The 57413-nt window shown below is 31.4% G+C and carries 61 protein-coding genes and 1 riboswitch (1 of these 62 running past the window's edge); of the genes, 33 read left to right on the top strand and 28 right to left on the bottom strand.

Going from position 1 to position 57413, the window contains the following annotated elements:
* The 3 genes from rny to BP92_RS0103480 form a co-directional block, all read right to left on the bottom strand.
* Positions 1–899, bottom strand: the 5' portion of a protein-coding gene (rny, locus tag BP92_RS0103490; protein WP_026724774.1) for a ribonuclease Y. The gene continues 664 nt to the left of window position 1, outside the view; the window shows 899 of its 1563 coding nt (coding positions 1–899); the start codon lies at positions 897–899; its stop codon lies off the left edge, out of view.
* 209 nt (positions 900–1108) lie between these two features.
* Complete coding sequence (locus tag BP92_RS0103485; RefSeq protein WP_026724773.1) at positions 1109–1402, bottom strand: cell division protein ZapA; 294 nt, start codon at positions 1400–1402, stop codon at positions 1109–1111.
* 7 nt (positions 1403–1409) lie between these two features.
* Positions 1410–1700: a hypothetical protein gene (locus BP92_RS0103480; RefSeq protein ID WP_026724772.1), complete on the bottom strand. Its 291-nt coding sequence runs from the start codon at positions 1698–1700 to the stop codon at positions 1410–1412.
* Between the two features lie 192 nt (positions 1701–1892).
* Between BP92_RS0103480 and BP92_RS0103475 the strand changes: the two genes are divergently transcribed.
* Genes BP92_RS0103475 through BP92_RS0103465 form a run of 3 tightly spaced genes read left to right on the top strand, consistent with a single transcriptional unit; the run spans position 1893 to position 6814 of the window.
* Positions 1893–3575 carry a M23 family metallopeptidase gene (locus BP92_RS0103475; RefSeq protein ID WP_026724771.1) on the top strand — a complete coding sequence of 561 codons (1683 nt, stop codon included), beginning with the start codon at positions 1893–1895 and terminating at the stop codon, positions 3573–3575.
* Between the two features lie 15 nt (positions 3576–3590).
* On the top strand, positions 3591–6059 hold the full coding sequence (locus BP92_RS0103470; protein ID WP_051604375.1) for a TonB-dependent receptor: 2469 nt from the start codon (positions 3591–3593) through the stop codon (positions 6057–6059).
* A gap of 41 nt (positions 6060–6100) precedes the next feature.
* On the top strand, positions 6101–6814 hold the full coding sequence (locus BP92_RS0103465) for a hypothetical protein (protein ID WP_026724769.1): 714 nt from the start codon (positions 6101–6103) through the stop codon (positions 6812–6814).
* Positions 6815–7384: 570 nt separating this feature from the next.
* Here the strand turns inward: BP92_RS0103465 and BP92_RS0103455 are convergent.
* From BP92_RS0103455 to BP92_RS0103435, 5 genes are all read right to left on the bottom strand, one after another.
* The gene (locus tag BP92_RS0103455; protein ID WP_026724767.1) at positions 7385–8086 is read right to left on the bottom strand and encodes a DUF2971 domain-containing protein; all 702 of its coding nucleotides are present in this window, start codon (positions 8084–8086) and stop codon (positions 7385–7387) included.
* A gap of 142 nt (positions 8087–8228) precedes the next feature.
* Complete coding sequence (locus tag BP92_RS0103450) at positions 8229–10076, bottom strand: ABC transporter ATP-binding protein (RefSeq protein WP_026724766.1); 1848 nt, start codon at positions 10074–10076, stop codon at positions 8229–8231.
* Positions 10077–11804 (bottom strand): phospho-sugar mutase, encoded by a 1728-nt coding sequence (locus BP92_RS0103445; RefSeq protein ID WP_026724765.1) that lies wholly within the window; start codon positions 11802–11804, stop codon positions 10077–10079.
* 40 nt (positions 11805–11844) lie between these two features.
* Positions 11845–12786, bottom strand: coding sequence for a glycosyltransferase family 2 protein (locus tag BP92_RS0103440; protein ID WP_026724764.1), 942 nt, complete (start codon positions 12784–12786; stop codon positions 11845–11847).
* 4 nt (positions 12787–12790) lie between these two features.
* A complete protein-coding gene (locus tag BP92_RS0103435) occupies positions 12791–13318 on the bottom strand; it encodes a DUF4199 domain-containing protein (RefSeq protein ID WP_026724763.1) in 528 nt (175 codons plus the stop codon).
* 227 nt (positions 13319–13545) lie between these two features.
* Between BP92_RS0103435 and BP92_RS0103430 the strand changes: the two genes are divergently transcribed.
* From BP92_RS0103430 to mtaB, 3 genes are all read left to right on the top strand, one after another.
* Positions 13546–13797: a type B 50S ribosomal protein L31 gene (locus BP92_RS0103430; protein ID WP_026724762.1), complete on the top strand. Its 252-nt coding sequence runs from the start codon at positions 13546–13548 to the stop codon at positions 13795–13797.
* Between the two features lie 118 nt (positions 13798–13915).
* Positions 13916–15091, top strand: coding sequence for a GlmU family protein (locus BP92_RS0103425; protein ID WP_026724761.1), 1176 nt, complete (start codon positions 13916–13918; stop codon positions 15089–15091).
* 148 nt (positions 15092–15239) lie between these two features.
* Positions 15240–16568: a tRNA (N(6)-L-threonylcarbamoyladenosine(37)-C(2))-methylthiotransferase MtaB gene (gene mtaB / locus BP92_RS0103420; RefSeq protein ID WP_026724760.1), complete on the top strand. Its 1329-nt coding sequence runs from the start codon at positions 15240–15242 to the stop codon at positions 16566–16568.
* A 40-nt stretch (positions 16569–16608) separates the two neighbouring features.
* Here the strand turns inward: mtaB and BP92_RS0103415 are convergent, their stop codons facing one another.
* The gene (locus BP92_RS0103415; protein ID WP_026724759.1) at positions 16609–16890 is read right to left on the bottom strand and encodes a GNAT family N-acetyltransferase; all 282 of its coding nucleotides are present in this window, start codon (positions 16888–16890) and stop codon (positions 16609–16611) included.
* 52 nt (positions 16891–16942) lie between these two features.
* On the opposite strand from BP92_RS0103415, the gene BP92_RS0103410 reads away from it, so the two are divergent.
* From BP92_RS0103410 to BP92_RS0103400, 3 genes are read left to right on the top strand one after another with little or no spacing between them, the layout of a single operon-like run.
* Complete coding sequence (locus BP92_RS0103410) at positions 16943–17605, top strand: alpha/beta hydrolase family protein (protein WP_035692843.1); 663 nt, start codon at positions 16943–16945, stop codon at positions 17603–17605.
* Positions 17606–17607: 2 nt separating this feature from the next.
* Positions 17608–18498 (top strand): lytic transglycosylase domain-containing protein, encoded by an 891-nt coding sequence (locus BP92_RS0103405; protein ID WP_026724757.1) that lies wholly within the window; start codon positions 17608–17610, stop codon positions 18496–18498.
* A gap of 7 nt (positions 18499–18505) precedes the next feature.
* Positions 18506–18874 (top strand): sulfite exporter TauE/SafE family protein, encoded by a 369-nt coding sequence (locus tag BP92_RS0103400; RefSeq protein ID WP_026724756.1) that lies wholly within the window; start codon positions 18506–18508, stop codon positions 18872–18874.
* Between the two features lie 418 nt (positions 18875–19292).
* On the opposite strand, the gene BP92_RS0103395 is transcribed toward BP92_RS0103400, so the two are convergent.
* Positions 19293–19808 carry a hypothetical protein gene (locus BP92_RS0103395; RefSeq protein ID WP_026724755.1) on the bottom strand — a complete coding sequence of 172 codons (516 nt, stop codon included), beginning with the start codon at positions 19806–19808 and terminating at the stop codon, positions 19293–19295.
* A gap of 167 nt (positions 19809–19975) precedes the next feature.
* On the opposite strand from BP92_RS0103395, the gene rpmH reads away from it, so the two are divergent.
* Positions 19976–20137, top strand: coding sequence for a 50S ribosomal protein L34 (gene rpmH, locus BP92_RS0103385; protein WP_007136275.1), 162 nt, complete (start codon positions 19976–19978; stop codon positions 20135–20137).
* Between the two features lie 173 nt (positions 20138–20310).
* On the top strand, positions 20311–23166 hold the full coding sequence (gene carB / locus BP92_RS0103380; RefSeq protein ID WP_026724754.1) for a carbamoyl-phosphate synthase large subunit: 2856 nt from the start codon (positions 20311–20313) through the stop codon (positions 23164–23166).
* Between the two features lie 152 nt (positions 23167–23318).
* Here the strand turns inward: carB and BP92_RS0103375 are convergent, their stop codons facing one another.
* The 5 genes from BP92_RS0103375 to BP92_RS0103355 form a co-directional block, all read right to left on the bottom strand.
* On the bottom strand, positions 23319–23861 hold the full coding sequence (locus tag BP92_RS0103375) for a DUF4468 domain-containing protein (protein ID WP_026724753.1): 543 nt from the start codon (positions 23859–23861) through the stop codon (positions 23319–23321).
* A gap of 256 nt (positions 23862–24117) precedes the next feature.
* Positions 24118–25203: a hypothetical protein gene (locus BP92_RS0103370; protein ID WP_150111861.1), complete on the bottom strand. Its 1086-nt coding sequence runs from the start codon at positions 25201–25203 to the stop codon at positions 24118–24120.
* 169 nt (positions 25204–25372) lie between these two features.
* Positions 25373–26047, bottom strand: coding sequence for a hypothetical protein (locus BP92_RS0103365; protein WP_026724751.1), 675 nt, complete (start codon positions 26045–26047; stop codon positions 25373–25375).
* 41 nt (positions 26048–26088) lie between these two features.
* Positions 26089–26628, bottom strand: a complete 540-nt coding sequence (locus BP92_RS0103360; protein WP_026724750.1) for a YceI family protein — start codon at positions 26626–26628, stop codon at positions 26089–26091.
* Positions 26629–26643: 15 nt separating this feature from the next.
* Entirely contained in the window at positions 26644–26997 is a 354-nt protein-coding gene (locus BP92_RS0103355; protein ID WP_150111860.1) for a c-type cytochrome, read from the bottom strand.
* Between the two features lie 25 nt (positions 26998–27022).
* Between BP92_RS0103355 and BP92_RS0103350 the strand changes: the two genes are divergently transcribed.
* Genes BP92_RS0103350 through BP92_RS0103335 form a run of 4 tightly spaced genes read left to right on the top strand, consistent with a single transcriptional unit; the run spans position 27023 to position 29612 of the window.
* Positions 27023–27427, top strand: coding sequence for an OB-fold protein (locus BP92_RS0103350; RefSeq protein ID WP_150111859.1), 405 nt, complete (start codon positions 27023–27025; stop codon positions 27425–27427).
* A 9-nt stretch (positions 27428–27436) separates the two neighbouring features.
* Positions 27437–27952, top strand: a complete 516-nt coding sequence (locus BP92_RS0103345) for an ankyrin repeat domain-containing protein (RefSeq protein ID WP_026724747.1) — start codon at positions 27437–27439, stop codon at positions 27950–27952.
* Positions 27953–27955: 3 nt separating this feature from the next.
* Positions 27956–28723, top strand: a complete 768-nt coding sequence (locus BP92_RS0103340) for a T9SS type A sorting domain-containing protein (protein WP_026724746.1) — start codon at positions 27956–27958, stop codon at positions 28721–28723.
* A gap of 10 nt (positions 28724–28733) precedes the next feature.
* The gene (locus tag BP92_RS0103335; protein ID WP_026724745.1) at positions 28734–29612 is read left to right on the top strand and encodes a DUF5777 family beta-barrel protein; all 879 of its coding nucleotides are present in this window, start codon (positions 28734–28736) and stop codon (positions 29610–29612) included.
* A gap of 66 nt (positions 29613–29678) precedes the next feature.
* On the opposite strand, the gene BP92_RS0103330 is transcribed toward BP92_RS0103335, so the two are convergent.
* The 5 genes from BP92_RS0103330 to rmuC form a co-directional block, all read right to left on the bottom strand.
* Positions 29679–31739 carry an FG-GAP-like repeat-containing protein gene (locus tag BP92_RS0103330; RefSeq protein WP_051604374.1) on the bottom strand — a complete coding sequence of 687 codons (2061 nt, stop codon included), beginning with the start codon at positions 31737–31739 and terminating at the stop codon, positions 29679–29681.
* A gap of 26 nt (positions 31740–31765) precedes the next feature.
* Positions 31766–32884 (bottom strand): hypothetical protein, encoded by a 1119-nt coding sequence (locus BP92_RS0103325; RefSeq protein WP_026724743.1) that lies wholly within the window; start codon positions 32882–32884, stop codon positions 31766–31768.
* Positions 32885–32961: 77 nt separating this feature from the next.
* Positions 32962–33513, bottom strand: coding sequence for an acyl-CoA thioesterase (locus tag BP92_RS0103320; RefSeq protein ID WP_026724742.1), 552 nt, complete (start codon positions 33511–33513; stop codon positions 32962–32964).
* Between the two features lie 5 nt (positions 33514–33518).
* A complete protein-coding gene (locus tag BP92_RS0103315) occupies positions 33519–33869 on the bottom strand; it encodes a 6-phosphogluconate dehydrogenase (RefSeq protein ID WP_150111858.1) in 351 nt (116 codons plus the stop codon).
* 11 nt (positions 33870–33880) lie between these two features.
* Entirely contained in the window at positions 33881–35269 is a 1389-nt protein-coding gene (gene rmuC / locus BP92_RS0103310) for a DNA recombination protein RmuC (RefSeq protein WP_026724740.1), read from the bottom strand.
* A 399-nt stretch (positions 35270–35668) separates the two neighbouring features.
* On the opposite strand from rmuC, the gene BP92_RS0103305 reads away from it, so the two are divergent.
* Entirely contained in the window at positions 35669–36235 is a 567-nt protein-coding gene (locus BP92_RS0103305) for a pseudouridine synthase (RefSeq protein WP_026724739.1), read from the top strand.
* A gap of 60 nt (positions 36236–36295) precedes the next feature.
* Here BP92_RS0103305 and BP92_RS0103300 read toward each other — a convergent pair whose 3' ends face one another.
* The 4 genes from BP92_RS0103300 to BP92_RS0103285 all read right to left on the bottom strand — a co-directional run bounded on the left by BP92_RS0103300 (position 36296) and on the right by BP92_RS0103285 (position 40301).
* On the bottom strand, positions 36296–37057 hold the full coding sequence (locus BP92_RS0103300; RefSeq protein ID WP_026724738.1) for a dienelactone hydrolase family protein: 762 nt from the start codon (positions 37055–37057) through the stop codon (positions 36296–36298).
* A gap of 70 nt (positions 37058–37127) precedes the next feature.
* Positions 37128–37913 (bottom strand): ABC transporter ATP-binding protein, encoded by a 786-nt coding sequence (locus BP92_RS0103295; protein WP_026724737.1) that lies wholly within the window; start codon positions 37911–37913, stop codon positions 37128–37130.
* Between the two features lie 119 nt (positions 37914–38032).
* Entirely contained in the window at positions 38033–39058 is a 1026-nt protein-coding gene (locus BP92_RS0103290) for a FecCD family ABC transporter permease (protein ID WP_026724736.1), read from the bottom strand.
* A 112-nt stretch (positions 39059–39170) separates the two neighbouring features.
* Positions 39171–40301 carry an ABC transporter substrate-binding protein gene (locus BP92_RS0103285; protein WP_026724735.1) on the bottom strand — a complete coding sequence of 377 codons (1131 nt, stop codon included), beginning with the start codon at positions 40299–40301 and terminating at the stop codon, positions 39171–39173.
* Between the two features lie 272 nt (positions 40302–40573).
* A riboswitch (cobalamin riboswitch) is annotated at positions 40574–40832 on the top strand.
* A gap of 79 nt (positions 40833–40911) precedes the next feature.
* Here BP92_RS0103285 and BP92_RS0103275 point away from each other — a divergent pair.
* The 5 genes from BP92_RS0103275 to BP92_RS0103255 all read left to right on the top strand — a co-directional run bounded on the left by BP92_RS0103275 (position 40912) and on the right by BP92_RS0103255 (position 44958).
* Positions 40912–42831, top strand: a complete 1920-nt coding sequence (locus BP92_RS0103275; RefSeq protein WP_026724734.1) for a TonB-dependent receptor plug domain-containing protein — start codon at positions 40912–40914, stop codon at positions 42829–42831.
* 114 nt (positions 42832–42945) lie between these two features.
* Positions 42946–43461 carry an RNA polymerase sigma factor gene (locus BP92_RS0103270; protein WP_026724733.1) on the top strand — a complete coding sequence of 172 codons (516 nt, stop codon included), beginning with the start codon at positions 42946–42948 and terminating at the stop codon, positions 43459–43461.
* Positions 43442–43885: a hypothetical protein gene (locus BP92_RS0103265; RefSeq protein ID WP_026724732.1), complete on the top strand. Its 444-nt coding sequence runs from the start codon at positions 43442–43444 to the stop codon at positions 43883–43885. The genes BP92_RS0103270 and BP92_RS0103265 overlap by 20 nt, the downstream gene beginning before the upstream one ends.
* A gap of 8 nt (positions 43886–43893) precedes the next feature.
* The gene (locus BP92_RS0103260) at positions 43894–44421 is read left to right on the top strand and encodes a DUF4252 domain-containing protein (protein WP_026724731.1); all 528 of its coding nucleotides are present in this window, start codon (positions 43894–43896) and stop codon (positions 44419–44421) included.
* A 3-nt stretch (positions 44422–44424) separates the two neighbouring features.
* Positions 44425–44958, top strand: a complete 534-nt coding sequence (locus BP92_RS0103255; RefSeq protein ID WP_026724730.1) for a DUF4252 domain-containing protein — start codon at positions 44425–44427, stop codon at positions 44956–44958.
* Between the two features lie 25 nt (positions 44959–44983).
* Here BP92_RS0103255 and BP92_RS0103250 read toward each other — a convergent pair whose 3' ends face one another.
* Genes BP92_RS0103250 through BP92_RS0103235 form a run of 4 tightly spaced genes read right to left on the bottom strand, consistent with a single transcriptional unit; the run spans position 44984 to position 48694 of the window.
* The gene (locus BP92_RS0103250) at positions 44984–45427 is read right to left on the bottom strand and encodes a sterol desaturase family protein (RefSeq protein WP_026724729.1); all 444 of its coding nucleotides are present in this window, start codon (positions 45425–45427) and stop codon (positions 44984–44986) included.
* Between the two features lie 10 nt (positions 45428–45437).
* Positions 45438–46277 carry a phytoene/squalene synthase family protein gene (locus BP92_RS0103245; RefSeq protein WP_026724728.1) on the bottom strand — a complete coding sequence of 280 codons (840 nt, stop codon included), beginning with the start codon at positions 46275–46277 and terminating at the stop codon, positions 45438–45440.
* A 1-nt stretch (position 46278) separates the two neighbouring features.
* Positions 46279–47739, bottom strand: a complete 1461-nt coding sequence (locus BP92_RS0103240; protein WP_026724727.1) for a phytoene desaturase family protein — start codon at positions 47737–47739, stop codon at positions 46279–46281.
* Positions 47740–47794: 55 nt separating this feature from the next.
* Positions 47795–48694 (bottom strand): MerR family transcriptional regulator, encoded by a 900-nt coding sequence (locus tag BP92_RS0103235; RefSeq protein ID WP_026724726.1) that lies wholly within the window; start codon positions 48692–48694, stop codon positions 47795–47797.
* 313 nt (positions 48695–49007) lie between these two features.
* Here BP92_RS0103235 and BP92_RS0103230 point away from each other — a divergent pair, with 313 nt between their 5' ends.
* From BP92_RS0103230 to BP92_RS0103175, 12 genes are all read left to right on the top strand, one after another.
* Positions 49008–50243, top strand: coding sequence for a site-specific integrase (locus tag BP92_RS0103230; protein WP_026724725.1), 1236 nt, complete (start codon positions 49008–49010; stop codon positions 50241–50243).
* Between the two features lie 11 nt (positions 50244–50254).
* Positions 50255–51499: a hypothetical protein gene (locus BP92_RS0103225; RefSeq protein ID WP_026724724.1), complete on the top strand. Its 1245-nt coding sequence runs from the start codon at positions 50255–50257 to the stop codon at positions 51497–51499.
* Between the two features lie 79 nt (positions 51500–51578).
* On the top strand, positions 51579–51812 hold the full coding sequence (locus BP92_RS15725) for a helix-turn-helix domain-containing protein (RefSeq protein ID WP_035692805.1): 234 nt from the start codon (positions 51579–51581) through the stop codon (positions 51810–51812).
* A gap of 97 nt (positions 51813–51909) precedes the next feature.
* On the top strand, positions 51910–52326 hold the full coding sequence (locus tag BP92_RS15720; protein WP_051604373.1) for a helix-turn-helix domain-containing protein: 417 nt from the start codon (positions 51910–51912) through the stop codon (positions 52324–52326).
* Complete coding sequence (locus tag BP92_RS0103210) at positions 52323–53030, top strand: P-loop NTPase family protein (protein ID WP_160169112.1); 708 nt, start codon at positions 52323–52325, stop codon at positions 53028–53030. Before BP92_RS15720 ends, BP92_RS0103210 begins: the two co-directional genes overlap by 4 nt.
* Before the next feature lie 48 nt (positions 53031–53078).
* Positions 53079–53375 carry a plasmid mobilization protein gene (locus BP92_RS0103205; protein ID WP_035692804.1) on the top strand — a complete coding sequence of 99 codons (297 nt, stop codon included), beginning with the start codon at positions 53079–53081 and terminating at the stop codon, positions 53373–53375.
* Positions 53376–53379: 4 nt separating this feature from the next.
* A complete protein-coding gene (locus tag BP92_RS15715; protein ID WP_051604372.1) occupies positions 53380–54174 on the top strand; it encodes a relaxase/mobilization nuclease domain-containing protein in 795 nt (264 codons plus the stop codon).
* Positions 54164–54604, top strand: a complete 441-nt coding sequence (locus BP92_RS0103195) for a hypothetical protein (protein WP_026724721.1) — start codon at positions 54164–54166, stop codon at positions 54602–54604. Before BP92_RS15715 ends, BP92_RS0103195 begins: the two co-directional genes overlap by 11 nt.
* A gap of 2 nt (positions 54605–54606) precedes the next feature.
* Positions 54607–54975: a hypothetical protein gene (locus tag BP92_RS0103190; RefSeq protein WP_026724720.1), complete on the top strand. Its 369-nt coding sequence runs from the start codon at positions 54607–54609 to the stop codon at positions 54973–54975.
* A 59-nt stretch (positions 54976–55034) separates the two neighbouring features.
* The gene (locus BP92_RS0103185; RefSeq protein WP_026724719.1) at positions 55035–55583 is read left to right on the top strand and encodes a hypothetical protein; all 549 of its coding nucleotides are present in this window, start codon (positions 55035–55037) and stop codon (positions 55581–55583) included.
* A 275-nt stretch (positions 55584–55858) separates the two neighbouring features.
* A complete protein-coding gene (locus BP92_RS0103180) occupies positions 55859–56515 on the top strand; it encodes a helix-turn-helix domain-containing protein (RefSeq protein ID WP_150111856.1) in 657 nt (218 codons plus the stop codon).
* 220 nt (positions 56516–56735) lie between these two features.
* Positions 56736–57344, top strand: coding sequence for a hypothetical protein (locus BP92_RS0103175; protein ID WP_035692836.1), 609 nt, complete (start codon positions 56736–56738; stop codon positions 57342–57344).
* Positions 57345–57413 lie beyond the last annotated feature (69 nt).

Raw genomic sequence — 57413 nt, 5'->3', positions numbered from 1 at the left:
ATGATTTCTTCGTCGATTTGTTTTGCTGTTTTAGCAACCACTTCTTCAATACGAGCTGGGTGAATACGTCCGTCAGTTACTAATTTGTGTAATGCTAAACGAGCGATTTCTCTTCTTACTGGGTCAAAACAAGATAAGATGATAGCTTCTGGGGTATCGTCAACAATGATTTCAACTCCTGTTGCAGCTTCTAAAGCTCTAATGTTACGACCTTCACGACCAATGATTCTACCTTTTACATCATCCGATTCAATGTTAAATACCGATACACAGTTTTCAACTGCTTCTTCAGTTCCTACACGTTGAATAGTGTTGATGATGATTTTTTTCGCTTCTTGTTGCGCTGTCATTTTTGCTTCTTCCACAGTATCTTGGATGAATGACATAGCGTTTGTTTTGGCTTCCGCTTTTAAGCTTTCTACCAATTGATTTTTAGCATCTTCAGCAGATAAACCAGAAATAGCTTCTAGTTGCTCTACTTGACTTCTGTGAAGTTTATCAATTTCTTGTTGTTTCTTGTCTAAATATTCGATTTTATTATTGTAATCTGCAATTTTAGCTTCAACTTCATCATTAATTTTTTTAGCTTTTGCTAATTCATTTGAAACTTGAGATTCTTTATCACGCGTTCTTTTTTCAGCTTCGGCCATTTTTTTGTCGCGAGCTAAAATTACTTGTTCGTGTTCTGCTTTTAATTCTAAAAACTTCTCTTTAGCTTGTAGAATTTTATCTTTTTTTGCTGCTTCAGCTTCTGTTTTAGCGTCTTTTAAAATCGAAGCTGCTTCTTTTTTTGCATTTTTAATTAGGTTAGAAACATTGCTTTTTTCTAAAAATTTAGCGATTCCAAAACCTCCTGCAAGACCAACAACAATTCCAATTATTATACTTAGTATGTCCATATGTGTGTTAAAAAATTATATAAAAAAAGCCTACATTAGATGTTTGTATAAACTCTGTTATACAAGATTTGAGCTAACCTGCAGTTCAAACTTCCCACTTAAGGGCCTGTTATAGTTGCAAAGATTCACTCGTTTAAATTGTTAGTGTTGAGTTTATCAAATATATACTAATGTAGGCAGTATCTTTGTTTGTTTATGTAAGAACGTATTTATTTTGAGAGTAACTCACTCAATTTTTTATCCAAATTTTGCAATCTGGTTAAAGAAGTTTCATCATCTTGAGATTTACTAATTTGTTTTTGCTCCACTTGTGCTGCAAATTGCAAGGCACACATGGCTAAAACATCTTGTTTGTCTCTTACGGCATAGCTTTGTTCAAACTGTTTAATCATAGCATCTATTTTTTTTGAAGCACTTCTTAGCCCTTCTTCTTGTGATGGCTCCACAGTTAATGGATACACACGGTCTGCTATTGATATTTTAATTTTCAGCTTTTCACTCATGAGCTTTCTAATCTGAAAGTTGGGCTATACAATAATCGATTTCTCTGATTAATGAATTTATTTTGAGTTTTGTTTCTCGTTTATTTTCTTCACTGCCTAGTAATGAGTTTACCATTTTTAGAGTATCTAATTGCTTCTTCAGGTCTTCAATTTCACCAAATTGCTGTTGTTGATTTTTCTTAGAAAGCAACAATTCGTCTTGCAACTCTTGGTTTTTCTTTTCAAGCTGCAACAATTTCTGATTGAGCTTAAAAAATTTAACTTCGAGAGAATCAATTAATTCAGATAATCCATTCATTAATGATAGAATTCATTTCAATATTTCACAAAGTTAGCATTAGTATTCAAAAATAGCAATACTTTTTATTAAATTTTGTGAATAATTTTTTATTATTTATAACTATCTGATAATTAATAATTTATTAGAGGTATGGTTTTTGTTTACTTTATATAAAATTATTTTAGTATTTTAGCACTAAACACAAGCACTATGAAGTTCGTATTAGCCATTTTATTCGCCCCTTTTTTTATTTTTAGTCAAGATTATCCTCAAGATTATTTTCAATCGCCTTTAGATATCCCGCTCGATGTTTCGGGTTCTTTTGGAGAATTACGAAGTAATCATTTTCATTCTGGTTTAGATTTTAAAACTAAAGGAATAGAAGGATTGCCTGTGTATGCCGCTGGTGATGGCTATGTTTCTCGTATTAAAATTTCAACTTTTGGATATGGAAAAGCTATTTATATCACACATTCTAATGGTTATACTTCTGTTTATGGTCATTTGCAAAAAGCCAATGGAGCCATTGAAAGTTATATCAAATCAAGACAATATAAAGAGCAATCGTATGAAGTAGAAATGTATTTGTACCCAACAGAATTACCTGTTAAAAAAGGAGATGTCATTGCTTTTAGTGGAAATACTGGTGGAAGTGGAGCACCTCATTTGCATTTTGAATTCCGAAACACTAAATCGGAAGAAATTTTAAATCCAATGCATTTTGGTTTAAAAAAAATAATTAACGATGATAGAAAACCTGTAATTCAAGGTGTCGTTGCTTATCCGTTAGATTCTACGGTAGTGAATAATTCTCAAAAACCAATAAATATTTCATTTTCTAAACAAGCCGATGGTTCTTATTTAGGGGTAAAAGTAAAAGCTAATGGAAAAGTAGCCTTTGGAATCAATGCTTTTGATTTTTGTACCAATGCTTATAATAAAAATGGATTGTACAAAGTAAAAGCATACTTAAACGGAGTGTTGCAATACCAATATGGTTTTGATGGTTTTGCTTTTGATGAATCGCGCTATATTAACAATTTTATTGATTATGAGCGTTTTCATTTGATGGGACAACGCATTCAAAAATTATTTCAATTATCTGATTATCCGCTTTCGATTGTTTCTGGAAATAAAAAAGATGGCACTATAAAAGTACAACCAGGAGCCAATTATACTTATCGAGTAGAGATTTATGATTTTCATGGTAATAAAGTAGAATTGGTAATTCCAATTGAATTTGCAAATTCGCAAGCCGCTATAAAAAATACGATTCAAAAAACGCCGTATTTTGTTAAAGCTAAAAGTGAATCTATTTTTGAAAAAAACAATGTTTCGGTCCAAATTCCTGAAAATGCATTTTACAATAATTTTTACCTGAATTTTGATGTAAATGGAGATGTTTTAACTTTACATGACGATAGTGTTCCAGTTCATAAAAATATTACGATTACTTTTAATGACGTTCAAGGTCTTACAGAAGAACAATTAGCAAAAACATATATAGCAACACTAGATGGATATAAATTAGAATACAATAAAACGTATCGAAAAGGAAATTCATTTACAATCAAAACAAAATCATTGGGTAAATTTAAATTGGCTCAAGATGTAACGCCGCCCAGAATTTATAATGTAAATTTTGTTGAAGGTAAAACGCTTAAAGAGCAAAAAACAATCAGTGTCTCAGTTACTGACTTGCATTCTGATATTGATACCTACAATGGTTATTTGAATGGAAAATGGATTTTGCTTGAATACGATTACAAAACAAAAAAGTTAGTGCACAATTTAGATGATAATATTTGCGTTCCAGGTAGAAACGATTTAAAGATTGTTGTGACGGATAATTTACAAAATTCTACTACCTTTGAATCTTACTTTTTTAGATAATTAAAACACATTCTTTTGAAAAATATATTTTTTGTATTCTTTGTTGCTTTATTTTCCCTGACTGTTTCGGCACAAAAGGCACGAGTTAAAGGAGTTATTTTAGACGAATTCAATAACCCAGTTGAAAATGTAACGGTAAAAGTCGAAGATAAAGACCAAGGTACCGTAACTAATGAAAACGGATTTTATATCTTAGAAATTGAAGCGAATAAAAAAGTTACCATAACTTTTTCGCATGTTTCTTTAAAAAAATATGTAGTGGTTTTAACCTTGAAGTCCAATGAAGACTTCGAATTAAATCCCAGAATGAATTCAAAAGTAGAAGAGTTCGGTGAAGTTTTTGTTGTTGGAAGTAGTAAAAAACGTATTGAAGGTGTTACTACAATTGATCCTGTAGTAATTCGTAAAATTCCTGGAGCAAATCCCGGAATTGAAAATATAATCAAAACATTACCAGGTGTTTATTCTAATAACGAATTGAGTACTTCTTACGCAGTTCGTGGAGGAAATTACGATGAAAACTTAGTTTATGTAAATGAAATTGAAGTTTATCGTCCTTTTTTAATTCGTTCAGGTCAGCAAGAAGGGTTGAGTTTTACGAATACCGATATGGTTCAAAATGTAGACTTTTCAGCGGGTGGATTTCAATCAAAATATGGCGATAAATTATCATCGGTTTTAGATATTACGTATCGCAATCCAAAGCGTTTTGGAGCTAGTTTGGAAGCCAGTTTGTTAGGTGGAAGTTTAACAGCAGAAGGCGTTTCTAAAAATCAAAAATGGAGTAATATTACCGGAATTCGTTATCGTGATAATAGCCTTTTAGTGAACAGTCAGGAAACACAAACCAATTTTAGACCTACATTTTTTGATGTACAATCATTGTTGAATTTCAACGCTTCAACTAAATGGAATTTTAGTTTTTTAGGTAACATTTCACAAAATAGATACAATTATCAGCCTTTAACACGACAAACCAACTTTGGTACTATCGATGAACCAATTGCTTTATTAGTGTTTTATGAAGGACAAGAAAAGGATAAATACCTTACTTTTTTTGGCGCAGGAAAAGCGGTGTATCAATACAATGATAAAAATAAGTTGAAATTTATTGCTTCTGCTTACCATACACAAGAGCAAGAATATTATGATATTTTAGCCGAATACCGTTTGGGTGAAGTGGATTCTAATATTGGTTCAGAAACGTTTGGAGACGTTGTTTTTTCTCGCGGAATTGGTTCGCAATTAAATCATGCTCGTAACGATTTAGATGCTTTAATTGTAAATGCCGAAGTAAAAGGATTTCATGAATTAAACGAAAAATCGCAAGTTGAATGGGGAGCTAAATATACAAGAGAAGATATTAGAGACCGTTTAGTAGAGTGGGAAGTTATTGATTCTGCTGGTTTTTCTTTGCCAAATCCTATTTTAGATTATGTCAACAATCAACCTTATAATCCGTATGTTGGACCATTGGCGCCTTATCAAAATATTAGAGCCACAAATTATACCAAAATTAATCGTCTTTCGGGTTATCTGCAATGGAATTACAGAGGGAAAATAGGTAGCCATGATTATTGGTTAAACACAGGTGTTCGTGCACATGAATGGCAAGTAACTGCTGATGGAAGACCTGATGGCGACGTTCAAATAACGTTTTCACCAAGAGCTCAATTTGCCTTTAAACCTGACTGGAATAAAGATATGATGTTCCGATTATCGGGAGGTTTGTATCACCAACCACCATTTTACAGAGAACTCCGAGATTATAATGGAGTAGTGCAAACCAATGTAAAAGCCCAACAATCAATACATTTGGTTTTGAGTAATGATTACAGTTTTAAAATGTGGTCGCGACCATTTAAATTAGTTTCGGAAGCTTATTATAAAAATATTACGGATGTAAATACCTATACGATTGATAACGTTCGTATTCGCTATAGAGCTAACAATAATGCAGAAGCTTACGCTTACGGATTCGATGCGCGTTTAAACGGTGAGTTTGTTCCAGGAACGGAATCTTGGTTTAGTTTCGGATATTTAAAAACAGAAGAAAATCAAGATGGTAGAGGTTTTATCGCTCGTCCTACTGATCAAAGATTGAAATTTGGAATGTTGTTTCAAGATTATATGCCAAATATCCCTAACTTAAAATTATATCTAAATTTAGTTTACAATACGGGTTTACCAGGCGGTTCGCCTTCATACGCTGACCCATATGCTTACCAATTGAGATTGAATGATTATCGCAGAGCCGATGTCGGGTTTTCTTACGTATTCAAAGATGCAGGAATTCAATCAAGTAAAATGTGGTTAAAACCGTTTAATGAGTTTTCGTTAGGTTTAGAGATTTTCAATTTGTTTAACAACCAAAATTCAATTACGAATACTTGGGTTCGAGATGTATATACCAAATCGCAATACGGTATTCCAAATTATATGACGACTCGTGTTTTCAATATCAAACTAGTAGCTCGATTGTAATCCATAGTTTTTTTAGTATATTTGACTATAAAATTTTCAGAATGAAACGTATCCTTTTTTCAATAGTTTTATTTACGACTTTGTTAAGTTGTAAAAAAGAAGAAACAACTCCAAAAGTAATTTACGAAGAAGGTAAAGCTAAAGCAGAAGTTGTGGTAAAAGATAGCGGTTCAATAAAAGTAGCCGATTTGCCTATTCTAATGGAAGGAACTCAATTTCTGATTCATCCAGTTGGAGATGTTCGTGTTTATGATACGGATAGTAAAGTGTATGGAAGTAGTAAAACCAATCAAGTGAGTTATGCCATTTCCAATTATAACCGATTTGAAATTACTGGATTTTTTGATAATTTGAATTTTCAGCATATCGATTCTACTTCGGTAAAACCACTAACAGATAAGAAAATTCAAATTCAAACCGCTACATACTTAAACACCATTGCTGCCAAAACTAAAAAACAAATAATGGTGTATACTTTAGTAGATAGTGATACCAATAAAGATGGTAAAGTGGATCAAAACGATATCAAGTCTCTTTATTTGAGTACAATTAGTGGCAATAAGTTTACTAAACTTTCTGAAGAATTTCAAGAATTAATCGATTGGAATATCATCGAAGCACAAAATAGATTATACTTCAGATGTATCGAAGATATCAATAAAAATGGGGCTTTTGATAAAAAAGATAAAGTGCATTATCATTTCGTAAACTTGTTAGCAGACGAGTGGAAAGTGGAAATGTATAATCCGAAGTAATTTTTGAATACTTGATGAGAATCAAACTTATTTTTCTTTCCTTTTTTATTTTGTTTTGTAATTTATCTTTAGCAGAAGGTCAAGACGGTTTAGGAAATATTTTGAGTTTTGGATATTCCTTAATGATTATCACAAATCTTTTAATTTATATTTTTGTGATAGGTGTACTTGTAAAGTTTCTTTTTTTTAAAGGAAATTCAAAAAATGGATTTACTAAGTCCTTTTTGATTTCTACTCTAATCTCGCTTTTACTCTTAGTTATTTTTAAAGATGAGTTTACTTTTTTACTTTTCAATATTTTATAAAGTAATAGTAAAATATGTCATCCCTACGGGATTTTTGTAGTAGTTAGATATTCATGTGTTACCAATATTCCATGCCTAACGGCATTTTTTAGAATTATATTATCATTATTGCAACATCATTTTATTAGTTCCATTAGGAACGATACTTCGGTAAAAAAAAATCTTCCAAACGAATAAAAGTCCCGTAGGGACGACATTAAAATAAAAAAAAGAAAATCCGCTTCAATCCGCGTTGCAAAGCATCCATTTCATCCGCGTTCCAACTCTAAATCAAAATATCACTTTCTAAATCCGATTTTTCAATTTCAAAATCAAAGCCTAATTTAGAAACCAATTCAATTACCAACTTCTTGTACCAGTTTTCACTTTTAGGATGAATGTAGATTTTTTCTATAAGTTGATTTAAGTTCACATCAACTTTTAAACCATTATCGATTTTCATTCCATTAGCCGAAACGTCTGAAATAATGCGAATTTCTCTTTCGTATTGAAAACTTTTTCGTTTAAACAAAAACGGGAAAAATGTATCTTCAAACGGAATAAACTCTTTTTTATAATCGATGTAATTTACGGCACCAATATATTGTTCGGTTTGTCTTTCAGGTTGTAAGGCTTCTTTAAGTCTGCCAATGGTAGTTTGAATCGCTAAACCTTCTGTATTTTGAGTGAAAATCTGCCACATCGCAAACGATTCGTATTCATTAATGTGCCAACTACTAATCACTACTTTTTCACGATGTGATTTATAATAATCCAAAAACTTCGGATTGTTAGCTGCAATTTTTTTTATTTCTTCAAAAGTAGGTTCTGAAAAGGTGCCTTCGTATTGGTCTTCAAACTTATCCGAACGCGACATAAACAACTGTTGCGACAACAGCATGTCTAAAAACTTAGACAAGTCCAAATATTTCCAAACAATGGTATCATTGTCATCTGGTAAAGTGATATTTGGATGGTTTACATACATTTTTCAAGTTCAATTTCAAGTTCAAAATCGTTACACAAAGTTATACTAAGTTATACTAAGATAAGCACAAAGTTGCACAATGAAAAAAATCAGTTTAAATCAGCGTTTCGCTCTAGCGAATCCGTTTCATCCGCGTGCCAAACTACTCGAAACTCTGCATCATCACTAACTTCGAATACGTTCCGTTTAAAGCTAATAATTCGTCATGTGTTCCTTGCTCTACGATTTCACCTTTCTGCATTACAACAATTTTATCCGCTTTTTGAATTGTTGATAATCGGTGGGCAATTACAATTGATGTTCGGTTTTGCATCATGTTTTCTAATGCCACTTGAACGAATTTTTCACTTTCGGTATCTAAAGCTGAAGTTGCTTCATCTAAAATCATAATTGGTGGATTTTTCAAAACCGCTCTCGCAATCGATAAACGTTGTTTTTGTCCACCTGAAAGTTTTCCTCCAGCATCACCAATGTTGGTTTCAATTCCGTTAGGCAAATCTTTTACGAATTCGTAAGCATTAGCTATTTTTAAAGCTGCAATGATTTCTTCATCTGTTGCATCTTGTTTCCCTAATAGAATATTGTTTTTTATCGTTTCATTAAACAAAATCGAATCCTGAGTAACCAATCCCATTAAATGGCGTAACGATTCTAACGTCATATCTTTAATGTCGATACCGTCAATTTTTACACTACCTTCTTGTACATCATAAAAACGAGTCAATAAATTCGCAATCGTACTTTTTCCAGAACCTGATTGTCCCACTAAAGCGACTGTTTTTCCTTTTGGAACTTCTAACGAGAAGTTTTTGAGAACATTTTCTTCTTCATATTTAAAGTTGATGTTTTCAATTGTGATTGAATTTTCAAAAGAAGTTTTTACTACTGCATCAGGTTTGTTTACAATTGTATTTTCTTGTTCAAGTAGTGAAAAAACTCTCTCTGCTGCTGCCAAACCTGTTTTTACTTGGTAGGATGCTTTAGAAATTGCTTTTGCTGGAGTTAGAATATTGTAGGCTAATCCCATGTAAGCAATAAATTTGGAACCTTCAAGTAGGGGAGAACCATCGGCAAAAGTTTCTACTAAAACCATATTTCCTCCGTACCAAAGTAAAATTGCAATCACAACAATTCCCATAAATTCACTCATAGGTGAAGAAAGGTTATTTTTTCTTCCAATACTGTTTGTTAATCGATATAATCTTTGAATAGAACTATTGAATTTATTGGTAAAAGAGCCTTCTGCATTATAACTTTTAACTACTTTTAATCCTCCAAGAGTTTCTTCTACAACCGAAATCAAATAACCATTTTCATCTTGTGCTTTTTTAGATTTTGCTTTTAAACTTTTTCCAATTTTAGAAATGATAAAACCAGAAATAGGTATAAAAATAAATACGAATAAAGTCAATTTAAAGCTAATTACAATCATGGCACCAATTGTAAATACAATCGTCATGGGTTCTTTAATGACTAGTTCCAGGATATTAAAAAACGAATTTCTTACTTCATTAACGTCTCCCAACATTCTCGCCATCATATCACCTTTTCTTTTTTCTGAATAATATGAAATAGGTAAGCTGATGATTTTGTCAAACATTTTGTTTCTTAAGTCTTTTAAAACACCATTTTTTAGTAACATCAAATGGTTTAGAGCTAAATAATTAAAAATGTTTTTTAATAAGAAAGTTGAAATAATAATGGAAACTACCAATAAAAGTGCATATTGTGCGCCACTTTCGTTTGTGAGTTTTGTTATGTAAAAATATAAATAATCATTTCCGTAACTTGTAATTTCCCATATAGAAGTTAGTTTTGGTTCTTCAACTATTTTTTCAGCGTCTTTGAACAAAACATCTAACATTGGAATTAATGCTATAAAAGATAAGGTGCTAAAAAGAGCATATAGAATATTATAAATAATATTCATTATCACATCCTTTTTGTACTTTAGTGCAAACGGAATTATTTTCTTTAAATTTTCGTCCATTTAGTTTAATTTCATTGCCGAAATAATTCCTGCAATTTTGTTATCTAATTCTTTTTCTACTGATTCAGCGTGTTCAATCGCGTCTAAAACTCCATTTACGCTGAAATAGAATTTAATTTTTGGTTCGGTTCCGCTTGGTCTAGCGCAAATTTTACTACCGTCTTCTAGATAGTAAATTAATACGTTTGATTTTGGAATATGAATCTCAAATTCTTCATTATTCATGAAGTCTTTTCCATTAGAAGCTTGATAGTCTTCGATGCAAATTACACGTTGTCCGTTGATTTCTTTTAGTGGATTTTCGCGTAAATCAATCATCATTTGTTTGATTTCGTTTGCCCCTTCAATTCCTTTTTTGGTAATCGAAATTAAATGTTCTTTGTAGAAACCAAAATCAATATATAAATTCAATAATTCTTGATATAACGAACTTCCTGAAGCTTTAGCTTGGGCTGCAATTTCACTTACCAATAAAATAGCGGCAACCGCATCTTTATCACGAACGGCATCACCGACCATAAAACCAAAACTTTCTTCACCACCTCCAATAAATTTCTGATTTGGGAAATCTTTAATGAATTTTGCAATCCATTTGAAACCTGTTAATCCCACTTTGCATTCTACATCGTAAGCGGCTGCTAATTCTAACATCATTGGAGTAGAAACGATAGTCGAACCAATGAATTCATTTCCTTGGAATTTATCAGCGCGTTTCCATTGTTCTAATAAGAAAGCGGTCATGATAACCATCGTTTGGTTTCCGTTTAATAATTTGATGTTTCCATCTAAATCACGAACCGCAACTCCTAAACGGTCAGAATCTGGATCGGTTCCTACGACCATATCTGCACCAATTTTTTCTGCCAAAGCAATTGCCATTGACAACGCTTCTGGTTCTTCTGGATTTGGAGAAACTACGGTTGGGAAATCACCATTAGGTTCCGCTTGTTCAGGAACAATATTTACATCGGTATAGCCAGCTTTTGCTAATACATTTGGAATGGCTTTAATCGAAGTTCCGTGTAAAGAAGTATAAACGATTTTTAAATTCGCTTTAGCTTCAGTTGGAGTATTGAAACTTGCATTTTCAACGGTTGATTTTGCGAAAGCTTCGTCAACTTCAGTATCTATATATTCAATTAAATTGTTGTTCGCTTCAAATTTGATGTCGCTGTATTTTAAATCTTCAATTACTTTGATAATTTCAGCATCTTGAGGTGGAACTAATTGCCCACCATCTTGCCAATATACTTTGTATCCGTTGTATTCTGGCGGATTGTGAGAAGCAGTTAAAACAATTCCCGCATGGCAATTCAAATAACGAACTGCAAATGATAATTCAGGAGTTGGACGCATATCTGAAAACAAATACACTTTAATTCCGTTTGCCGAAAAAACATCAGCCACTACTTTAGCTAAAGTGTTGCTATTATGGCGACAATCGTAAGCAATCGCTACTTTTAATTGTTCGTTTGGAAACGATTTATGTAAATAATCTGATAAACCTTGTGTGTTTTTACCTAATGTATATTTGTTGATACGATTGGTTCCAACGCCCATAACACCGCGCATTCCACCCGTTCCAAACTCTAAATTTTTATAGAAACTTTCTTCTAACTCTTTTGGAGCTGAAGTCATCATCTCTTCGATAGCGTTTCGAGTTGCTTCATCAAATGTTGGAGTTAACCACTCGTTTACTTTGTTTAAAATACTTTGTTCGATATGCATATTCTGTGTGTTTTGAGAAAACTAATGTTATCTCATAATATTATAATACTTCTGAAATCTTATAACGTTCTTCGTTGTTTTTGGTTCTTAGGATAATTTCGCCTAGAAATCCGGCTAAGAATAATTGCGTTCCAATTAACATAGCGGTTAGCGATAAATAGAATTGAGGTCTTTCAGTAATTAATCTTCCTGAAGTGTTGATGAATAATTTGTCGATTCCTAAGTAGAAAGCGAATAAAAATCCAATTACAAACATAATAGAACCTAATAATCCGAAAAGATGCATTGGTCGTTTTCCAAAAGTAGAAAGGAACCAAATTGTAATCAAATCTAAGAAACCATTAACAAAACGGCTCATCCCGAATTTAGAACTTCCGTATTTTCTTGCTTGATGGATTACGACTTTTTCACCAATTTTCCCAAATCCAGCATTCTTAGCTAAAACAGGAATATAACGGTGCATTTCACCTGAAACTTCTATGTTTTTGATAACGATATTTTTGTACGCTTTTAATCCGCAATTAAAATCATTCAAATGAACACCTGATGTCTTTCGTGCAGCCCAGTTGAATAGTTTAGACGGAATATTTTTAGCTACAACCGAATCGTAACGTTTTTTCTTCCATCCTGAAATTAAATCATAATTATCTTCGGTGATTAAACGGAATAACTCTGGAATTTCATCTGGACTATCTTGTAAATCGGCATCCATGGTAATTACTACATCACCTTGTGCTTTAGCAAATCCAGCATGTAACGCTTGTGATTTTCCGTAATTTCTAAGAAAACGGATTCCTTTTACATTCGGATTTTCGTGAGATAATTTTTCGATAACATTCCAAGAAGCATCAGTACTACCATCATCAATAAAAAGGATTTCGTAGGAATAGTTGTGCGCTTGCATCACTTTCACAATCCAATTGTGTAATTCGGGTAACGATTCTTGTTCGTTTAATAATGGGATAACTATGGATAAATTCATTTATTTAGAATACAGGTTTGTCTTTTTTGAAGATAGCAGCTAAAATGGCACCAAATATGGCAGAGCCAACAATACTCCATATACTTCCTTTTAGTTGTTCAATAGTTGAAAATTGATTGTAATCTTTCATTTTATCAACAGTTTCTTTTATGGCAGATGTTGGTGTTCCAAATTTCTCTAACATTTGAACAGTTGACTCAAGTGTAAGTTCTTTTAAACGAATTGCCGCTTCTGGATCAATTACATTGAAAAGTAAAATATTATAAATAACGGAAATTGCAATACCAATTAGTGCTGAAATAAAATAAGTAGTAAAGCCTTCTTTGAAACTCATGTAACCACCTAAATCTTTTTTAGTTTTAACTAATAAAACACAACCTATAATTATGTATACAGCCAAAATAGAGAGACCTAACCACCATTTTGTCATTAAAGCTAGATCTACAATGTAGATTGATGTTGTAATCAACACACTTAACACTCCAGTGATAATACCAAAGGTAATTCCGTTCTTTTTGATAATTTCGTTCATAGTTTGTTTTGGTTTAATTAATTTACAAATATAAGAATTCTAATCGTTGTAGGATAAGAGTTAAAAAATAAAAAAAAGTTACAGAAACATTGGTAAATTAAAAATTAAATGTAATTTTGCACTCTCAAATAAAAAAGTTTATAAACCAAAAGGTTATAAAATGTTTACACCTTTATAGAGATAAAGCCGCGAAACAAATTATAATCGCTTAATAAAAGATTTACAAAATGAAAAAAGGTATTCACCCAGAAAATTACAGATTAGTTGCATTTAAAGACATGTCAAATGAAGATGTTTTTATCACTAAATCTACAGTAGAAACTAAAGAAACTATTACTCACGAAGGTGTTGAGTATCCAGTTTTCAAAATGGAGATTTCTAGAACGTCTCACCCTTTTTACACAGGTAAATCTAAACTTATTGATACTGCAGGTCGTATCGATAAATTCAACAGCAAATACGCTAAAAAAGCTAAATAATTTTTCGCTTTTTCAAAATAGAGAAAAGCTTCACCTAGGTGAGGCTTTTTTTATTGCTTAAATCTTCCTACTTTTGAGTATTGTTTTACACAATTCATCACTTTAACAATTCAACATAATGAACTATATACTTTTTGACGGAACTGTTCGCAATGCCTTACTTCCTTTTACTTTTACACGTCCAGTAGCTGATATTCGTATCGGAATTTTAACCATTCGTGAAAAGTGGGAAAAATATTTAGGTTACACCACTACAACGCTTACCGAAGAATATTTGATGGAGAAATATCCAATGGTAGAAATGGAACAAAACATCATGATTAACGCTTCATTTTTACCCAATCCGATTTTAATTGATATGGTTCAAAATCTGAATCCAAAAGAAGCGATTCTTTTTGGAGAAGAAATTATAGCTTTTCATACACATGATACGCAAGAAGATATCGATTTTGATGAATATGAATTAATTGAATACGAAGGAGATGTTTTAAGAATCGAAAACACTTGGGATATTTTTGCAAAAAATGATGCAGCAATTCGTGAAGATTTCGAATTGTTAACCGAAGATAGATTTTCCCAACCGATTCCAAAAAGCGTCAACGTAATTGCTCCAGAAAATATTTTCATTGAAGAAGGAGCAAAATTAGAATTTGTAACCTTAAATGCTTCAACCGGACCAATTTACATCGGGAAAAATGCTGAAATCATGGAAGGTTCAGTTATTCGAGGACCTTTTGCTTTGTGTGAAGAAGCGCAAGTAAAATTAGCGACAAAAGTGTATGGAGCAACAACTGTTGGACCTCATTGTCGTATTGGAGGCGAAGTGAATAACTCGGTTTTATTTGGCTATTCTAATAAAGGTCATGATGGATTTTTAGGAAATTCGGTTTTAGGAGAATGGTGTAACATTGGAGCCGATTCAAATAATTCCAACTTAAAAAATAATTATGAAGAAGTACGCTTGTGGAGCTATGAAACCGAAGGTTTTGCAAGAACAGGTTTGCAATTCTGCGGATTAATGATGGGTGATCACAGTAAATGCGGTATCAACACGATGTTTAATACTGGGACTGTAGTTGGAGTTTCAGCTAATATTTTTGGTTCTGGATTTCCAAGAAATTTTGTACCAAGTTTTTCATGGGGTGGTGCTTCAGGATTTACCACTTACATCACTAAAAAAGCTTTCGAAACCGCTAAAATTGTAATGAGTCGACGTCACGTAGAATTTACGGAACAAGACGCTAAAATCTTAGAACACGTTTTTGAAGAAACAAAGAAATATAGAAAAGAGTAATATAATTTGAAAATTTGAAGATGTATTGATTTGAAAATTACTTTGACTCTAATTACATTTTCAGATTTTCAAATGAAATAATTTTCAAATTTCTCTATCTTTGCACTCTCAATTTTTTGACAACGATTTCATTAATTGAGTTTTACTTATGGAAAACAAGAAAAAAGTCGCATTCTACACTTTAGGATGCAAATTAAACTTCTCAGAAACGTCTACTATTGCACGTGATTTTCAAAATGAAGGTTTTGAACGTGTTGATTTTGAAGAAATTGCAGATATTTATGTAATCAATACCTGTTCGGTTACCGATAATGCGGATAAGCAATTCAAGCAGATTGTTAAAAAAGCAATGAAGCTGAATGCTAAAGCGTTTGTTGCTGCAGTTGGTTGTTATGCCCAATTAAAACCAGAAGAATTAGCCGCAGTTGATGGTGTGGACTTGGTTTTAGGTGCAACAGAAAAATTCAAAATCACCGATTATATTAATGACTTGTCGAAAAACGACATGGGTGAAGTGCATTCATGCGAAATCGAGGAAGCGGATTTTTATGTCGGAAGTTATTCGATTGGCGATAGAACTCGAGCTTTCTTAAAAGTACAAGACGGTTGCGATTACAAATGTACGTATTGTACAATTCCATTAGCTCGTGGAATTTCTAGAAGTGATGCATTGGAAAATGTATTAAAAAACGCTAAAGAAATTTCAGAACAAGGCATTAAAGAAATTGTTTTAACCGGTGTAAATATTGGCGATTACGGAAAAGGAGAATTTGGAAATAAAAAACACGAACACACTTTCTTAGATTTAGTAAAAGCACTAGATGAAGTAGAAGGAATCGAACGTTTGCGAATTTCTTCCATCGAACCAAATCTTTTGAAAAACGAAACAATTGAATTCGTATCGCAAAGTCGAACATTCGTTCCGCATTTTCATATTCCATTGCAATCGGGTTCTAATGATGTTTTGAAAAAAATGAAGCGTCGTTATTTGCGTGAAGTGTACACAGAACGTGTAGCTAAAATTCGTGAAGTAATGCCTCACGCTTGTATTGGAGTAGATGTAATTGTAGGATTTCCAGGTGAAACCGATGAATATTTCTTAGAAACGTATCATTTCTTAAATGATTTAGATATTTCTTATTTACACGTTTTTACCTATTCGGAAAGAGATAATACTGAAGCGGTAGAAATGGATGGAGTAGTACCAATGAACGTGCGTTCGAAAAGAAGTAAAATGCTACGCGGACTTTCGGTAAAGAAAAGAAGAGCTTTTTACGAAAGTCAAATTGGAACCAACAGAACGGTTTTATTCGAAAGTGAAAACAAAGAAGGCTACATTCACGGATTTACAGAAAATTACGTAAAAGTAAAAACACCTTGGAATCCAGAATTGGTAAACACGCTTCACGAAATTAATCTGACCAAAATAGACGAAGACGGAAGCGTAAGAATGGAATTTCTAAACGTAGAAGCATAAAAAAATCCCAAGTTTAATAGACTTGGGATTTTTCTTAGAATTAAATCTTAATTCCAGGAGGCAACATTTCTTGAAATTTTCGATTCTTTCTAAAGAAACTGATAAATTTTGCGTGTGTTGGAACGACTTTTAATTTTCGTTCTTGTGCTAGTTCTAAAACGGTTTTGATAAATTCGTTGTGTAACTCTTCATCTTCGTTATTATTGCTGCAAAATTTAGTCAAAAACAACTTGCGTTCTTGTATCGAGTATTCAATCGCAACTAAACCTGTATCAGTAATAATTTCAAATTGTCTTAAAAGTTCATTATCTTTGATTTCCATGATGCCTTTCAATTAAGGTGCAAATTTACGAAACTTTTTTAAAATAATGGTAATGAGTAAGATTCCAGTTTATTTTATGCCTGGCTTGGCTGCAAGTCCTACTATTTTCGAAAACATACAATTACCAGAAGACCAATTTGAAATGCATTTTTTGGAATGGTTTTTGCCCAATAATAAAGAAAGTATTGAAAGTTACGCACTTCGAATGACTGAGAAAATTCAGCATGAAAATCCAGTTTTAGTTGGAGTTTCTTTTGGAGGGGTTTTGGTTCAGGAAATGGCAAAGCAAATGCAAGTTCGTAAAGTAATTATCATTTCAAGCGTTAAATCGAATACCGAATTTCCACAGCGTTTTAAAGTTGCGAAGACAACAAAAGCGTATAAGTTAATTCCAACCCAACTTTTGGCTGATATTGAAAAATTGGTTAAATATGCATTTGGAGATAACATCGTAGCGAAACGATTGAAGTTGTATGAAAAGTATTTATCGGTTCGTGATAAGCAATATTTGGATTGGGCGATTGAGACTATATTGTGTTGGAAACAAAAAGAAGTCAACGAAGCTGTTGTTCATATTCATGGTGATGCAGATGAGGTTTTTCCAATCAAAAACATCCAAAAATGTATTGTGGTAAAAGGCGGGACTCACATCATGATAATTAATAAGTTCAAGTGGTTGAATGAAAATTTACCTAAATTAATTTTAAACGAATAAAAATGAAAAAGCATATGAAGAAGATAGTGATTTTAGGAGCGGTTGCTGTATTGGCAAGTTTCTTAATTTATGGAGTAGTTTCAGATGATACAAAATATTCTCCAGTAGGTTATAGTTTGAAAATGGACTTTTCTGGTGAAGAAGTACCAACGTTTATGGCAGATGTTCAAGAGCGTTTGGATAAAGAAATGATTACCAATATGAATTATCATACGAATACCACTTTGGTCATTAAACGTGCGAATAAAGTGTTTCCAATAATAGAACCGATTCTTGCTAAATATGGAGTTCCAGATGATTTTAAATATTTGGCAGTTATTGAAAGTAGTTTGGTGAATGCAGTTTCTCCTGCTGGAGCAAGAGGTGTTTGGCAATTTATGCCAGCAACAGCTAAAGAAAAAGGAATGGAAGTAAGTGATGAGGTAGACGAACGTTATCATTTAGAAAAATCAACCGAAGCGGCTTGTAAATATTTACTAGGTGCTAAAGAAAAATTTGGTTCTTGGACATTAGCCGCAGCTTCATATAATGGTGGAATGAATGGAATTTTTAAAAAAATGGAAGAACAACAAGTTGATAATTATTACGATTTGTTGTTAACCGAAGAAACATCACGTTATGTTTTCCGAATTTTAGCTTTGAAAGAAATCATGAAAAATTCAGACAAGTATGGTTTTTCAATACCAAAAGAAGCTTTGTATTATACTATTCCAACCAAAAAAATAGTAGTTGATTCTTCGATTACGGATTTAGCAAAGTTTGCCAAAACACAAGGTGTGAATTACAAGATTTTAAAAATTCACAATCCTTGGTTACGCGATAAAAAACTAACAAATACTTCAGGAAAAAAATATGAAATCGAAATCCCAACTTCAGGATATCATAAAGAATAAGCGCCCGATGGATATTCAAATTGTTTTATCTTTAGTTTTAATCGGTGTTTTAGCTGGAATCCTGAGTGGATTAGTTGGAGTAGGAGGTGGTGTAATTATGGTACCATTGTTGGTTTTGCTTTTAGGGTTCAATCAACATCAAGCTCAAGGAACTAGTTTGGCGGTTTTAGTTGTTCCAGTTACAGCAGTTGCTGTTTACACGTATCATAAAGAAGGTTTTATCGATTGGAGATATGTGGGAATAATTGCGATGTTCTTTGTTATTGGAGGTTATTTTGGAAGTAAAATAGCGGTTGGTTTAGATCAAAAAATGCTAAAAAAAGTATTTGGATTTATTCTTTTGTTAATTGCCGGAAAGATGTTACTGGGAAAATAAAAATCATACAGAAAATCAATAAAGTTTTGAGAGGGTAGAGTAGAATTTAAAAAACTCAAAAGTTTGCTTTTCTGTATGAATTTTTAATATTACGCTTAGTGTTTTCTTCTAGATATTAATTTCTAAAAACGTAACATTTTTTAAGGACTAAAAAACCACTATAACTTTTAATCTTTTCATGTTTATTTAATAGATTTTTTAAAAGTTGGAATTTCCCCTTTTCCATCTTTTTATAATAAATCTTCTCATAAAAATTATAGTGGATATTTAATTTTAGGGGAATTTTTATTTTTTACTTAGCTAAACTATTAAAAAGAAATATTCAAAGCTAAAAAACTCGTCAAACGAAAAGATAACTCGATAAATAAACAAAAAAAGCACCTAAAAAAGGTGCTTTTGTGTGTTGAAAATGAATAAATTACATTTTTTTCATTTGCTCTTTCATCATTTTAATCTGATCTTTTAGCATATTTTGCTTGTCTAATTTCTTTGCTTCATTTAATAAGTTGGTAGCTTCAATTTTTCTTCTACGTGTCATGGCGATACCCGCTAATTGTAATTTTGCTAAAGCTAAATCTTGGTCCATCGACAGCCCTAAAGCAATTGCTTTTTTGAAATATTTTTCAGCTTCAATTAAATTCGTTTGAGAAACCATTAAGCCGTGTAAGTAATTAAAATAGCCTTGTTGTTTTTTTACTAAAGCAGCTTCTGGGTTTTTAATATAAGACAACCATTTTTGCGCTCCTGGAAAATCTTGCTTTCTTAATTTTAAAAATGCTAATAAAATAAATTCATTTTTAAAGTACAAGAAAATAAAAATGGTAGAAAACAAAAGTAAAAAGATTCCATTACCAATGTTGTTTTCTGTGAATTGATAGATTCCGAAAGCAATAATTAACGCTGCTAAAACTAATTTGATATTTTTGTGAAACATGTTGTATTTTTTTGTTGAGTGCAAAGGTAATAAAATCAATTAAAAATATTTTTAAAAAAGTATTTGCGAATGAAAAAAGTCTTTGTATATTTGCACTCGGTTTTCAGGATAGGAAACCTATGAGTTTTAAAAAAGATTTTTATTTATAGATTTTAAAAGATACTACAATGAGTAAGAGAACGTTTCAACCATCAAAAAGAAAAAGAAGAAATAAGCACGGTTTCATGGATAGAATGGCTTCTGCTAATGGAAGAAAAGTGCTTGCTCGTAGAAGAGCTAAAGGAAGACATAAGTTAACTGTTTCTTGCGAACCAAGACACAAAAAATAATGTTTTAGCTTAAAACAATATATCAGCCGTTACTTTTATTAGTAGCGGCTTTTTTTTAAACTGTTTATAAAATTTGAATAAGTTTTAAAGTGCTTTTTAGTGCAACCCTTTGAAAATTAGTAATTTTATAATCGCAATATAACTACAACCCACAACAACAAAACAACAACACAATGCCTAAAGACACCACAATCAAATCGGTTTTAATTATTGGATCTGGACCTATTGTTATTGGTCAAGCTTGCGAATTTGACTATGCAGGTTCTCAATCAGCTCGTTCACTTCGTGAGGAAGGAATTGAAGTTATCTTAATTAACTCAAATCCTGCAACCATTATGACCGACCCATCCATGGCTGATCATGTTTACTTAAAACCACTTACCACAAAATCAATCATCGAAATCTTAAAAGCACATCCACAAATTGATGCTGTTTTACCAACAATGGGTGGGCAAACTGCACTTAATTTAGCGATTGAAGCTGATGAAAAAGGAATTTGGAAAGATTTTGGAGTGCGATTAATTGGTGTAGATATCAATGCTATCAACATTACCGAAGATAGAGAGCAATTCAAAAACTTATTAAATAAAATCGGAATTCCGCAAGCGCCGGCTAAAACAGCTAATTCTTTCTTACAAGGAAAAGAAATTGCTCAGGAATTTGGGTTTCCATTGGTAATTCGTCCTTCGTTTACATTAGGAGGAACTGGAGCAGCAATTGTTTACAAAAAAGAAGATTTTGATGGTGCTTTAACTTACGGTTTAGAAGCATCACCAATCCACGAAGTACTGATTGATAAGGCTTTAATGGGTTGGAAAGAATACGAATTAGAATTGTTGCGCGATAGTAATGACAACGTAGTTATCATCTGTACTATCGAAAATATGGACCCAATGGGAATTCATACTGGAGATTCGATTACAGTAGCACCAGCGATGACTTTATCAGATACGACATTCCAAAAAATGCGTGATATGGCGATTTTAATGATGCGCTCTATCGGAAATTTTGCTGGAGGTTGTAATGTGCAATTCGCAGTTTCGCCAGATGATAAAGAAGATATTGTAGCGATTGAGATTAATCCTCGTGTATCTCGTTCTTCTGCATTGGCTTCAAAAGCTACGGGTTATCCAATTGCAAAAATCGCATCGAAATTAGCTTTAGGATACAATTTAGATGAATTACAAAATCAAATTACAAAATCAACTTCAGCTTTATTTGAGCCAACGTTAGATTATGTAATCGTAAAAATACCAAGATGGAACTTCGATAAATTTGAAGGTTCTGATAGAACGTTAGGACTTCAAATGAAATCAGTTGGAGAAGTAATGGGAATTGGACGTTCGTTCCAAGAAGCGCTTCACAAAGCTACTCAGTCGTTAGAAATCAAACGTAATGGGTTAGGAGCAGACGGAAAAGGCTATAAAAACTACGAACAAATCATCGAGAAATTAACTTTCGCGAGTTGGGACAGAGTTTTCGTAATTTATGATGCTATTGCGATGGGAATTCCATTGAGTAGAATTCATGAGATTACTAAAATCGACATGTGGTTTTTGAAACAATATGAAGAATTATTCCATTTAGAAAGAGAAATTTCGAATTACAAAGTAGATACGTTACCAAGAGAATTGCTGTTAGAAGCAAAACAAAAAGGATACGGAGACCGCCAAATTGCGCACATGATGGGTTGTTTGGAAAGTCAAGTACACAAATTACGTGAAGAACAAAATATCAAACGTGTTTACAAATTAGTAGATACGTGTGCGGCAGAATTTAAAGCGGTAACACCTTATTTCTACTCGACTTTTGAAGCTGAAATTGAAAAAGCAGACGGAACGAAATACGTTCACAACGAAAGTATTGTTACCGATAAGAAAAAAGTAGTGGTTTTAGGTTCGGGACCAAATAGAATTGGTCAAGGAATTGAGTTCGATTATTCATGTGTTCACGGAGTTTTAGCTGCTAAAGAATGTGGTTATGAAACTATCATGATTAACTGTAACCCAGAAACGGTTTCTACCGATTTTGATACAGCCGATAAATTATATTTCGAGCCTGTTTTTTGGGAACATATTTATGATATCATCCAACACGAAAAACCAGAAGGTGTAATCGTTCAGTTAGGTGGACAAACCGCTTTGAAATTAGCAGAAAAATTAGCAAAATACGGAATCAAAATTTTAGGAACTTCATTCGATGCTTTGGATTTAGCAGAAGACAGAGGGCGTTTCTCAGATTTGTTAACCGAATTAAACATTCCATTTCCTAAGTTTGGAATTGCTGAAAGTGCTGAAGAAGCATCAAAATTAGCGGATTCGTTAGACTTTCCATTATTAGTTCGTCCTTCGTATGTATTGGGTGGACAAGGAATGAAAATCGTCATCAACAAACAAGAATTAGAAGAACATGTAATTGATTTATTAAAATCGATTCCTGGAAATAAATTATTGTTAGATCATTATTTAGATGGCGCTATCGAAGCAGAAGCAGATGCGATTTGCGATGCGGATGGAAATGTGTACATCATAGGAATTATGGAACACATCGAACCTTGTGGAGTTCACTCGGGAGATAGTAATGCAACTTTGCCTCCTTTTAACTTAGGCGAATTTGTAATGCAACAAATTAAAGATCACACAAAGAAAATTGCCACAGCTTTAAAAACGGTTGGGTTAATCAACATCCAATTTGCGATTAAAGATGACACGGTATATATTATCGAAGCGAATCCAAGAGCTTCTCGTACCGTGCCGTTTATTGCAAAAGCGTATGGCGAACCGTATGTAAACTATGCAACAAAAGTAATGTTAGGTCACAATAAAGTAACTGATTTTGATTTTAATCCAAAACTGAACGGTTATGCGATTAAGCAACCGGTTTTCTCTTTCAGTAAGTTTCCAAATGTAAACAAAGCATTAGGACCAGAAATGAAATCAACTGGAGAAAGCATCTTATTCATAGATGATTTAAAAGATGATCAATTCTACGACTTGTACGCAAGAAGAAAAATGTACTTAACGAAGTAATACAAAAAATCCCAATCTTTCGATTGGGATTTTTTATTTTTGGCACGGAATACAATGCTTCGCAATATTTATACTTCACTTGATAAATTACCATCTGAAAACAAAAAAGCCTCAAATTAATGAAGCTTTTTTTAATGTATTTTGTAATCAAACTACCAGTCGCTTTTTGATGCGCTAGATTTAGCCATTTCTTTTTTAATGTCGCTTTTAATGGTTGCAATTGTAGAATTGATTTCTGCATAATAGGCTTTAAGAGTTTCCATTAATTTTGGATTATCCACCGCTTTTTCGGAAGCCAATTTATCAAACATTTTCTCTATAGTTGTTTCAGCACTCGACTTGATAAAGATATTTTTTATTTCGTATTTGTATTTGCCGTCTTTTGACATAATAGAAATAGTATAAAATATTTTAACTTTTGTCTCGCTTCCGTTTGCCTTAATCGTCATGAAAGAATACTGGGTATCAGTAACCGAAAAAGCTTCCTTATCCTGTTTAATTTTATCTTGTGTTTCTTTATAGATATTTACAAAGAACATTTTAGAGTTGTTAAACAAGTCATCTTTGGTTTTTCCTTCCGCAGATACAACTTCTGAGAAGATAATTTGCCCGTTTTCATTCAATGGGAAATCAAATTTTTCTTGGGCATTAATAGTGAACGTAGTCAATACTAATAATAAAAGGATTTTTTTCATGTTTATGGAGCTTGGTTTAATACTAGTTTAGTAGGATACAATGATAGTATATTTTTTTTAAAATAAAAAAACTTTAAAATAAAATAAGCGTTTCAATTTAATATATAATCAATACAAGTAATTTTAAATTGTTACAATTTAAAAGCTTGCATCAATATAAGTACTTGTTTATTTATATTATTGATTGGTTTGTATGATATATATTGACGTTTTTCTACAAGTTTATAATACTTGAAATGACATTTGCTTGTTGTTATTAATTCAAACAATTTTCGTTGTATAGTTTTATTCCTTCGGTTTGCTCCAAATCTTTTAATTTCTTCAAACATTCACACATTTTTATTTGATTATTTAAAAGTGAATAAATTGCAACAATATTATATAATGCATCAATCTTTCTGTTATCATTATTGTATGATTTCATAAAAAAATCTATTGCTTTATCGTATTTTTCATCTTCAAAAGCAATAATTCCGTTTTTAAAATTTTCTCCTGAAGATTTTAAATCCTCCAACTTTATTCCATAAATTTTATCAATTTCATCTACATCGTTAATAAAGTAAAATATTGGGGTTCCCTTATATGAACTTTCCTTATTTTTATAAGATTCGCTTTTTATTATAAATGAAATGTATATTTTATTGAAATTTTTAAAATCATTCAGACTCCAATCATTATATGTTTTTTCAATTATATTTTTTATATAATCTATTGCAATATTATTTTCAATTACATTTTTATCATCAGAATTATTTATCTCTAATTCTATTTTCTCTTTTTTTGGAAAAATTATAATGTTACCAACTAAGTTAAAATTTGGATAATTATTCTTTTTTAAAAAAATTTTGTGGATTTCTGATATAAAATTTTTATTTAAAGTAGGTGTAAAGTGTTCATTTGCAATTAAAATAGAATCGTTTGCGTGTTTATTTACATAATGATTTTTAACAATTGAGGATTTAACGAACCAAAGTTTTTCTAATTTGTCGATTTCATTAATTCCATTGATTCTTTGTATTACTATTAAAGTGTCTGAAGTGAGTTTTGTAATTTCATAACCAGACTCTAAAGAAATTCTCATGAAATTATTTTCCAAATTATAGTCTAAACAATCTTCTTCGTATGAATTTACAGGCTCGGAATCAATACATAGTTTTTTATTTGAAATTTTCCACTTATTAAATTTTGAAGATATAAATGATTCTGAAACATTTTTGCTTCCATCTATCATTCTGTTTTTTACTTTAATCCATTCTCCGGTCAAATAGTTACTATTAATTTGTGAATTTGCAATACTGCTAAATAACAGAAGTAATATAATTGATAAATATTTTGTCTTCATATAATTGTTAGTTAATACTATTAATTTTTTTAATGAAAATTATATTCATTTTTACCAAAAATATAAAAAAAATCTTATCATTTATTATGCTAGTTTTAAAAAAAAATATTTAGACAAAACAAAAGAAGCACTGATTTCTCAGTGCTTCTTATATTATAAAAGGTTAGTATTACATACCACCCATTTGTTTTTGGAACTCTTCCATAGTTACTTTTGTAAAACCTTCGCCTACTTTAAAAGCATCTGCAGGAATTTCTTTTGAAAACTTTGTAGCCGTCATAACCATGTCACCTTGTGCCGTTTGAATCGTCATTTCTAATGGATATCCTGCTAATTTAACTTTAGCTTCAGGAGATGATGGTGCTTGTGGTGCAATTGCATCTGTAACATAGAACGTACTTTTAGTTCCATCGTTCATTGTAATAGTCGCTTTGTAGCATTTAAAACCAACGATTTCCTTAGTGTCTTTTTTATCGTAAACAATTTCTTTAGCTTCATCTAAATTACTTAAACCTTTTGAAGTTTTAGAAGCATCTTCACCTACATCAGTAATTTCATATTTCATGCCCATTACCTCCATTGTCATTTTCGAATCTTTTTTGTTTGCAGATGGAACAATAGTTTTCATCAACATCATGCCGCCCATCATGCTCATATCGGTAGCTTGCATGGTTTCGTTAAAATGAACAGTGATAGTGCTTTCGCCCATAGCAGCCATTTCTTCACTTGCGCCCGGCATTGTCATGTTATAAGTTACAGAACCTTTTTTTAATTGTGTTTGTGCATTGGCTGTAATTCCTACAAATAACAACGCTGTTAATGCAATTTGTGTGATTTTTTTCATGTGAGTTTTTGTTTGTATAATAATGTAAATATAATAAAATACTATTTCAATACAAATTCAAAACGAACATTTACTTTCTTAGTAACTTTTTTACTCACTACACTTGGAATTTCAATGTCAAAGTCATCTGTATTGACGGTAAAGTCAGATACAATTTCTATGCCATCTTTTCCTTTTTTAATTTTTGCGATTATCGAAATATCTTTTGTTTTTCCGTGCAGTTCTAATTTTCCTTTTATGGTATAATTGGTTGCTGTTGTAGTAATTTTAGAAAGGTCGAAATTTTCTATTTTTCCTTTAAAAGTAGCTTTAGGGAATTTATCGCTTTCCACATAATTCTCGTTAAAATGTTCTTCCATTAACGCCACCTTAAATCGGAACCCTTTTAATAAGGCAAGTGAAGCAATTTCGCCAGTTTTGGTATTAATCACACAAGAAACACCTGAATTTTTTGCCTTTACTTCTTCAAATGAAGGCACTGAAGCTTCAAAAGTAATGGTTCCGGTTTTAGTGATTAATTTGTCTTGAGCGAATGAGAAATTGGTAATCAAAAGTAAAACCAAAAATAGTTTCTTTTTCATAAGTATAAGATTTAGTTATTGAGGAAAATTAGCATTTTGCCATTCGATGATGATGTTGATGTCGTTTTGTGATAATCTCGGTCCTCCCAAAGGCATAGCTCCAGATGTTCCTTCAACTCTTGAAATTCGGTCAATTAAATTATTTAAAACCGAAGCCTTTACATTCTCGTATGTAGTAAGAGAATTTGGTGCTCCAAAGTTGGTAGGGTTACCATGGCAGTTTAAGCAATTGTTTTGAATAATAGATCTTACATCGTTCTGATAGCTTATTGAAGTTGGGATTTCAGTTTCACTTAAATCAGAAATACTGTCTTCTGTACAACTTATCGTTGTAAAAATGAGCACTAACAAGGAGATTTTTTGTATCATTTTTTTCATTTTAAATATATTAGTTGTGACTAGAAAATTGAGATTTAGATTACTATTAGGTTCTGTTTTTGGATTATTACTATCCATTATCGCATTGTATTTTTTCTTGTATCAGTCACATCGGGACATAGCATCAGAAAATGCGGCTTTTGAGACTAGTGTGAGCGAATTATCGCAACGCTTTATTAACAATCCTGATTCTTCAACCGCTACTTATGCCGATCAAACTATTTCCATATACGGAAATGTTACCGCATTGGATTTAAAACAAAACAGTATAACTCTAGATAATAAGCTTATTGCTTTGCTAACTAAGGAAGAAATTAAAAAAGTGAAAAATGGCGATTTGGTAAAAGTAAAAGGCAGATTTATTGGATACGATGAACTTTTTGAAGAATTAAGAATGGATCAATGTATTATAGAAGATTAATTTTATAAGATGAAAAAATATTTTTTAATTATCCTTTTGATTGTCTCAAACGCAATTTTTTCTCAACCTACTATTTTTGATGTGGCCAGAAAAGGAACAGTTGCAGAAATGAATGCAATTTTATCCAATGCGCCTGATTTAATTGATTCACTTACTCCTCAAGGTTTTACGCCATTGATATTAGCTTGTTATAACGGCAATTTAGCGGTAGCTACTTTTTTAGTACAACAGAAGGCAAATGTAAATTTTAATAGCTCTAATGGAACAGCTCTTATGGCAGCTATTGTTAAAAATGATAAAACATTAACGGTGTTATTATTAGAAGCTAAAGCTAATATCGATTTGCAAGATAGAAACGGATTCACAGCATTACACTATGCGATTCAATTTAGAAATTATGAAATGATTGCTCTTCTTGTGCAATTTCAGGCCAATCCAAATATAAAAGATAATTCAGGTATGTCTCCAATTGATTATGCTTTACAACTAAAAGACGAACAAATTCAACAACTATTAAATTTATAAATTATGAAAAAAATTACACTATTATTTTATCTTTTGTCTAGTTACTATATTGCTGCTCAAGGATATTCAACAGGAACTGTTAACCTAAATTCAACAGCGGGAGTAGCAATGACAGCAAAAATCGATGTTGATGCTAATGTTACATTACGATTGACTGGACCTTCAGATCGTTGGTTTGCATTAGGTTTTGGGGCTACTTCTATGACTGCAGGAACTGATGTTGTGGTTTGTCATGCTAACACGGTTGCTTTGCCTTCATTTGATCGTTATTTGACAGGATTCGCAGCTCCTGTTTCTGACGGGGTTCAGCATTGGACAATTACCTCTAATACGGTTAGTGGCTCAGTTAGAACTATTATTGCTACAAGAGCATTAAGTACGGGAGATACTAATGATTACATATTTTCATCCAATCCAAATCCAATAAGTTTAATTTGGGCTTACGGAAGTACCGCTAACAACTATTCGTTAACTTATCATGGTGGAAGAGGAGTTGCTGCAGCTAATTTTACTTTAGGAAATAATGATTTCGAATTGTCAGCATTTAAAATGTATCCAAATCCTGCTAAAGATTATGTTATTATTGATTTATCTGATTTAACGGCTAATGCTACCGTTTTTATTTATGATTATTTAGGAAGACTTGTCAAAAAAGAATTATCAAATACAACTTCTTTAAGAATAGAAACATCCAATTTGCAAAAAGGAACGTATGTAGTTAAAGTTGCTTCTGAAAATGAACTCGCAACAAAAGTACTAATCGTTGATTAAAATTAATTTTATGAAAAAACTAATCTTATTTTCCTTTTTGTTTCCCTTTTTTGGATTTGCTCAAGATGATTTGTTAAACGAAATTGATTCTATTCCGCAAAATCAGAAAGTTGAATCGGCATTTAAATCTTTGAAAATTGTGAATTTAGAATCTACAAAATTAGCTTCAAAAGGTGATTTTTACTTCATTGTAGCGCACCGATTTGGATTTGTGAATAATGGATTTGATGATTTTTTTGGATTGGATAATGCCAATACCCAGTTGAAGTTTTTATACGGAGTAAACGATTGGTTAACCGTTCATATTTCGAGAAGTGGTTTTCAGAAAACATATGATGCTGCAGTTAAATATCGTTTATTTGCTCAAGGTGAGAATAATTTTCCGGTAACAATAGTTGGATTTAATAGCATTGCCGTTAATTCGGAATTAAAAAAGGAAAATTATCCAAATTTAAAATTCGAAAATCGTTTAGGATATGTAACTCAACTTTTAATTTCGCGTAAATTTTCAGAAAAGTTATCTTTAGAATTAGCTCCAACGGTTTTCCATGAAAATACATTACGTGATATTTTAGATGAAAATAATATGGTTATTTCTCCAAATCCTCAAGACAATACACAATATGCCATTGGAATAGGAGGTCGTTATAAATTAACCAAGCGTTGGTCGTTTAACGTAGATTATGCCGCTCATTTAAACAGAGCTAATGAATCTATTTACAAGAATCCATTATCAATAGGTTTCGATTTGGAAACAGGAGGTCACGTTTTTCAGATGCATTTTACTAACTCGACTGCAATGCATGAAACCGGATATTTAGGGCAAACCGTTGGCGATTGGACTAAAGGAGAATTTGGTTTCGGATTTAATTTAGTGAGAGTGTTTTAAATAAAGCAATAAAAAAAAGCTGATTCAAGTTTAAGAATCAGCTTTTTTTTAATGAGTTTAGTTGAATTATTTTTTTATAAAATTTTTAGAGTATTTTTCTCCGTCTGTAGTTTCAATGGATAAAATGTAAACACCTTGTGCTAATTCTGAAACAGAAAAACTAGAATTTGACAATGTAACTTCTTTTATCATGTTTCCAAGTGTTGAAATAATTGAAATACGCTTGATATTTAGCATTTCAGTATTTGAAAGTGTAATTATATCGCTTGAAGGATTTGGGTACAATTTAATAGAATTTAAGTTGTTATCAGCAACACTCAATGGGCTAGAACCTTCAATAATAGTTAAAGCTTGATTAATTGTTGGGTTATTTATTACATCAACTGTTCCTGATGGCCAAATTACAACCACTTGACTTACGGCAGTTGCAGTACCAATTCCAAAATGAGCATTCAATGTACTCATATGCCTAAATCCTTCACCGCTTCTGATATCTCTAATTTGTTTTCCAAACGCACCATAAATCTCAATTCGGGCACCTATACCATTTCTATTGCTTTGAACCCCTTGTAAATTGAATTTTATCCAATTGTTTCCATTTGGAACTGCATATTGAATAGTAGTTCCATTTTGAAAGTCTATAAATCCATCATTATTTAAATCACCTACTGCAGATACAGCTAATCCGCTATATGTTACAGGAGCGAAGATGTTATTACCTTGATTAAACATTATTTTATTTCCACCACCTAAAACATCTACTTTTCCATCATTATCAAAATCATAAGCTATATTATCTGTATTTGTTGATGCATTAGTATCCCATCCAGAGCCTGCAGTAATGTTAGAATAAGCTTCTTCCACACTATTTGAAGTGTCTAAATTATTTCTGAAAAAATTATGCGCTCCAGAACTTGCTGTAATAATGATGTCCATATCTCCATCGTTGTCAAAATCAGCAACAGCTGTTGACCATGTTTGAATCGGAGTAATATTAATTCCAGCTAATGCAGAAATATTAGTATACACGCCACTTCCGTCATTACGATATAATTCACATGGAGGTCCGGAACATTTTGAAACAAAAACATCAGAATCACCATCATTATCAAAATCAGTAAAAAGAGTAGCGTAATTTCCTGTTGTTGTAGCAATATTCATAGCTCCAGAAGTAACAGTTGATTGATAAAAAGTTAGACCACCACTGCCATTATTCAAATAATAACAACTAGGAGCAATATCATGACAAACGAATATGTCTAAATTTCCATCATTATTTAAATCTGAAAAATTTGTTCTTTGAGAAAAGATATATTGTCCAGGAGTATATGTTGTATAAGCTGTTCCAGTACTATTTGAAGTTAATATTGTAGCACCACTTCCGTTTCCTAATACAAGATCGTTAAATCCATCTCTGTTATAATCACCCGCCGCCATACTCCAATTTGGTTGTAAAACGGTTCCAGATAATGGATAATCTGTAACTGTATAAGTTCCAGGAGTAGAAGTTTGATAATGAATTCTCATATTAGCCGCGCTTATACCAACAATGTCATCTTTATAATCTCCATTCATGTCAACTACACAGATGTTGTAACCACTGTTAATAGTTGCCACTGTTTGTGTTGTATAAGTAATTGGTGCAGTAGGAATTAATATTGTACTCTCTGTAAGTTGAAAACTAAAACCAGTATTGTTAGTAGTATTTAACCATCTGTTATCCCAAACAATATAGTAAGTAGTTCCTGCAGTTACATTAAAATTAACAACAGAAGAATATCCAGAACCTGTATCGTCGTCTCCAGCAACACAAGTTAGAGAAGCACAATTTCCTGTGTAAATATGTAGACGTGTATCTTTTCTCGGAGTGTTTGCCGCAATATCAGATGAGATACTCACCGAAAAATTTTGTGTTGGTGTATAAGAATACCATTCTCCGGCAGGAATGTTCGCAACAGGAATTGCACCATTTGGAGCACAAAAAGTAGTTGGTTGTGTTCCGTTTATAACCCCAACGCTATAAATTCCTGAACCTGATAGTACAAAAGGACTAGCACAATTGTCTTGAGCAAAATTTGTTATAGAAAAGAGAAATGTTGATATAGTAAAAAGTAGCGTTTTTGTCATAGTTAAGTTGTTTTATAGTTTGGTGTTTAGTTACAAGGATTTAATGAATTAATCCATTCTTCTACGAGTTGAATTCCTTCTTCGTGGATTATTGTTCTTCCATGTAAAGGCATTCTGTAGGTTTCATCAACGGTATTTAATCTATGATAAAGCATAGATCTGTAAATATTTCCTGGAGTTACGATTTTTGATAATGCAGGTTCAAAATTTTGCATGTCTTGAGTGTCCACACATACGCCCATATTGGTTTGGTTGTTATACGTTTCAGAAAAAGCAAAACTCATAGGTCTGTAATCACAATGTCCATGTTCTTTATGACAATGAGCGCAATTAATATCGAAATAAGATCGAACTCTCTTCTCAAGTGGTTGTGTGTTATCATTGTAATTTACAATGGTGTTTGCCTCCGTAGGTAACGCAAAATTATCTAGCTTGCCTAACTCAATCCATTTGGTTAATTGATTTTTAGTTTCGCTACCATAATTGTATGTTTTGTTTAGGTTTTGAGGTTTAATCCCAATTGGAATATTTCTTTGAACATAATTTCCGCCTTCATAACTTTTTGTTTTATGACAAACGATACATTGGGCTTCATTTGGAATTCTATAATCAATAGTTCTCGTTACATTGTTGTCATCTCTAAAAGTGATGTTTTTAGTGCTTCCATTCAAATCAAGAACGGCTTCAGTTTGATCTTCATTCCAAACGTAATCAGCAAAAATCCATCCGTCTGATTTTCTAATCATCACTCTAGTTTCGATTATTCTTGTAGTATTTGATGGTTGTACATTATCATAATAAAAAGTTTTTATGATAGCAGACCCAACAGGTAAATCCAGAATTTCATCATCACTTGTATATGACGCTTTTGTACCATTTGGCATCCACACAAATCTTTTTTTGTGAGCGTAATCTGTGAAAAGGGAAGAAATTGGTTCGTAAGGAATAACATCCAAAGAAGGAATTTGATTTTTCATTTCACCTTCAAAGAATTTGTAATCAGATAGTTTCGGATAAGGGACTTGTGTTAAGTCAACTGTAACTGGTGAAACGGGAGTGTATTCTTCATCATTATCGTCTGAACAAGCATAAATAAGAAGAGAGATACTGATAATAAAAGCGTAAATCGAGTATTTTTTTATCATTTAGTTAAAGTTTGTTTGTATTGTTTGAAACAAATATAACTTTTTTTTCAAAACACCGATGATTTTGCAATTAAAATTTAAAACATTTTATCAGAAATTACAACATTATATTTTTTTAAATTATCAATCGCTTCTTTTGATTTATGATCAAAATTGGTCTCAATTTCTTTGGCTCTTTTTTTGTTTTCAATCCGATTAATACTATCGTAAAAGCGGCGAACTTCTTCTAAATTGGATAAAATAAGTTTGGGAACTTGAACATTTTTTCCGTTTTCATCTTTTGCCACCATGGTAAAATAACTCGAATTGCAATGTTTTTTTATTCCAGTTTGAATGTGTTCAGATGTTACACGAATTCCCACCACCATCGAAGTTTTACCAACATAATTTACGGATGCTTTCAAGGTTACCAATTCGCCCACATCCACAGGATTCAAAAAATCAACCGTATCCACAGAAGCCGTTACGCAATAACAACCCGAATATTTAGAGGCACAAGCAAAGGCAATTTGGTCCATAAGCTTCAACAAATAGCCACCATGTATTTTTCCACTAAAGTTAGAGTGGGATGGTAGCATTAATTCAGAAAGTGTAATTTTTGATGCATCAACAGTATTAGCAATTTCCATAAAAATTATTTTTCAAGTGAAACTTTAGTAACAAAATAGCGGGTATCACCCCACCAAAAGAAAGTTTTGTAGCGCTCTTCGTATTCTAAAGTTACTTTTTTACCTTGATTTTGTTTGAGTTGTTCAATAATAGCAGTTTCATTGTCCATTATAGAAAAAGCAAAAATTTGAGCACCAGAAATACCCTGACTCAATTCGCCCTCCCAAGTTTTTACTACAAAACCTTTGTGGCTAATTTTAATCAATTCACCCGAGCGGACTCCTTCACTATATGGTATATAATAAATAAAACTGAAGTAACCCACCGTTATTAGAGTTAGTGATAAAGCAATATAAAGAACAATTTTTCGTATCATAATTTTCTTTTTTAGTCGTTGTTATTTTCAGAAAGTAATGAAATTTCATCCGTTTCGTTAGCTCTTTTTAGAACAGCTTCTGGAAGTGCTTTTTTGGCTTTAGCTCCCATTTTTTTTAATTTTTCAACACTTGTGATAAGGTTTCCTTTTCCGTCAACCAGCTTGTTCATAGCGTTACCATATTCGATTTTAGCTTCGTCCATTTTCTTTCCAATTTTAATCAAATCGGAAACAAAACCTTCAAATTTATCATACAAAGCTCCAGCCTGACGCGCAATTTCAATCGCATTTTCTTGTTGTTTTTGGTTCGTCCACATGCTGTCAATCGTACGTAAAGTTGCCAAAAGGGTAGAAGGTGTAACAATCACAATATTTTTCTCAAAAGCTTTGTTATACAAAGTCGTGTCTTCATTTAAAGCCACTGCAAAAGCGGATTCGATTGGAATGAAAAGCAACACAAAATCTGGACTTTCCATGTGGTACAAATCGTGGTAATTTTTGCTACCCAATTGCTCCACATGACGATTTATCGAAACAATATGTTCTTTTAAATGTTGATTTTTTATATCCGAATCTTCTTCATTGATGTAACGTTCATAAGCGGTTAAGGTTACTTTCGAATCGATAATCATTTTCTTGCCATCAGGAAGATTGATTATAACATCGGGAAACACACGATTACCATCTTCCGTAACGTGACTTTGTTGTACAAAATATTCTCTGTCTTTTTCTAATCCCGATTTTTCTAACACGCGTTCTAAAACCAATTCACCCCAATTTCCCTGCATTTTGCTATCGCCTTTTAAAGCTTTGGTTAAATTGATGGTTTCCTTGCTCATTTGTTCGTTCATTTCGCGAAGTCCCAATATTTGTTGACGTAACGCGGCATGATAATCGATACTTTCTTTATGTGTGTCTTCGACTTTCTTTTCAAAAAGTTGGATTTTGTCTTGTAAAGGCGACAAAATATTTTTCAAATTCTCCTTGTTTTGCTCGGTGAATTTAACCGTTTTTTCTTCCAGAATTTTATTAGCTAGATTTTCAAATTCTTTAGTAAATTTTTCTTGAAGTTGCTCTACCTCTTGCTTTTGTTCTTTGTTTCGTTCTAATAAATTATCAAAATCATTTTCCTTTTTAGCCAAATGAATTGCTAAACTTTCTTTTTCTTTTTGAAGATTTTCTTTTTCGGATGAAAGTTGGGCAAGCGATTTTTCAAACTGATTTCTTTCGGTTTGAAATTGTACTTTCAATTGCTCCATTTGATTCAAAAGTCCGTTAATTCGTTCTTCTAAACCTGATTTTTCGGATTGAGATTGGGATGCGAATATTATTTTTCCAATAAAAATTCCAATTCCTAATGCAATAATAAATGCGGCAAGTACTAAAAGGGTTTGTGACATGGTGATTGATTTTTTTAATATGGTAAAGGTAGCAAAAAATAAAATTTTAAGATACCTTAGCTACTAAAACTCTTCTAAATTTTTATAAAAAGTATCTTTATCGATTGAATATTTCATTCGTCGATTTGTAAAGCTAATTGTTTGTTAAACTATTAAAAACAAGTGACTTGACTAAAAATATATCGTACTTTTACCATGTGATTTTGATTAGTTATTGAATATATCGTTAGTTACATATCTAAAAAGAGATTCAGTCGTTTATTCCTCTCAAGTTATAGTAGATCAGAAAAACGTAATAAATCAAAATCGACACAGGGAGGTCTTAAACAAGGCCTCCTTATTTTTTGTATCACTCCAACAGTTTTTAGTATCTTCGCCACACCAAAACGGAATTTCTAAATGCATCATCACTTTCTTATTCACAAGCCTTACGGTTATTTATCGCAGTTTATTTATCAATTAAAACGCAAGAAAAAGTTGTTGGGCGAATTATACGATTTTCCCGAAAACACTATGGCAATTGGTCGTTTAGACGAAGATTCAGAAGGATTACTTTTGTTAACTACCGACGGTATGATGAGCGAAATTGTTCGAAGCAAAAAAGTAGAAAAAGAATATTACGCTCAAGTTGATGGAATCATAACTGAAGAGGCGGTTGAGCAATTACGAAACGGTGTTGAAATCGGCTTGCACGGCAAAAAATACAAAACCAAAAAATGTAAAGCTTTTAAATTAGAATCTGTTCCCAATTTAGGCGAGCGCGGTAAAAAAATTCGAGATGAACGCCACGGTCCAACGTCTTGGGTTTCCATAACATTAACGGAAGGAAAATTTCGTCAAGTGCGTAAAATGACTTCAGCAGTTGGTTTTCCTACGTTGCGTTTGGTTCGTGTTCGTGTTGGAAACATTCATTTGAATGATTTAAAAGCGGGTGAGGTTACCGAAGTGAGTGGTTTTGATGTATAAAAAAAACAGCTACTTCAGGTGAAATAACTGTTTTAATATTCTGTATATTAATAGTGGGAATTATTTAAAAATCTCCATAAAAAACGCTTTCATCGCTTCCCAACTTCTTTTATCGGCTAATTCATTGTAAGCTGCACCTTTGCTGTTATCGCTTCCCGCATCTTTGTGTGTAAAAGCGTGAACTGAATTTGCGTAATAATTCATTTGCCAATCCGCTTTCGTTTCACGCATTTCGTTTTGGAAAGCTTCCACTTCTTTTGCAGGAACATAAGGATCATCAGCACCATGCAACACTAAAACTTTAGCTTTAATTTCATTCGTTGGACTATTCGCCGCTTTTCCTAAACCACCATGAAAAGAAACCACTCCTTTTACATTCAAGTTCCCACGAGCCGCTTCGATTGCGCCAGTTCCACCAAAACAATAGCCAATTACTGCGATTTGATTTTTATCAGCACCGGCTTTTACTAATTGATCAATCGCCAATTGAATTCTTTTTTGATATTCAGCAGGATTGTTTTTGTAGAAACCTGCATTTTTTCCAGCTTCACCCGTGTTTTTTGGATTGTTTCCAACGCCGTAAATATCAGCTACAAAAGCATGATAGCCTAATTTAGCTAAAGCTTCTGCTGATTCTTTTGAGTGCGCATCAACACCCATCCAAGCGGGTAAAACGATTATGCCAATTTTCTTTGGATTTGCTTTTTGTGCTTTAGCAAAAAAGCCTTCTAATTTTTGATTACCATCAGCGTAATCTACTTTTACTAATTGTCCAAAGCTATTCATAGTAGCTAGGATTAAGGTTAAATAAAGGTACTTCATAAATTTTTTTTAGTAAAATTATGAAAATTGAAAATTTGAAGCGTTAAACAAAAGGTAAAATTAGGATAAATTATTTGATTTTGAATTTGCCAATAGTAGCATCAAAAGTCAAATGTTCGGTATCAAACAACGAATTAAAAATCCCAATTTGAATTAAATTACAAGGTTGGTCTTGTACAATTTGGTTTGGAGTAAACACAATCATTTCATCAGTCATTTGAATCGCTAAATCGATGTCATGTGTAGAGTAGAGGATAGTTTTGCCAGTTTCGTGCGTAAGTTTTTGCAACAGTTTTAATAAAGTTGCTTTGTGAACCAAATCTAAATGAGTTGTAGGTTCGTCTAAAATAATAATCGAAGTATCTTGCGCCAAAGCACGAGCAATCAAAGCAATTTGTAACTGACCATCACTAATTTCATCGTGCTTTTTATGAATCAAATGTTGGATTTCGGTTAACGAAATAGCTTCTTCAATTTTGATTGTATCTTCATCGGATAAAGTGCCTAACCAATTGGTGTAAGGCTGTCTTCCTAAGGCGATGATTTCGTATACCGTTAAGTTACTTGGTGGTAATTTTTCGGTTAGAACGATGCTTAATTCTTGCGCTAAATCAAGTGGTTTATAACTTTGAAGCGATTTATGGAGTAAAGAAACTTCGCCTTGTATAGGTGGAATGATACCTGTTAATGTTTTTAGTAATGTTGATTTTCCAATTCCATTTTCACCAATTAATGCGATCAATTTTCCTTTTTCTAAACTAAGATTGATATTTTGAGCAATAGTTATCGTTTCCGATTTGGACTTGTAGCCAATCGAAAGGTTGTTGGTTTTTATGGTGAAATTTTGGTGGTTCATTTTTATTATATTGCCACGGATTAATTTTTAAACATTTAAGTCATATAAGTTGGAAGTATTTATAAAATTACATAAAAGTTCATTTAAGTTGATTTCTTATATTTCTTTAATCTGTGTTCCTAAAAACGTTTCTTTCTCACTAACAACCAAATCACAACTGGTGCTCCAATTACAGAAGTTATTGCATTTATTGGTAAGGTAATATCATTTCCTGGAACTTGCGCAATTGTATCACAACACAACATTACAATGGCGCCAAGTAATAGTGTACTCCAAAATAACACAAAATGATTACTCGTCTGAAACAACAACTTCGCCATATGCGGAACTGCCAAACCGATAAAAGCAATCGGACCAGCAAAAGCGGTGATGCTACCAGCTAAAATACTGGTTGCGATGATTATTAAAAAACGCGTTTTCTTATAATTGATTCCGATACTTTGCGCATATTTTTCTCCTAAAAGTAATGCGTTCAAAGGTTTGATAACCATGAAACTAATTCCAATTCCGATTATAACAAAAACGGATAAAAGCGAAATTTCATTCCAGGATAAATTCGAAATACTTCCCATGGACCAAAAGGTGAATTTCTGCAATTTTTCAGCCGAAGTAAAATAGGATAAAATCGAAACTATAGCACCAGTGAAACTTCCAAACATCAATCCGACAATTAGAATTGCCATGGTGTCTTTTAATTTTTGGGAAACCAATAAAACTGCCATTAAAACTAAAAAGCTGCCTAAACTCGAAGCTAATACTAATCCGTAATTCGATAAAAAGAAGGATGAGATAAAGGTGGGTAAAAATCCTGTACCTAAAATGATAAACGCCACACCCAAACTCGCACCCGAACTCAATCCCAAAACATAAGGTCCAGCTAATGGATTTCGAAATAATGTTTGCATCAACAAGCCGCTCATTGAAAGTCCGATTCCTACTAAAATTGCGGTTACGGCTTTTGGAAAGCGGAAATTCCACAGAATAATTTCCCAACTTTCCTTACTCATTTCTTGCGATAAAAGTCCGTTAACTACTTCTTTCAAAGGAATAGAAACCGAACCTAGACTGATATTCACCAAAAACAAAAACACCATTACTAAAAGTAAGATGATAAAAAGAAGATTCTGTTTTTTGGTTAATGGCATGCGTTGAATTTTTGGCTAAATTACATTTTTAGAATCTATTTTTGGAACACAGATTAAAGAAATGTGAGAAATTTAAAGAAATGTAATTCCTGTTAATTCGTGAAATTCGTGTCTATTTCAACTTCTCAAAAAAGAACAACTCATAATCCGGTAATACTTCAGGATGTAAAATCTTTACAATGTCTTTCAAAACCAAATCAGGTCGATTTTGTGCTAATTCGTAATAAATAACACCGCCTGTTTTTCCTTTTTTAGTACTAAACGAATAGACGTTTTTGTTCTTTACGGCTTTGAAATGAATGTAATTGGGGTTGCTTTCTAAAATTTGTTTGATAGAGCCAAATTGCCCTGGACCAATCCAAAAATCAGCATCTTTGGCTTTGTCTAAAACACTTTCAAAGGACAAGGCTAAACTTCCAGTTCCTTTGGAATCTTTCCATAGATAATTTCCGTTGGCTTCTTTTAAAAAATAGGCTGCCCAACTATCGCCTTGTGGTAAAAACCATTGGTCTTCGTAGATAGCACCTGCAAAAATGGTTGGTTGGGTTTTCGCTTTTTTCGCTAAATCTAATACGGAATTGTATTCTTTCTCAATCGAATTGAAAATTTCAGTTGCTTTTTCGTCTAAATCATAGAGTGCGCCGAAAAACTTAATCCATTCGGCTTTTCCCAAAGGCGTTTTTTCGGTCCAATCGCCATTGAAGATGATTTTTTGACCGTTTTTTTCTAGATTTTTGTAAGTTTTCAAATCGCCATCAACACTAAATCCTACGATTACATCAGGTTGAATGTCTAAAATAACTTCGGTATTTAATCCTTGATTAGAACCTAAATCGCGCACTTTTCCGGCATCGATTAAAGCTCTTGTTTTTTCAGATGAGATATATTCTGTTGTAGGAAAACCAATTAAAGTATTTTCTACTCCTAAAGATTCCAAAGCAGGAATGTGCGTTGTTGAAGTAACGATTACTTTTTTGATTGGGACTTCGATCGTAGTAAATTGTTGCAAACTATCTGGAATTTGAACTCCTTTTTTATGAAGTACATAAGTGTAATTATCTTTAGCTTCAGGATAAGCGTTAGAAACTTTTACAACCGAAAAACCATCGTATTTTTCAATAGAAAATCCTTCTGCATGTTGAATACTATTTTGTGCAGAAGTATTCAGATTTGCTGAGTTTTCTGATTCTTTACACTGGATAAAACCCAAAAATAAAACGACTAAAAAGAAATAATGACGCATAGAATTGTTTTTTGCAAAAGTAGTACTTTACATTCAAAAACAGATTATATGTAACAAATGATGCCAAACGATTTATCAAAAACCACTAAATTTGCCAAAAAAAAGAACATGAGAACAGATTCAAACGCTTTCATTTATGCAGTAGCAACAATTATTTTGGCGCATTTTGTAATTGGCTTTATTTGGTTGTGGCGTAAGATGAATAAGAAGAAGTAAATTGTTATTTGTTGTAGAATGTTTTTTAAAAATTGCATTCTATTAAAATTAATGTAAATTTGCACCCGAATTTTGGTTGTTGTTTCTGAATTTTTCAAAACAACATTAAAAGGGAATTAGGTGTAAGACCTAAGCTGTACCCGCAACTGTAAGCTATAAAGCTTGTTATTATCTACATTACCACTGTTGTTAATTTAGAATTAAGAATTCTGAATTTAGAAAATTTCTAACTTCTAACTTCTAATTTCTAACTTTCGATGGGAAGGTTGATAACAAGACGCAAGCCAGGAGACCTGCCACATTCATTGAGTAACAAACTTTCGGGAAAAAAAGTTTGAGTATGGGTAAATTCTGTGCTTTTCTCCCCAATTTATTAAATTTTATTAACCTTAAAATGAACAAAAAGTTTATTGGCTTAAGTGTATTTACACTAGCAACTGCTTTTGCGTATGCTCAAGAATCAGATACGCTAAAAGTTAACAACTTAAAAGAAGTTGTTATTTCGGACACAAAATTTGCGCAAAGTAAAGAAAAATCAGGTAAAATTATTGAAGTGATTACCGCTCAAGACTTAGAAGCTAAAAAAGGTCAAAATTTAGCTAATGTTTTGAGTCAGGTTGCCGGAGTGGAAATTAACGGAAATCAATCGTTTAATGGAAAAAATTTAGGCTATTACATTCGTGGAGGCCGTAATCGTCAAGTAGCGATCTATATTGATGGTGTTCCGGTTTCTGATGCTTCAGGAATTAATATCGAATACGATTTGCGTTTAATTCCAGTAGAACAAATCGAGAAAATTGAAGTCATGAAAGGAGCTTCGAGTACGTTATACGGAACTGGAGCGGCAACAGGAGTTATCAATATTACGTTGAAAAAATCAGCTAAAAAGGAAATTTCTGGAAATGCGTACATCAATATGGGAACGCAAAACACTTCGGAAACTTCAAAAACAAGTGCACAAGATTTCAATCAAGGATTATCGGTAAACGGAACGATTAATAAAGTTTCCTACATGACGACTTTAAACAGCACCGAAACCAAAGGTATGTCGGAAGCTGCTGGAGAAAATTTTGAAGAAGATAGGTTTTCGAGAGTGAATGTGTTGCAGAAAATTGGTTTTAAAGCAAACGATAAATTAAGTTTTGAGTTTTTTGGGAATTATGACCGAATCAAAAACACATTTGACAATTCGTTTGACGGAATTATCGCTAATGCAGATGATTTAAACAACAATAGTTTTTCAGAACAGTTCAGAATCGGATTCTTACCAAAATACAAATACAATAAAGGAGAATTTGCTATAAATGCAGGTGCTTCAACTATTGATAGAGTTTTAAATATTTCAAATTCGTGGTCGGGAACCATTGATAATTACAATTATTCGGGTAGAAGTGCATCGATTGATGCTTTCAATAAATACAATTTCAGCAAACAAGTATATTTAGTTTTAGGTGCACAATATCAGTATTTTGATATGACGCAAAACACGAATGGAGTAGTAGATGTTATCAAAGAAAATGCTAAATTCAACTTATTAGATCCGTATGCAACTTTGGTTTTTAATTCTGATTTTGGGTTAAACATTAACGCTGGAGCTCGTTTCAATACACACAGCGAATACGGAAATCAAGTAGTTTATAATTTTAATCCGAGTTATTCATTTGAAAATCTACCATTAAAAGTATTAGCTTCGTATAGTACAGCTTTCATCACTCCAAGTTTATACCAATTATATGGTCCTTACGGGAATTTAGATTTAACTCCAGAAGAAAATGCTACGGCAGAATTTGGTTTTGAATCGCAATTATTGAATAAAAAATTAACGATAAATGCGGTTGGTTTTTATAGAGAAGAAGAAAATACTTTTGGCTTTACATCAAATTACATCAATATTGATGAAACATACAATGCAAAAGGAGTAGAAACAAGTGTTCGTTATACATTATCTGAAAGATTCAATATTGGAGGAAATTATACGTTTACTCAAGTTGAAGAGCAATTAAACCGATTAATTCCAAAACACAAAGGAAATGTCGATTTGAATTACAAATTCAAAAGAGGAACTTTCGGAATCAATTATCAATATGTAGATCATAGAAGCGATGCTTTTTATGATATGAATATTTGGGCAACACAGGCTGTTAATTTAGCTGCTTATCAGTTGGTTAATTCGAATATTTCATATGAATTATTACCAAAGCGTTTGCATATTTTTGGAACTGTAACCAATATTTTAAACGAAGATTTCCAAGAAGTAATTGGTTATAATACAAGAGGAAGAAATTATAAATTAGGTTTGAATTTCATGTTTTAACTAAAGTTTAATTATTTGATTTTAAAAGGTTTTGGTAGTTTTTTGCCAAAACCTTTTTTTTATTTGTAACAAAATTAAATTATATTCGTCTTCATTATAAACCAACCCATTACTATGAACCAAAACGAGTTTGTACAAATAATCACTCCTTTTAAGGATAAGTTATTTCGTTTAGCGAAGCGAATGCTCGTAAGTACCGAAGAAGCAGAAGATGCCACTCAGGAGGTTTTAGTGAGGTTGTGGAATAAAAATAGTGCTTTAGAACAATACAATAGTGTAGAAGCTTTAGCAATGACGATGACTAAGAATTATTGTTTGGATCAACTCAAAAGTAAAAGAGCAACAAATTTGCAAATTGTTCATAACAATTATCAAGATAAGCAAGCGAGTGTAGAAACGCAAATAGAGCATCAAAATACGTTACAATGGGCAGAAAAGTTAATGAACGATTTACCCGAACAACAACGATTGATATTACAACTAAGAGAAATTGAAGAATACGAATTTTCGGAAATTGCTCAAGTATTAGAAATGAATGAAACAGCGGTTCGAGTAGCTTTATCAAGAGCACGAAAAACCTTAAGAGAACAAATTGAAAAAACACATAATTATGGAACTCAAGTTAGTTGAACAATTATTGGAAAAATACTTTCAAGGAGAAACTACAATAGCAGAAGAAAAACAATTAAAGGCCTATTTTTCTTCCAACGATGTGGTGCCACATTTGGTAAAATATCAATCACTATTTGGTTACTTTGAAACACAAAAAGGAACGCAATTCGAGCAAAAACTTCCATTACAACCTAGAAAACAAAGTACTGTAAAATGGATAGGCATCGCAGCAAGTTTTGTAGTGCTTTTTGGATTGGCAACCTTCTATTTTTATCCTTCCGAACCTAAACATGAAGATTTAGGAACGTATGATAATCCAGAAGAAGCCTTTGCCGCCACACAAAAAGCTTTGTTGATGGTTTCAGAACAAGTTAACATTGGCATGGAAAGTGTAGTATATTTAGAAGAATACGAAAAAACAAAAAAAACAATTTTTAAATAATAAGAAAAATGAAAAATTTAGTAGTAGTTATAGCATTTTTAATGGCATCAACGGTTTCTTTTGCACAAGGCGCTTTTGATAAATTTGAAGATAAAGAAGGTGTAGCATCTGTTATTGTGAATAAGAAGATGTTTGAAATGATGAGTAAAGTGAAAGTGGATGCAAAAGATAAAGAAATGCAACAATACATGAACTTACTTAAAAAATTAGACAACTTAAAAGTGTTTACAACGAGTAATGCAAAATTAGGTGCCGATATGAAAGCGACTGTAAATAGTTACTTAAAATCAAATCCTTTAGAAGAATTGATGCGTGTGAATGGCGATGGTAAAAATGTAAAAATTTATGTAAAATCAGGTGCTAATGAAAACATTGTAAAAGAACTTTTAATGTTTATTGAAGGAGCTAATATGAAAGATGCTAGTACAATTGTTTTATCATTAACTGGAAACTTTAGCTTAGATGAAATTTCTATGTTAACCGAAAAAATGAATTTACCTGGTGGTGATGATTTGAAAAAAGCTTCAAAAAAATAAACCATGAAAAAGTTTCTATTACTTGTTTCAAGTGTGATTTTACTCTGTAGCTGTGAGGATAAGCCTTCACTTCAAAAGTATTTTGTAAAAAACACAGAATCGCCAAAGTTTATTGCATTAGATTTAGCTTCCAATATCATTAAAACCGATAAAGTTGCATTGTCTGAAACAGAAAAAGCTGCATTAGAATCGTTCGAAAAAATGAATATTTTAGCTTTCAGAGCTGATTCTACAAATACTGCTGAATATGATAAAGAAATCAAAGAAGTAAAAACCATTTTGAAAGACGAAAGTTATCAGCAATTAATGAAAGCAGGCTCTGGTAACGATGGTGCCGCTATTTATTTCGTTGGAAATGATGACGAACACATTGAAGAGTTTGTTGTTTTAGCTGGAAAGAAAGAAAATGGTTTTGCAGTAGTTCGCGTTTTAGGAAACGATATGAATCCGACACATATCATGAATATGTTGAGTTTACTCCAAAAATCACAAGTGGATATGGAGCAATTGAAACCCTTACAACAATTGATGAAATAAAAAAATCCCGCAACTGCGGGATTTTTTAGTTTTTAAAGTATTTCAAAGGAACGATTAACATTCCGAAACATTCTCCGTGTTCTTTTCCTATGTGTTTGTGATGCATTTTGTGAGCACGTCTAACAGCTTTAGCATAACGATTGTTGGCATTTCTAAACAACTTAAATCGTTGGTGAATAAAAATGTCATGTACTAAGAAATAAGCCAATCCGTAAGCGAAAATTCCTAATCCAATTGCTAAACCAATTTCTAAGATATCGTGCTGCCATAATAAAAAACAACCAATACTCACAACAGCATAAAAAATAAAGAAAGCATCATTACGTTCAAACCACGAATCGTGATCTTTTTTATGATGATCGGCGTGTAAACTCCATAAAAAACCATGCATGATGTATTTGTGACTAAACCAAGCCATAAATTCCATAAAGCAAAAAGTTGTAAAAAAAACTAAAACGTGTAACCACATAATTATAGTATTATATTATATTTAATCTGTATTTGACGTAACATCTGGCCAATAATTCTACTTTTTGATAATCAGAAACTCGAATTCGAGTATTCTTGATTTCTAAAGAAGGTGTTTTTTGAAGTTTTTTTAATAACTTCTTGTAATATCTGTACGCTGTATAAACTCCAAATTTAGCCTCTAAAGGTAAGTTTTTAATTCCTTCATAAGCTGCTTCAAAATCACTTTCAATATCAGCAATGATTTCTTGTTTTGATTTTTCATCCAAATGATTCAAATCGGTATTAGGGAAATAAGTTCTGCTTAATTCTTCAAAATCAGCTTTTAAATCTCTTAAGAAATTCACTTTTTGAAAAGCCGAACCTAAACGCATAGCTGAATCTTTTAATGCATTGTACTTTTCATCATTTCCGTTTACGAAAACTTTCAAGCACATTAATCCCACAACATCGGCTGAACCATAAATATATTCTTGATATTCTTCTGTAGTTTTGTATTCGCTTTTACTCAAATCTAATTTCATACTTTTCATAAAAGCATCAATCATTTCTCGTGGAATATTATATTTATTCACAGTATGTTGAAATGAATTTAAAATTGGATTTAAGCTAATTCTTTGCGATAGCGCTAAACTTAATTCATTTTCAAACTGAGAAAACAAGGCTTCTTTATCGTAATCGTGAAAAGTATCTACAATTTCATCCGCAAAGCGAACAAAACCGTAAATGTTATAGATGTCTTGTCGGATACTAGGCGCTAACATTTTTACAGCAGATGAAAATGACGTACTGTACGCTTTAGTAACTTTTACGCTACAATCAAATGAAACGTTATCAAAAATGGACTTCATACTATTGATACTTTTTTATTAAATCGGCAACTAATTTTCCTGAAATTAAGGACGGTGGAACTCCCGGTCCTGGTACGGTTAACTGTCCAGTAAAATACAAATTTTGTACTTTTTTACTTTTCAATTTAGGTCTTAAAAAAGCGGTTTGCAATAAGGTATTGGCCATACCATACGCATTCCCTTTGTACGAATTATATTCTTTAACAAAATCATTTACACAAAACGATTCTTTAAAGATAATATTATTTTTCACACTTTGATTAGTTAGCTGTTCTAATCGTGTTATTATTTTTTCAAAATAAAGTTCTCTTAGCTCCAGAGTATCTTCTAATCCTGGTGCTAATGGAATCAGAAATATTCCTGCTTCTTTTCCTTCTGGAGCTGAATTTTCATCGGTTTTTGATGGAAAACTTGCGTAAAACAAAGGTTCTTCAGGCCATTTTGGATTATCATAAATAGCTTCGGCGTGAATATCGAAATCAACATCAAAGAATAAAGAATGATGTTCTACGTTTTCAATTTTTTTATTAAACCCAACATAAAATAGTAGCGAAGATGGAGCAAACGTTTTGTTTTCCCAATATTTCTCAGAATACTGACGATATTTCTCATCCAATAAGGTTTCTGAATGGTGATAATCGGCGCCACTTAGAACAATATCAGCTGTAATAATTTTGTCTTTTACCAATAAGCCAGTCGCTTTTCCGTTGGTAACATCAATTTTTTGAACATTAGCATTGGTTTCGATTTTAACACCTAACTCTTTAGCCAATGTTTCCATAGCTAAGATTACCGAATACATTCCGTTTTTTGGATGCCATGTTCCCAAGCCAAAATCAGCAAAATTCATGAAATTGTAAAAAGAAGGCGTATCGCTTGGTTTTGCTCCCAAAAATAAAACGGGAAACTCTAAAATTTGAACCAATTTCATGTTTTTGAATCGTTTTCGAACATCTTTTTTAATGTTACTGAAAAATTGATTCACTTTTTTGGCTGTTTCTAAAGTAATCAATTCCAAAGGCGATTCACCTGGACGATATACCAAATCTTTAATAGCGATATCATAATTGCTTTTAGCTTCCGCCATGAATTGCTCTAATTGCTTTCCGCTTCCTTTCTCGATAGATTCGAAAGTTTTTACAATTTCTGGTAAGTTATCGGCAATAGTAACAAAATCCAAATGTCCAAAATAGACTTGGTAGGCTGGGGAAAGCTTAATTAACTCGTAATAATCTGAAGGTTTTTTGTCAAAGTCAGCAAAGAAACGCTCGAATACATCGGGCATCCAATACCATGTTGGGCCAATATCGAATGTAAAGCCTTCCTTTTTAAGTTGACGAGCTCTTCCTCCTATGGTACTATTTTTTTCGTAAACAGTCACATCGTTACCTTGTTTTGCTAAATAGCAAGCTGCAGCTAACGAAGAAAATCCTGAACCGATTATGGCGATGTTTTTACTCACTTGTTTTTATTTTGTTTAACAAAAATAGTAAAAAAGTTAAACAAAACAAATCTTTTTACAAAGTATTTGAAAGTTCTTCTATACTATCAAATACATGTACGTTATTTTTGATGACTTTGGATGATATGGATTGCGTCATTCTACCTAATAATAACAATTCATGATTGGTGTTTTCAATTAGTTTCGCTTGAATATCAATTATATAATTGTCAATTTCTTCCTGATTTGGTTCAACGGTTAAATAACTAACAAAAGATATTTTTTCATACGAATTAATTAAATCTAACAAGCTGTCAGTTGGAATACTTTCTCCAAGATAGATGGTTTGGTAGCCTTTTAAAAGTATTTCGTAATTCAAGTACATCAAACCAAGTTCATGAACTTCATTTAGTGGAAGAAATAACACAAAAACTTTGTCTGTTTTAGTTGGTTCTAGTATTTGTACTTTTTCTGTATTTATTAAAAGTTTTTGTTTGATTAAATAACTAATGAAATGTTCGTGTGCTGGAGAAATGGTCTCGGTTTGCCAAAGAAATCCAATTTCTTGCATCAGCGGTATGAAAACGGTATAAAATACTTCACGAAATGATTTTTCACTTAGTAATTGATTGTATGTATTAAAAAACAAAGATTGATCAAAATTCATCATTGCCATTTTGAAAGTACTAATGGCGTGATTTTTTGCACTTTTTTCGGAAATAATGTCGTTGGCTAACTTGTTAATTTGCTCCTGATTAAGCGTGCCTATTTTTGAAATTTTATAGCCGTAATTGTGAAGTAATACGATATTTAAAAGCTTTTGTAAATTCTTAATATCATACGAACGAATGTTAGTATCTGAACGCATAGGCTCTAATACATTATAGCGTTTTTCCCAGATACGAATCGTGTGTGCTTTTATTCCTGAAAGATTTTCTAAATCTTTGATACTGAAAACATTTTTAACGTTGTTCATCTCTCATTTCATTTTGTTTAACAAAAGTAATAAAAAAAGTGAACAAAAAAAGTATTTTGGTAAAAATGTTTAACGATAGTCTAAATTTGGTTAAACAAATATAATATAGGGGATAGGATTGAGAATAAATTGTAACAAAAGTGACCAAGGAGGGAGTTCCTCTTTTTTTAAACTGTTTTTAATTCATAATAATTCATTATATTTGAAAAATAAAGGGTTATAAGATTAAATTTTAATTAGTTTTAACTGATTTTAATATTAAAATAATCCCCCTTTTGCTCCCCTAGTGTAATTGATTATAATGAATTTTAATATGAACTATTTGTTTGAACTTAGAAAGGATAAGGTAAATAAGAACGGACTCATTCCAGTCAGAATAGTCATAACTTCTAATAAAATTAAAATTCGGAAAAATCTACCTAATGTGAAAACTTTATTGGAAGATTGGGACTCAAAAAACGGATATATTAAAAACCATAAGAAACACCAATATTATGACGAGTATCTAGATTCAAACAAGGAGATTCAAAATACTAAGGATAAGGTAGAGAAGATTTTTAACTTTTTTAAATTCAATGATATAGAGTTTTCTGAAAAAATATTCCTAGAGAAATTTGGTAAAGATGAAGTCTCTGTTGGAATTGATTTTTTTGAAGCATTTGACGACTTTGTAAAAGCTTCCAAACACACCAAAACTGAAGGAACTATTAAGCGATATATTACTTTGAGAAATTTTTTAATTGATTTTGCTCAAGCAACCAAATATCCTATCCGTTTTGATACCATCAATTTAAATTTTGAGGAAGAGTTCATGGATTATGCCTTTGAAGAAAGAAAGACACTGAATAATTATTATGGCAAATTAATAAGCATTATAAAGACTTTCATGAACTGGGCATTCAATCGAGGTTTACATAATAATCTGGAGTTTAAAAAAATTAAGCATGTAGAAAATGAGATTGAGGTTATTTATCTTGAAAAGGATGAGTTGATAAGTTTGTTTGAATACCCTTTTGAGAATAACAAGCTCTCAAGGGCCAGAGATTTCTTCTGTTTTGGATGCTTTACAGGATTAAGATATTCCGACATTTATAACCTTCATAATGCTAATATTAGCGAGAGTTTTATTGAATTAAACATAATTAAAACCAAGACCATTAGTCATAGAGTTGAATTGAATAAATATTCAAAAGCTATATTGGATAAGTATAGAGATACAATACATCAACCAGTTCCAAAGTTTTCATCTCAGAAATTAAATGATTACATAAAAGAATGCTGCAAGATTGTTGGGATTGATAAAAATACTACTATAACAAGATATATAGGTTCAAAGCGAAAAGAAGAAACATATAAAAAATATGAACTTATAACTTGTCATGTATCGAGAAAGACTTTCGTAACAAATTCATTATTAATGGGGATGAATGAAAGAGTTTTGAGAGATTTTACTAATCACTCTTCAGAAAGATCGTTTAAAAAGTATGTGAAATTAACAAATGCTTTAAAACAGCAGGAAATGAAGAGAACTTGGGATGAAAACTTTTAAATATTTTAGATATGAATGCACTATTTTTTATTAGACAAAACTTTAAAGAAATTTTTTTTAAGGACAAAAAGATTGAAGAAGTTAAATACAAAAAAATAATTCCTCATTTTTTAGTTATTTTAGATAATATAAATTCATTAGAATTAACGGATTCAATACTTGATAATATTAAATATGACATAGTTAATAATCTAAAATATAGTCAACTAGATAATTTAATAGGAAGTATTCATGATAAAGACAAGAAAAAAATTATTGAGAATTTAATTTTTGAGGAAGAATATCGATGGTATCAAAAAAAAGAAGTTGAGATATTTGACAAAATTGATAATTCAAGACTTGAGCATAATACTGCTGATTTCATTGCTTTTATAATTGGAGAAATAGTTGAGCTGCAAAGATTAGCTAAATCTTGTCTTTTTAATAATGTTTACATTCGAATTAGTAAAAATTTATTTGATAAACTTATACCTCCAAAAGTTTTAAGTTATTATGAGACTGAACAAAATGTAAATGTTCCTATTAATTCTGCTTATTCATTCTTTTTTAGATATGAAAAAAAAACAGCTTTAAATAAATTTAAGAATGCAGTAAGGCATAATATTCAGAACAGAAATTTAGAATCATTTGAAGCAGAATATTTTGAAGTTAATCGAATTTTTTTTGACAGACTGAAATTAGAATTTATTCCAATTATAAACTATGAAGAAAAGAAGATAAATCTTATATATGATAGTAAAAAACACATTACAAAAAAGGAAATTCTAGAGATCTTAGACTATACTGATTTTTTTAAACAAAGAAATATTGTACATGATTTGAAAATGATATTGAAGAAAAAAAATATAAAGAACATGGACTTGTTTGAGGATTCATTGTATATTTTTTTTGAAGAATTGAGTAGTGAAGTAACAAAAAAAGATATTAAGATTTTTATTTCTGTATTAATGGAAGCTTATCCGTCTTATGATTTAATTGATATTAAAAATGTTCAAATTAAACTCAATAGGGTTTTAAGTGATGAATTTAATAGAAATAAATTTAAAGCATTCCTTTTTTATTTAAATATTAATTTATTTAGTAAAGCTGCTAATAAACTTAAATATCTTCTGTCTAACTTTTTTAATAAAATTGAAGGAATGTCTGAAAGTAGTTTAAATGATATTTTTTATTCAAGATTTGAAATTGATGTTGATTTTGCTGTACCTGATTTGGTTAGGTTGAATGTAAATAAATTTTTGAACCCTGAAGAATAGTTTTATGTAGCCTTATGTAAAAAGCTTTATTTGATTCTGATATAGTTTTGCCAATGTTAACCAAATAAAATAAGTTAAAATGGCATTACAGAAAAAACACACCGAAAATGATTCTAAAATTATCATTCCAGAATCAGATGACAGGTTAAATCAAAGACAAGTTGCAGAACTTTTTGGTAGAACTGAACAAACAATAATTGCTTGGAAAAAGCAAGGTAAAATTCCATATTTCCAATTAGGGAGATTTCCGATATTTAGTAAATCTCAATTGACAAACCTTGCTTTAAAAAACCCTCATTTAATCAATGACTAAAGATCTAATTAGAACATTTGTTCTACTTAGGTCTTTTTTTGTTGCATCTATCCTATAAATGTAAATGTAGTGAAATTAATTAAAAACAATTTAAATTATGAGCATAAAACCTTCATATTATTCTTATTTGACATCAACCGTTAGATATGATAAAAGATTAAAACCTAGCGCAAAGTTGCTTTATAGTGAAATTACAGCATTGTCCTCCCAATACGGATTCTGTTGGGCCACAAATAGATATTTTGCAGATTTATTTGAAGTAAGAACTGAAACAGTCAGTTTATGGATTAATTCATTAGTAAAACTTGGATACATTGAATCAAAAATTATCTATAAAGAAGGTACTAAACAAATTCTAAATAGGTATTTAGAGATTAAAGGAAGCGGTATTGTTAAAGACATAAATATATCTATTGATGTTTTTCTAAAAGATAATAAAAAAAATATTAATAGTAAATCTAATATTTTCTTTAAAGAAAAAAGTAATAATTCACGTGAAAAATTTATAGAATGAGAACAAAACTTGCATCTATGGAAATAGTACTCAATCATTTTCTGATGAGTATAAAAGAAAGAAAAAAAGTTGCGGACAAAAAAGAAAGAAAAATTATGAATACCGACGAAATGAAAAGACTTTACATTAAAGTAGCTAAAGAATATTATAGCAGAGAAAATCGTGATTTTACAATTGATGAAAACAATCAAAATTATTTGAATTTGTTATGTAAATATTTTTCTAGAGATATTGAATTTGAAACTATACATCGTGGTGAACTGAGAAAAGGATTGTTAGTAATTGGTAATCCTGGTACAGGAAAATCATCCAGTTTTAAAATCATTCAAATGATATCAAAAATTTATGGATTACAAAGCCTTTGGTTCCCTATTGTAGAAACAAAAAAAGTGGTTGAAAAATTTAATGTTGAGAAAAATAAGGATTCAATAATTGAAAATTACTCAATTGGTACTTTTTGTTTTGATGATTTAGGAAGTGAAAACGAAGCAAATAATATCCATGTTTGGGGTTCTAAAGAGGATATTTTTATTAGAATTCTTGAGAACCGTTATGATGAGTTTATTGCAAAAAACACAAAAACCTTTATTACTACAAATTTATCATTAATACAAATCGAGAAACGATATGGATCGAGAGTTAGAGATAGATTTGTTTCTATGTTTAATCTTATAGAGCTTAATGGTACTAGTAGAAGATTTTAATAACTTTTTCAATTCCAATTTTAACTTAAGGGAATAAAGAGAATATTTATGAAACAACAAATAATAAAATTTCGTGTATCAAAATTAGAGCAAGCCATAATTAAAAAGAAAGCAAAAGATTCCGGAATGGCTGTTTCAGAATTATTGCGAAGACTTGTCTTAGGCTATAAATTGACATCAAAATTGAGTCCTGAAGAAATTGAAGTATACAAAACACTGGCCAATTTTTCTACAAATTTTACAAGAATTAGTAATCTATTTAAGCTGGGAGATGTAGAAGGATTAAAAAAAGAAACATTAGAAACCTCAAGAATAATTAGAGAACACTTAATGAAACTAAAATAGATATATGATTGGTATGGCTAAAGCATGTTCTGGTGGTGGTTCTTTATTGAATTACATTATGAATGATAGGAAAGGTTACGAGTTGCTCAGAAACAATCTCTGTGGATTAAATCCAAAAGAAATTATAGAAGAAATGAGTATAATTCAAGATTTAAACCACAGAGCAAAAAATAAAACGTTAAGTTTGGTTCTATCTCCTTCAATTGATGATGGTCATAAATTATCTAATTCAGAACTTAAGAAGATGACAGTCGAATTTATGGAAGAGCTTGGTATTAATGCTGATAACCACCAGATACTGGCATTTGTTCACACAGAAAAACGTCACAAGCATATACATATCTATTGCGGGCGTTTGAATATGGAAACAGGAAAAATGGTTAATGATCACTTTATTGGTAAGAAGGCACAATGGGCAGCTCATCGTATTGCTTCGCGTCGAAATCTACTTTCGGCGAAACAAATGATGTTTCGTAAAATTAAAGCCAATCAAAATGAAGGTTTTACAATTCCAAAATCTACAAAAGATGAAATTTACAATAAGCATTTAAAAGCTATTGAAAGACAATATAATTCTTTGGAAGAATATTTTCTAGTGATGAAAACAATGGGTGTTGAAGTGCAACCTTCAGTTAATAAGCAAGGATTAATTCAAGGTTACAGATTTGTAAATGTGGCCACAAAAGAAAGCTTCAAAGCCTCTGAAGTTAATAGAAAAATTAACTTAAAAGATATAGTTGGAAAACCTATAATAGAAACTAATCAAAAGCCAAAAATAAAGTTTAGACATGGCAGGTAAAAAACAACCTGGTTTGATTGATATGGTCTCAATCTTACTTGAAGAAATGGAGAAAAATAGAAAATCAACTAAAGATTTATTTGCTGTTGCAGATACATTAAATTCAAAAATGGATAGTTTGAAAAATCACAATCCTAAATTGAATATTGATTCTCTAAAAGTTGAATTAGATAAATTTCAAAATCATACTAATGTAAACAAAAACGAAATGATTAAACTAGTTTACAATCATATTGAATCGTTAAAAAGGCACCAATTAGAAATGTCACAAATTAAACCCCCAGATGAATTAAGTTGGTACCTTGACATAAAAGTATGGTTGATAATATTTTTAAGCTTTTATTCAATTTACATAAGTTATCTATTATATCAGTCAAACACAAATTTATCAACGTTAATTGAACTGAGAACAACATTAAATAGTAAATAAATATGGCTGATTTATTAAAGTTGAAAAGGGAACTAGAGGCGATTAGGAAGATACTAAGTCAAAATCTAGATAACATCAATTTTGAAATTGAAAATAGTCATACTGAATTGCGTTTTTGTTCAAAATATGTCAAAGTTCAATTTGTATACCTATTATCTATACTTTACACAACTCTATTATTAGCCATTCTTTATATTTTGATGAGTTGGCACTATAGTCAAGTAAATCAATTAAATGCAACATCTGTTAAGTTTCAAAAAATAAGCTATGATAAAGGTTATAATGACTGTACTAATAAATACAAACAATTTTTTCTTGACAATCCAGCGGCAATGCATGATTTAGAAATTTGGGTAAATAATTTAGAATAATTTCATTTTTAGTATGAAAATATTTGTTAAATTTAGCGTTGTATTTTAAAAGCATTATCATGGAAAATTTTAGATTTTATTGGGATGAGTATGTAGCCAACAGAGAAAAGCATGAAGATTATTACAATGTTATGGAGAATTACTCTGATACTCCAATTTTAAATGAAATAATACGCTACTTGGATGAGAAATTCCCCAATTGGAATACAAATTCAGGAATTGGATTTTATGCAGCTGAATTTGTTTCTGATATTATAGATGAATTTGAGTCTTATGTGAATTATAATGATTCTGAGGAAGAGGAAAATGAAGATTGTGAAGCAATTGAAGAAGACTTTACAAAAAAGGAATTAGAATTCTTACATCAAACTATTTCTTCTTATTATACAACTACATTAGAAAGCTTTGAACATAGATTTAATATGTATTCAATTGATGAATTTGAAGCTTATTTAGAGAGTCTAATTGAAAATGAAGTTGATGAAAAGAAAATAGCAGAGCTTGAAGATTTATCTCAAGAAGCCTATGATAAAATGTATGATGAATTTAAAATTAAATTAAAAGAAAAGATTGTCTACGACTTCAAAAGTGATATTGTATTTGATTAGAATTAAAAAACCTTAAAATCCTTTAGCGGTCAAACTTATCGAGATGTGCCTTTGTGTCCACAAATTTCTCCGAATTTGCGAACACAAAGGCAATCTCGTTTTTGCTCCCGAAGGTCGCAAAAAGGGTTTTAGATTATTTTACGAAGTTCAAATTATATTATTTTATATGTTTTTAAATTAAAATTGATTAAATTTTATTGTGAATCAAATAAAATTATTATTATTGTGTTATCCCCTAATGATACAATAATATTAACTTAGAAATTTTTTAAATTTTGAATATTTTTATTGCAGAAGATCATCAAATGACAATTGAAGGTTATAAGATGATACTTTCATTTTCAAGTATATTGGGGGACAACATTAATTACATTGAAGCAAATTCATGTGAGGAAGCCTATTTAAAAATTAATAATGCTCTAAAATTAAATACGAAAATTGATTTAGCTATTATTGATTACTCAATGCCTATTTATCGTCAGGAAAATATTTTCAATGGTGCAGATGTATGTAAATATATAAAAAAGACTTTTCCAAATTGTAAGACTATAATTTTAACCTCTATTTTAGAGAATGTTGTTTTGTTTGATATAGTTCAAAATGTTTCTCCTGATGGAATTGCAACTAAAACTGACGTAAACGGGAAAGTTTTTTTAAACATTACAGAAACAGTTTTATTAGGCAATAAATTCAGAAGTGATTTTGTCATTAGACAACTAGAAGAAATATGGGAAAATGAAGTTTTTATTAATGAGAAAAATAGATTAATCCTACATTTTTTATCTATCGGTTATAAAATTTCTGAAATAGCAAATGAATTGTCAGTTTCAGAAATCACTATTAAAAAAAGAATCTCCAAAATAAAACAATCCTTTAATCTTAAAGAGGATGAAAACATTCTTAAAGAAGCCAAATCTCGTGGTTATATTTAAATTTTAACAATAATTATACCTCAGGTATACATTTGGTTAAATGTTAAAATTTACTTTGTGGTTAGTTTGAATTGTTAGAATTTCGCTTGAAATTTAGTGATATTTTTTTCTATAATACTTCATAAAATAATGATTTTGTGGTTGTATAACATGGAAAAATGTTTTTAGAGACATACTAAATTTTATTAATTATTTCTACAATTTTAAACAACAAACTATTATGATAAATAGGTTAGTTTTATTATTCTTTTTCTTGAGTTATAATGTGAAATCACAAGATATGCTTTGGGAAAAATCTTTTGGAGGGAAGCATTGTGAAATTTTGACAGATATTTTATCTACTTCTGACAATGGTTTTGTTTTAGCAGGAAGTTCTATTTCAGGTAAGACAGGAAATAAATCCAATAAAAATATTGGTAGTTATGATTATTGGATTTGTAAAATAGATTTTAAAGGAGAATTAGAATGGCAAAAATCTTTTGGTGGTGAAGGAAGTGACATGTTAACTAGTATTATTCAAACAGAAGATGGAGGTTTTCTTTTGGGAGGAACTTCATCTTCAAATAAAAGTTTAGATAAAAAAGAAGATTCAAAAGGACAAAGTGATTTTTGGATTATTAAACTTAATTCTAGTGGTATAGAAGAGTGGCAAAAGACTTTTGGAGGTGAATGGCACGATGAATTGCAATCTGTAATAACAGGAGTCGATGGTGGTTTTCTTTTGGGAGGAACATCTGCATCAGGTATTTCGTCTGATAAAACAACCTTAAACTATGGCAATTTGGACTATTGGATAATTAAAATTAACCCGTTGGGTGAAATTATTTGAAGTAAAATAAATTGAAAAAATGTTGGTCAAGATACTGAAAATCAGTATCTTGAAGTCGCAAAACAACCA

Source organism: Flavobacterium sasangense DSM 21067, from assembly GCF_000686885.1.
Taxonomy (GTDB): domain Bacteria; phylum Bacteroidota; class Bacteroidia; order Flavobacteriales; family Flavobacteriaceae; genus Flavobacterium; species Flavobacterium sasangense.
The sequence above is the reverse complement of the archived record's forward strand: the minus strand, read 5'-3'. Positions and strand labels throughout refer to the sequence as shown.

What these genes read in the sequence shown, in the direction of transcription:
- BP92_RS0103485 (WP_026724773.1), bottom strand. Translation starts at nt 1,402, where the DNA reads ATGAGTGAAAAGCTGAAAATTAAAATATCAATAGCAGACCGTGTGTAT.
- BP92_RS0103480 (WP_026724772.1), bottom strand. Translation starts at nt 1,700, where the DNA reads ATGAATGGATTATCTGAATTAATTGATTCTCTCGAAGTTAAATTTTTT.
- BP92_RS0103475 (WP_026724771.1), top strand. Translation starts at nt 1,893, where the DNA reads ATGAAGTTCGTATTAGCCATTTTATTCGCCCCTTTTTTTATTTTTAGT.
- BP92_RS0103465 (WP_026724769.1), top strand. Translation starts at nt 6,101, where the DNA reads ATGAAACGTATCCTTTTTTCAATAGTTTTATTTACGACTTTGTTAAGT.
- BP92_RS0103455 (WP_026724767.1), bottom strand. Translation starts at nt 8,086, where the DNA reads ATGTATGTAAACCATCCAAATATCACTTTACCAGATGACAATGATACC.
- BP92_RS0103450 (WP_026724766.1), bottom strand. Translation starts at nt 10,076, where the DNA reads ATGGACGAAAATTTAAAGAAAATAATTCCGTTTGCACTAAAGTACAAA.
- BP92_RS0103445 (WP_026724765.1), bottom strand. Translation starts at nt 11,804, where the DNA reads ATGCATATCGAACAAAGTATTTTAAACAAAGTAAACGAGTGGTTAACT.
- BP92_RS0103440 (WP_026724764.1), bottom strand. Translation starts at nt 12,786, where the DNA reads ATGAATTTATCCATAGTTATCCCATTATTAAACGAACAAGAATCGTTA.
- BP92_RS0103435 (WP_026724763.1), bottom strand. Translation starts at nt 13,318, where the DNA reads ATGAACGAAATTATCAAAAAGAACGGAATTACCTTTGGTATTATCACT.
- BP92_RS0103430 (WP_026724762.1), top strand. Translation starts at nt 13,546, where the DNA reads ATGAAAAAAGGTATTCACCCAGAAAATTACAGATTAGTTGCATTTAAA.
- BP92_RS0103425 (WP_026724761.1), top strand. Translation starts at nt 13,916, where the DNA reads ATGAACTATATACTTTTTGACGGAACTGTTCGCAATGCCTTACTTCCT.
- mtaB (WP_026724760.1), top strand. Translation starts at nt 15,240, where the DNA reads ATGGAAAACAAGAAAAAAGTCGCATTCTACACTTTAGGATGCAAATTA.
- BP92_RS0103415 (WP_026724759.1), bottom strand. Translation starts at nt 16,890, where the DNA reads ATGGAAATCAAAGATAATGAACTTTTAAGACAATTTGAAATTATTACT.
- BP92_RS0103410 (WP_035692843.1), top strand. Translation starts at nt 16,943, where the DNA reads ATGAGTAAGATTCCAGTTTATTTTATGCCTGGCTTGGCTGCAAGTCCT.
- BP92_RS0103405 (WP_026724757.1), top strand. Translation starts at nt 17,608, where the DNA reads ATGAAAAAGCATATGAAGAAGATAGTGATTTTAGGAGCGGTTGCTGTA.
- BP92_RS0103400 (WP_026724756.1), top strand. Translation starts at nt 18,506, where the DNA reads ATGGATATTCAAATTGTTTTATCTTTAGTTTTAATCGGTGTTTTAGCT.
- BP92_RS0103395 (WP_026724755.1), bottom strand. Translation starts at nt 19,808, where the DNA reads ATGTTTCACAAAAATATCAAATTAGTTTTAGCAGCGTTAATTATTGCT.
- rpmH (WP_007136275.1), top strand. Translation starts at nt 19,976, where the DNA reads ATGAGTAAGAGAACGTTTCAACCATCAAAAAGAAAAAGAAGAAATAAG.
- carB (WP_026724754.1), top strand. Translation starts at nt 20,311, where the DNA reads ATGCCTAAAGACACCACAATCAAATCGGTTTTAATTATTGGATCTGGA.
- BP92_RS0103375 (WP_026724753.1), bottom strand. Translation starts at nt 23,861, where the DNA reads ATGAAAAAAATCCTTTTATTATTAGTATTGACTACGTTCACTATTAAT.
- BP92_RS0103370 (WP_150111861.1), bottom strand. Translation starts at nt 25,203, where the DNA reads ATGAAGACAAAATATTTATCAATTATATTACTTCTGTTATTTAGCAGT.
- BP92_RS0103365 (WP_026724751.1), bottom strand. Translation starts at nt 26,047, where the DNA reads ATGAAAAAAATCACACAAATTGCATTAACAGCGTTGTTATTTGTAGGA.
- BP92_RS0103360 (WP_026724750.1), bottom strand. Translation starts at nt 26,628, where the DNA reads ATGAAAAAGAAACTATTTTTGGTTTTACTTTTGATTACCAATTTCTCA.
- BP92_RS0103355 (WP_150111860.1), bottom strand. Translation starts at nt 26,997, where the DNA reads ATGATACAAAAAATCTCCTTGTTAGTGCTCATTTTTACAACGATAAGT.
- BP92_RS0103345 (WP_026724747.1), top strand. Translation starts at nt 27,437, where the DNA reads ATGAAAAAATATTTTTTAATTATCCTTTTGATTGTCTCAAACGCAATT.
- BP92_RS0103340 (WP_026724746.1), top strand. Translation starts at nt 27,956, where the DNA reads ATGAAAAAAATTACACTATTATTTTATCTTTTGTCTAGTTACTATATT.
- BP92_RS0103335 (WP_026724745.1), top strand. Translation starts at nt 28,734, where the DNA reads ATGAAAAAACTAATCTTATTTTCCTTTTTGTTTCCCTTTTTTGGATTT.
- BP92_RS0103330 (WP_051604374.1), bottom strand. Translation starts at nt 31,739, where the DNA reads ATGACAAAAACGCTACTTTTTACTATATCAACATTTCTCTTTTCTATA.
- BP92_RS0103325 (WP_026724743.1), bottom strand. Translation starts at nt 32,884, where the DNA reads ATGATAAAAAAATACTCGATTTACGCTTTTATTATCAGTATCTCTCTT.
- BP92_RS0103320 (WP_026724742.1), bottom strand. Translation starts at nt 33,513, where the DNA reads ATGGAAATTGCTAATACTGTTGATGCATCAAAAATTACACTTTCTGAA.
- BP92_RS0103315 (WP_150111858.1), bottom strand. Translation starts at nt 33,869, where the DNA reads ATGATACGAAAAATTGTTCTTTATATTGCTTTATCACTAACTCTAATA.
- rmuC (WP_026724740.1), bottom strand. Translation starts at nt 35,269, where the DNA reads ATGTCACAAACCCTTTTAGTACTTGCCGCATTTATTATTGCATTAGGA.
- BP92_RS0103305 (WP_026724739.1), top strand. Translation starts at nt 35,669, where the DNA reads ATGCATCATCACTTTCTTATTCACAAGCCTTACGGTTATTTATCGCAG.
- BP92_RS0103300 (WP_026724738.1), bottom strand. Translation starts at nt 37,057, where the DNA reads ATGAAGTACCTTTATTTAACCTTAATCCTAGCTACTATGAATAGCTTT.
- BP92_RS0103295 (WP_026724737.1), bottom strand. Translation starts at nt 37,913, where the DNA reads ATGAACCACCAAAATTTCACCATAAAAACCAACAACCTTTCGATTGGC.
- BP92_RS0103290 (WP_026724736.1), bottom strand. Translation starts at nt 39,058, where the DNA reads ATGCCATTAACCAAAAAACAGAATCTTCTTTTTATCATCTTACTTTTA.
- BP92_RS0103285 (WP_026724735.1), bottom strand. Translation starts at nt 40,301, where the DNA reads ATGCGTCATTATTTCTTTTTAGTCGTTTTATTTTTGGGTTTTATCCAG.
- BP92_RS0103275 (WP_026724734.1), top strand. Translation starts at nt 40,912, where the DNA reads ATGAACAAAAAGTTTATTGGCTTAAGTGTATTTACACTAGCAACTGCT.
- BP92_RS0103270 (WP_026724733.1), top strand. Translation starts at nt 42,946, where the DNA reads ATGAACCAAAACGAGTTTGTACAAATAATCACTCCTTTTAAGGATAAG.
- BP92_RS0103265 (WP_026724732.1), top strand. Translation starts at nt 43,442, where the DNA reads ATGGAACTCAAGTTAGTTGAACAATTATTGGAAAAATACTTTCAAGGA.
- BP92_RS0103260 (WP_026724731.1), top strand. Translation starts at nt 43,894, where the DNA reads ATGAAAAATTTAGTAGTAGTTATAGCATTTTTAATGGCATCAACGGTT.
- BP92_RS0103255 (WP_026724730.1), top strand. Translation starts at nt 44,425, where the DNA reads ATGAAAAAGTTTCTATTACTTGTTTCAAGTGTGATTTTACTCTGTAGC.
- BP92_RS0103250 (WP_026724729.1), bottom strand. Translation starts at nt 45,427, where the DNA reads ATGTGGTTACACGTTTTAGTTTTTTTTACAACTTTTTGCTTTATGGAA.
- BP92_RS0103245 (WP_026724728.1), bottom strand. Translation starts at nt 46,277, where the DNA reads ATGAAGTCCATTTTTGATAACGTTTCATTTGATTGTAGCGTAAAAGTT.
- BP92_RS0103235 (WP_026724726.1), bottom strand. Translation starts at nt 48,694, where the DNA reads ATGAACAACGTTAAAAATGTTTTCAGTATCAAAGATTTAGAAAATCTT.
- BP92_RS0103230 (WP_026724725.1), top strand. Translation starts at nt 49,008, where the DNA reads ATGAACTATTTGTTTGAACTTAGAAAGGATAAGGTAAATAAGAACGGA.
- BP92_RS0103225 (WP_026724724.1), top strand. Translation starts at nt 50,255, where the DNA reads ATGAATGCACTATTTTTTATTAGACAAAACTTTAAAGAAATTTTTTTT.
- BP92_RS15725 (WP_035692805.1), top strand. Translation starts at nt 51,579, where the DNA reads ATGGCATTACAGAAAAAACACACCGAAAATGATTCTAAAATTATCATT.
- BP92_RS15720 (WP_051604373.1), top strand. Translation starts at nt 51,910, where the DNA reads ATGAGCATAAAACCTTCATATTATTCTTATTTGACATCAACCGTTAGA.
- BP92_RS0103210 (WP_160169112.1), top strand. Translation starts at nt 52,323, where the DNA reads ATGAGAACAAAACTTGCATCTATGGAAATAGTACTCAATCATTTTCTG.
- BP92_RS0103205 (WP_035692804.1), top strand. Translation starts at nt 53,079, where the DNA reads ATGAAACAACAAATAATAAAATTTCGTGTATCAAAATTAGAGCAAGCC.
- BP92_RS15715 (WP_051604372.1), top strand. Translation starts at nt 53,380, where the DNA reads ATGATTGGTATGGCTAAAGCATGTTCTGGTGGTGGTTCTTTATTGAAT.
- BP92_RS0103195 (WP_026724721.1), top strand. Translation starts at nt 54,164, where the DNA reads ATGGCAGGTAAAAAACAACCTGGTTTGATTGATATGGTCTCAATCTTA.
- BP92_RS0103190 (WP_026724720.1), top strand. Translation starts at nt 54,607, where the DNA reads ATGGCTGATTTATTAAAGTTGAAAAGGGAACTAGAGGCGATTAGGAAG.
- BP92_RS0103185 (WP_026724719.1), top strand. Translation starts at nt 55,035, where the DNA reads ATGGAAAATTTTAGATTTTATTGGGATGAGTATGTAGCCAACAGAGAA.
- BP92_RS0103175 (WP_035692836.1), top strand. Translation starts at nt 56,736, where the DNA reads ATGATAAATAGGTTAGTTTTATTATTCTTTTTCTTGAGTTATAATGTG.